Origin of the sequence: Mesorhizobium sp. CA6, assembly GCF_020165035.1 — a bacterium.
Classification (GTDB): Bacteria; Pseudomonadota; Alphaproteobacteria; order Rhizobiales; family Rhizobiaceae; genus Mesorhizobium.
Map to the genome: position 1 here is coordinate 114,288 of NZ_JAIUHI010000010.1, position 57,671 is coordinate 171,958.

The 57,671-nt window shown below is 61.6% G+C and carries 46 protein-coding genes and 1 tRNA gene (1 of these 47 only partly in view); 27 read left to right on the forward strand and 20 right to left on the reverse strand.

All coding sequences use genetic code 11. The features are described from left to right. The 5 genes from LB526_RS16920 to LB526_RS16940 form a co-directional block, all read left to right on the forward strand. Positions 1-2,064 carry the 3' portion of a glycosyltransferase gene (locus LB526_RS16920; RefSeq protein ID WP_224628631.1) on the forward strand. It extends 2,250 nt beyond the left edge of the window, so only the last 2,064 of its 4,314 coding nucleotides appear in the window; its start codon lies off the left edge, out of view; it ends in the stop codon at positions 2,062-2,064. Positions 2,065-2,143: 79 nt separating this feature from the next. Beyond that, positions 2,144-3,061 carry an NAD-dependent epimerase/dehydratase family protein gene (locus LB526_RS16925; protein ID WP_224545773.1) on the forward strand — a complete coding sequence of 306 codons (918 nt, stop codon included), beginning with the start codon at positions 2,144-2,146 and terminating at the stop codon, positions 3,059-3,061. Beyond that, entirely contained in the window at positions 3,058-3,846 is a 789-nt protein-coding gene (locus tag LB526_RS16930) for an ABC transporter permease (RefSeq protein ID WP_224545771.1), read from the forward strand. The genes LB526_RS16925 and LB526_RS16930 overlap by 4 nt, the downstream gene beginning before the upstream one ends. Then, positions 3,836-5,299: an ABC transporter ATP-binding protein gene (locus LB526_RS16935; RefSeq protein WP_224545769.1), complete on the forward strand. Its 1,464-nt coding sequence runs from the start codon at positions 3,836-3,838 to the stop codon at positions 5,297-5,299. Before LB526_RS16930 ends, LB526_RS16935 begins: the two co-directional genes overlap by 11 nt. Positions 5,300-5,303: 4 nt before the next feature. Further along, complete coding sequence (locus LB526_RS16940) at positions 5,304-6,263, forward strand: hypothetical protein (RefSeq protein WP_224628633.1); 960 nt, start codon at positions 5,304-5,306, stop codon at positions 6,261-6,263. Position 6,264: 1 nt separating this feature from the next. Here LB526_RS16940 and LB526_RS16945 read toward each other — a convergent pair whose 3' ends face one another. Next, entirely contained in the window at positions 6,265-6,969 is a 705-nt protein-coding gene (locus LB526_RS16945; RefSeq protein WP_224628634.1) for a hypothetical protein, read from the reverse strand. A gap of 132 nt (positions 6,970-7,101) precedes the next feature. Here LB526_RS16945 and LB526_RS16950 point away from each other — a divergent pair, with 132 nt between their 5' ends. After that, positions 7,102-8,136, forward strand: a complete 1,035-nt coding sequence (locus LB526_RS16950; protein ID WP_224628636.1) for an acyltransferase family protein — start codon at positions 7,102-7,104, stop codon at positions 8,134-8,136. On the opposite strand, the gene LB526_RS16955 is transcribed toward LB526_RS16950, so the two are convergent. From LB526_RS16955 to LB526_RS16975, 5 genes are all read right to left on the reverse strand, one after another. After that, complete coding sequence (locus tag LB526_RS16955; RefSeq protein ID WP_224628637.1) at positions 8,117-8,917, reverse strand: class I SAM-dependent methyltransferase; 801 nt, start codon at positions 8,915-8,917, stop codon at positions 8,117-8,119. The genes LB526_RS16950 and LB526_RS16955 overlap by 20 nt on opposite strands. A gap of 374 nt (positions 8,918-9,291) precedes the next feature. Further along, complete coding sequence (locus LB526_RS16960) at positions 9,292-9,672, reverse strand: GtrA family protein (RefSeq protein WP_224628640.1); 381 nt, start codon at positions 9,670-9,672, stop codon at positions 9,292-9,294. Continuing rightward, the gene (locus tag LB526_RS16965; RefSeq protein ID WP_224628642.1) at positions 9,662-10,612 is read right to left on the reverse strand and encodes a WxcM-like domain-containing protein; all 951 of its coding nucleotides are present in this window, start codon (positions 10,610-10,612) and stop codon (positions 9,662-9,664) included. Before LB526_RS16965 ends, LB526_RS16960 begins: the two co-directional genes overlap by 11 nt. Beyond that, the gene (locus tag LB526_RS16970; RefSeq protein ID WP_224628649.1) at positions 10,609-11,559 is read right to left on the reverse strand and encodes a glycosyltransferase family 2 protein; all 951 of its coding nucleotides are present in this window, start codon (positions 11,557-11,559) and stop codon (positions 10,609-10,611) included. The genes LB526_RS16965 and LB526_RS16970 overlap by 4 nt, the downstream gene beginning before the upstream one ends. Further along, positions 11,544-12,674 (reverse strand): DegT/DnrJ/EryC1/StrS family aminotransferase, encoded by a 1,131-nt coding sequence (locus tag LB526_RS16975; protein ID WP_224628651.1) that lies wholly within the window; start codon positions 12,672-12,674, stop codon positions 11,544-11,546. The genes LB526_RS16970 and LB526_RS16975 overlap by 16 nt, the downstream gene beginning before the upstream one ends. A 572-nt stretch (positions 12,675-13,246) precedes the next feature. Here LB526_RS16975 and LB526_RS16980 point away from each other — a divergent pair. The 3 genes from LB526_RS16980 to LB526_RS16990 all read left to right on the forward strand — a co-directional run bounded on the left by LB526_RS16980 (position 13,247) and on the right by LB526_RS16990 (position 16,822). Beyond that, positions 13,247-15,277 (forward strand): UDP-N-acetylglucosamine 4,6-dehydratase, encoded by a 2,031-nt coding sequence (locus tag LB526_RS16980; RefSeq protein WP_224628652.1) that lies wholly within the window; start codon positions 13,247-13,249, stop codon positions 15,275-15,277. A 93-nt stretch (positions 15,278-15,370) separates the two neighbouring features. Continuing rightward, a complete protein-coding gene (locus LB526_RS16985) occupies positions 15,371-16,282 on the forward strand; it encodes a glycosyltransferase family 2 protein (RefSeq protein WP_318013274.1) in 912 nt (303 codons plus the stop codon). A gap of 3 nt (positions 16,283-16,285) precedes the next feature. Next, positions 16,286-16,822: a sugar transferase gene (locus LB526_RS16990; RefSeq protein ID WP_224628653.1), complete on the forward strand. Its 537-nt coding sequence runs from the start codon at positions 16,286-16,288 to the stop codon at positions 16,820-16,822. Between the two features lie 13 nt (positions 16,823-16,835). Here LB526_RS16990 and LB526_RS16995 read toward each other — a convergent pair whose 3' ends face one another. Then, positions 16,836-17,780, reverse strand: a complete 945-nt coding sequence (locus LB526_RS16995; RefSeq protein WP_224628655.1) for an NAD-dependent epimerase/dehydratase family protein — start codon at positions 17,778-17,780, stop codon at positions 16,836-16,838. Beyond that, on the reverse strand, positions 17,777-19,069 hold the full coding sequence (locus tag LB526_RS17000; RefSeq protein ID WP_224628656.1) for an O-antigen ligase family protein: 1,293 nt from the start codon (positions 19,067-19,069) through the stop codon (positions 17,777-17,779). Before LB526_RS17000 ends, LB526_RS16995 begins: the two co-directional genes overlap by 4 nt. A 455-nt stretch (positions 19,070-19,524) precedes the next feature. On the opposite strand from LB526_RS17000, the gene cysD reads away from it, so the two are divergent. Genes cysD through cysQ form a run of 3 tightly spaced genes read left to right on the forward strand, consistent with a single transcriptional unit; the run spans position 19,525 to position 23,157 of the window. Beyond that, positions 19,525-20,430: a sulfate adenylyltransferase subunit CysD gene (cysD, locus tag LB526_RS17005; RefSeq protein WP_224707448.1), complete on the forward strand. Its 906-nt coding sequence runs from the start codon at positions 19,525-19,527 to the stop codon at positions 20,428-20,430. 2 nt (positions 20,431-20,432) lie between these two features. After that, on the forward strand, positions 20,433-22,370 hold the full coding sequence (cysN, locus tag LB526_RS17010; protein ID WP_224545719.1) for a sulfate adenylyltransferase subunit CysN: 1,938 nt from the start codon (positions 20,433-20,435) through the stop codon (positions 22,368-22,370). A gap of 7 nt (positions 22,371-22,377) precedes the next feature. Continuing rightward, positions 22,378-23,157: a 3'(2'),5'-bisphosphate nucleotidase CysQ gene (gene cysQ / locus LB526_RS17015; protein WP_224628861.1), complete on the forward strand. Its 780-nt coding sequence runs from the start codon at positions 22,378-22,380 to the stop codon at positions 23,155-23,157. A gap of 117 nt (positions 23,158-23,274) precedes the next feature. Here cysQ and LB526_RS17020 read toward each other — a convergent pair whose 3' ends face one another. The 7 genes from LB526_RS17020 to LB526_RS17050 all read right to left on the reverse strand — a co-directional run bounded on the left by LB526_RS17020 (position 23,275) and on the right by LB526_RS17050 (position 31,597). Next, positions 23,275-23,571 (reverse strand): DUF982 domain-containing protein, encoded by a 297-nt coding sequence (locus tag LB526_RS17020; protein ID WP_140846230.1) that lies wholly within the window; start codon positions 23,569-23,571, stop codon positions 23,275-23,277. Positions 23,572-23,771: 200 nt separating this feature from the next. Continuing rightward, on the reverse strand, positions 23,772-25,940 hold the full coding sequence (locus LB526_RS17025) for an amylo-alpha-1,6-glucosidase (protein ID WP_224628665.1): 2,169 nt from the start codon (positions 25,938-25,940) through the stop codon (positions 23,772-23,774). Between the two features lie 223 nt (positions 25,941-26,163). Beyond that, positions 26,164-27,258, reverse strand: a complete 1,095-nt coding sequence (locus LB526_RS17030; RefSeq protein WP_224628667.1) for a glycosyltransferase family 4 protein — start codon at positions 27,256-27,258, stop codon at positions 26,164-26,166. Between the two features lie 350 nt (positions 27,259-27,608). Continuing rightward, positions 27,609-28,751, reverse strand: coding sequence for a DegT/DnrJ/EryC1/StrS family aminotransferase (locus tag LB526_RS17035; RefSeq protein WP_224628670.1), 1,143 nt, complete (start codon positions 28,749-28,751; stop codon positions 27,609-27,611). Positions 28,752-29,005: 254 nt separating this feature from the next. Beyond that, positions 29,006-29,929: a carbohydrate kinase family protein gene (locus LB526_RS17040; protein ID WP_224530021.1), complete on the reverse strand. Its 924-nt coding sequence runs from the start codon at positions 29,927-29,929 to the stop codon at positions 29,006-29,008. Next, positions 29,926-30,372 carry an RbsD/FucU family protein gene (locus LB526_RS17045; protein ID WP_095766828.1) on the reverse strand — a complete coding sequence of 149 codons (447 nt, stop codon included), beginning with the start codon at positions 30,370-30,372 and terminating at the stop codon, positions 29,926-29,928. The genes LB526_RS17040 and LB526_RS17045 overlap by 4 nt, the downstream gene beginning before the upstream one ends. 1 nt (position 30,373) lies before the next feature. Continuing rightward, positions 30,374-31,597, reverse strand: coding sequence for an ROK family transcriptional regulator (locus LB526_RS17050; RefSeq protein WP_140845712.1), 1,224 nt, complete (start codon positions 31,595-31,597; stop codon positions 30,374-30,376). 212 nt (positions 31,598-31,809) lie between these two features. On the opposite strand from LB526_RS17050, the gene LB526_RS17055 reads away from it, so the two are divergent. From LB526_RS17055 to LB526_RS17100, 10 genes are all read left to right on the forward strand, one after another. Continuing rightward, on the forward strand, positions 31,810-32,844 hold the full coding sequence (locus LB526_RS17055) for a sugar ABC transporter substrate-binding protein (RefSeq protein WP_095767162.1): 1,035 nt from the start codon (positions 31,810-31,812) through the stop codon (positions 32,842-32,844). A gap of 162 nt (positions 32,845-33,006) precedes the next feature. Next, on the forward strand, positions 33,007-34,068 hold the full coding sequence (locus LB526_RS17060) for an ABC transporter permease (protein WP_140541596.1): 1,062 nt from the start codon (positions 33,007-33,009) through the stop codon (positions 34,066-34,068). 2 nt (positions 34,069-34,070) lie between these two features. Then, the gene (locus LB526_RS17065; RefSeq protein WP_176477005.1) at positions 34,071-34,853 is read left to right on the forward strand and encodes an ATP-binding cassette domain-containing protein; all 783 of its coding nucleotides are present in this window, start codon (positions 34,071-34,073) and stop codon (positions 34,851-34,853) included. A gap of 142 nt (positions 34,854-34,995) precedes the next feature. Beyond that, the gene (locus tag LB526_RS17070) at positions 34,996-37,458 is read left to right on the forward strand and encodes a glycogen/starch/alpha-glucan phosphorylase (RefSeq protein ID WP_224628673.1); all 2,463 of its coding nucleotides are present in this window, start codon (positions 34,996-34,998) and stop codon (positions 37,456-37,458) included. A gap of 154 nt (positions 37,459-37,612) precedes the next feature. Then, entirely contained in the window at positions 37,613-39,826 is a 2,214-nt protein-coding gene (glgB, locus tag LB526_RS17075; RefSeq protein WP_224628863.1) for a 1,4-alpha-glucan branching protein GlgB, read from the forward strand. Positions 39,827-39,889: 63 nt separating this feature from the next. Continuing rightward, complete coding sequence (gene glgC / locus LB526_RS17080) at positions 39,890-41,158, forward strand: glucose-1-phosphate adenylyltransferase (RefSeq protein WP_095766832.1); 1,269 nt, start codon at positions 39,890-39,892, stop codon at positions 41,156-41,158. Positions 41,159-41,305: 147 nt separating this feature from the next. Further along, complete coding sequence (gene glgA / locus LB526_RS17085) at positions 41,306-42,751, forward strand: glycogen synthase GlgA (protein ID WP_224628676.1); 1,446 nt, start codon at positions 41,306-41,308, stop codon at positions 42,749-42,751. A gap of 3 nt (positions 42,752-42,754) precedes the next feature. Beyond that, a complete protein-coding gene (locus LB526_RS17090) occupies positions 42,755-44,383 on the forward strand; it encodes an alpha-D-glucose phosphate-specific phosphoglucomutase (RefSeq protein ID WP_224628678.1) in 1,629 nt (542 codons plus the stop codon). Between the two features lie 196 nt (positions 44,384-44,579). Then, on the forward strand, positions 44,580-46,577 hold the full coding sequence (gene glgX / locus LB526_RS17095; RefSeq protein ID WP_224628680.1) for a glycogen debranching protein GlgX: 1,998 nt from the start codon (positions 44,580-44,582) through the stop codon (positions 46,575-46,577). Beyond that, positions 46,577-48,232: an alpha-glucosidase family protein gene (locus LB526_RS17100; protein WP_224628682.1), complete on the forward strand. Its 1,656-nt coding sequence runs from the start codon at positions 46,577-46,579 to the stop codon at positions 48,230-48,232. Before glgX ends, LB526_RS17100 begins: the two co-directional genes overlap by 1 nt. Before the next feature lie 7 nt (positions 48,233-48,239). Here LB526_RS17100 and LB526_RS17105 read toward each other — a convergent pair whose 3' ends face one another. Together LB526_RS17105 and LB526_RS17110 are read right to left on the reverse strand one after the other, a co-directional pair. Next, positions 48,240-49,970: a TadG family pilus assembly protein gene (locus LB526_RS17105; protein ID WP_224606505.1), complete on the reverse strand. Its 1,731-nt coding sequence runs from the start codon at positions 49,968-49,970 to the stop codon at positions 48,240-48,242. 146 nt (positions 49,971-50,116) lie between these two features. Next, positions 50,117-50,482 (reverse strand): TadE family protein, encoded by a 366-nt coding sequence (locus tag LB526_RS17110; protein ID WP_245340453.1) that lies wholly within the window; start codon positions 50,480-50,482, stop codon positions 50,117-50,119. A gap of 375 nt (positions 50,483-50,857) precedes the next feature. On the opposite strand from LB526_RS17110, the gene LB526_RS17115 reads away from it, so the two are divergent. From LB526_RS17115 to LB526_RS17130, 4 genes are all read left to right on the forward strand, one after another. Continuing rightward, positions 50,858-52,450, forward strand: coding sequence for a peptide ABC transporter substrate-binding protein (locus tag LB526_RS17115; RefSeq protein WP_224628685.1), 1,593 nt, complete (start codon positions 50,858-50,860; stop codon positions 52,448-52,450). Between the two features lie 177 nt (positions 52,451-52,627). After that, positions 52,628-53,551 carry an ABC transporter permease subunit gene (locus LB526_RS17120; protein ID WP_095766839.1) on the forward strand — a complete coding sequence of 308 codons (924 nt, stop codon included), beginning with the start codon at positions 52,628-52,630 and terminating at the stop codon, positions 53,549-53,551. Next, a complete protein-coding gene (locus LB526_RS17125) occupies positions 53,544-54,668 on the forward strand; it encodes an ABC transporter permease (RefSeq protein WP_224628687.1) in 1,125 nt (374 codons plus the stop codon). Before LB526_RS17120 ends, LB526_RS17125 begins: the two co-directional genes overlap by 8 nt. Position 54,669: 1 nt before the next feature. Next, positions 54,670-56,289 (forward strand): ABC transporter ATP-binding protein, encoded by a 1,620-nt coding sequence (locus LB526_RS17130; RefSeq protein WP_224628692.1) that lies wholly within the window; start codon positions 54,670-54,672, stop codon positions 56,287-56,289. Positions 56,290-56,317: 28 nt separating this feature from the next. On the opposite strand, the gene LB526_RS17135 is transcribed toward LB526_RS17130, so the two are convergent. Next, a complete protein-coding gene (locus LB526_RS17135; RefSeq protein WP_140845723.1) occupies positions 56,318-56,653 on the reverse strand; it encodes a hypothetical protein in 336 nt (111 codons plus the stop codon). 199 nt (positions 56,654-56,852) lie between these two features. Between LB526_RS17135 and LB526_RS17140 the strand changes: the two genes are divergently transcribed. Then, positions 56,853-57,146 (forward strand): type II toxin-antitoxin system ParD family antitoxin, encoded by a 294-nt coding sequence (locus tag LB526_RS17140; RefSeq protein WP_140845724.1) that lies wholly within the window; start codon positions 56,853-56,855, stop codon positions 57,144-57,146. Positions 57,147-57,194: 48 nt separating this feature from the next. Here LB526_RS17140 and LB526_RS17145 read toward each other — a convergent pair whose 3' ends face one another. Both LB526_RS17145 and LB526_RS17150 read right to left on the reverse strand, forming a co-directional pair. Then, on the reverse strand, positions 57,195-57,560 hold the full coding sequence (locus tag LB526_RS17145; protein ID WP_224545703.1) for a hypothetical protein: 366 nt from the start codon (positions 57,558-57,560) through the stop codon (positions 57,195-57,197). A 14-nt stretch (positions 57,561-57,574) separates the two neighbouring features. After that, positions 57,575-57,651, reverse strand: a tRNA-Pro gene (locus LB526_RS17150). Between the last annotated feature and the right edge of the window lie 20 nt (positions 57,652-57,671).

Consider the following 57,671-nt stretch of genomic DNA (forward strand, 5'->3'; position numbering starts at 1 on the left):
GACTATGCTCGAATTTCAAATGTCGCCGCGCTCGAAGATGCAATTCGGCGCCGAAATTATGGTGGTCAAGCATTGGCTCTGCCATATGCGAACCGAGTTTATCGAGATTCAAGTCTCTTTTCGGATGTATTTGTATCAATTGTAATCCCATCCGATAGTGCGGAGAATATCAAATCCTCAATAGATTCAATCTTTAGTAAAACAGATTATGGCTTCTTCGAAATCGTCGTTGTGACGAATACGAAAATAGCGGAAAATTTATCAAAAGAATATGGAAAAGTTAAATTTTCCATATTTGATAAAGTATTTAATTTTTCTGAAAAGTGTAATCAGGGAGCGCGCGATTCGCTCGGAAAGTACATAGTATTCTTTAATGATGATGTTCGGGTAATTTCGAGGGATTGGCTTTCGAGCTTACTGGAGATCGCGACGCTGGAGGGCGTCGGCGTCGTAGGCCCGAAGTTGCTCTATGAGAATGGTTTGATTCAGCATGCGGGAATGGTGACCGGGGTCCGGGGGCTAGTTGGAACTGCGTTTCATTGCCTCCCCGACATGACAGCGGAACATTACAACTTTGCTCAGTCCGTCCGCGATGTGTCTTTAATTTGTGGCGCGTGCTTGATGATAGCTCGTGACATATTTTTCGAGATTGAAGGGTTTGACGACGAGAATTTCCCGATCTCACATTCTGACGTCGATCTGTGCCTTAAGGTAAGAGATAGAGGATACAGCTGCGTTTACTCACCATATTCACGCTTATACCACATAGGTCATGCATCTATCGGCGAGGAAGAAAAGAAAGACACGAAGCACAAAAAGGATAAGGCTGATATCAACCTTATAAAAAGGTGGACAAACGCGATTAGCCGAGACCCTTTCTACACCAGGAAGATGAAAGCATTGTTATATCACGACTCGCAGGAGGAATTTCAGGTATATCCTGGAACCAGAGCGGTTAGCCATTTAGATCGCCTGTATAGCACTGGCCGGGATATATTAATAATTTCTCATGATATGACTGAAAGTGGTGCGCCGCGCGTTGTTCTCGATCTAGCTAAGGCGCTTTCAGATGCAGGAAACTTCGTTGTTGTGGCTGCGCCTACCGACGGCCCGATGCGATCGTATATCAACGAGCTTGGCATAACGGTTATCGTTGATGAACTTCTCCTCGCGCGCCATGAAACCGTTCTCAAGTTCGGCAGGAATTTCGATGCGGTAATCGTGAATACGGTGGTCGGGTGGCCGGTTGTATCTCAGCTTGCCGAAGCGGTACCCACCTTTTGGTACATCCACGAAAGCGAATTCGCGAAGGATCTTTTCTCATCGAATCTAGATGCCAGGCAGGCTCTGAAGAAAGCTGCAGGCGTCTGGGTCGGGAGCCAGATTGCCGGCCGCGCGGTCGAGCCGTTCTTTCGGGACTATTCCGTTGTCCCGTATGGCACGTCGACGATCGGCTCAGTTCCGAAGCTTCTGGAATCGAAAGTCAGCGAGACCGACAGAGTCGTCATTTCGGTGCTGGGCTCTTACGAGCCACGCAAGGGGCAGGACTTGGCGATTCTGGCTCTGGATAAGTTGGAGAAAAACGCTCGGCGTATGTGTGAGTTGCGATTGGCTGGCCGAATTCTCAACCTGGGGTACTACACCCAGATTAACGAGATGGCGGACATTAGAGTGGGTGTTTCGATGGAGGGCGCTCTCAGCCATGCGGAATACGAGAGGGCGCTGCATGAAACAGACATACTTCTTGTCTCTTCGCGCGATGACACGCTGCCACTGGTCTCGATCGATGCTCTGCGGTGTGGAAAGATTCTAATATGCTCGACCACCGTCGGGACCGCTGAGTTTATTAAGGATGGCGTGTCCGGTTATGTGGCCGAGGATCCCAGTCCAGCTAATCTCGCGGCTGCCCTCAAACGGGCGATTGGCGAGAGAACAAAATGGTGCGATATCGGAGATGCTGCCAAGGCAGTTTTTGAAGCCCATTTTTCGTCGGAAGCCTTTGCTCGCGAAATACTGCAGCGTTTGACATCCCGTTTGGACAGAGACGAAAAGCGTGCGGCATGAGCCAGTTTGAAGCTGTGCCCTACCGCCCTGACTGTCCGAAGCTGAATGAAATGGACCCGATGCCGAAAGGGGCACGTGGATGATCGGCATTTTTGGAGCTTCCGGATTTATTGGGCGAAACCTCGTCGATCTTTTCGCCCAGAAGAAAGTTCCATTCCGCGGCTTTGTTCGGCGGGAGCGGTTTGTCCAGTCGCCCAATATGACACTTGTTGATTTCGATGATCCTTCAACCTATCGCGATCATCTCAGCGGCCTGGACGCAGTAGTGCTGCTTGTCAGCGCATCCGTTCCGGCCACCTTTGCAAATGATCTCGTTTCCGAGGTGAACCGGAACGTCCTCCCGCATATCAAATTCCTGCAAAGTATCCGCGGAACCTCAATACGACATGTGATCTATCTCTCGTCGGGTGGAACTATCTACGGAGTGCCCCAGCAGTCGAGCATCACTGAAGCCCATCCAACACTCCCTATAAGTACCTACGGATGCGGCAAGCTTATGATTGAGAATGCCATAAGAACGATGTCAGTCGGAGGAGAATGGAGTTACTCAATTCTTCGCGCATCCAACCCCATTGGTAAATATCAGTCGCCTGAGAAGGGACAGGGCCTTGTGGCTGCTGCCGTCCGAGCTGCCTTTCTTGGTGTGCCGATTGATATTTGGGGTAACGGCGAAGCTTTGCGCGATTACATGGACGTACGGGATCTTTGCGTTGCCATTGATACGATGCTGAGACCGCAGTTGCGGCGAAACGCAATATACAACGTTGGCTTGGGGAGGTCGTTCACTGTAAATCAGATAATCGATCTTTGCTCCTATGCGTGCGGCCGGCCGGTCCGCCGAAATTACATTTCTGAAAAGCCGTTCCTTGTCAAAGATGTCGAGTTAAACTGTGATGCCATACGCCGCGATACGGGATGGAGCGCTGTTTATGATGTTTCTGACGCAATACAGAGTTTAGTTCTCGAGTACGAAACAAAGATTCAGCCCGTAACATGAACTTAAGTTTGCTTATAATTTCCTTGATTCGCCGTGAAGTTGTCGGACGGTATCGCGGTTCTGCGCTTGGCCTGCTGTGGTCTCTGCTGAATCCATTGTTTATGCTTGCTGTATACACCTTTATTTTCGGCGTAGTTATGAAGTCTCGATGGACGATGCCTAATCAGCAGAGCGCCACGGATTCCACTGGTGAGTATGCGGTTGTCCTGTTCTGCGGACTGATCGTCTTTCAGTTTTTCGCAGAGGTCATTTCGCTGGCGCCCAGCTTGATTGTAGGCAACGCAAACTATGTCAAGAAGATCGTCTTCCCGATCCAGATACTGCCGGTAGTTTCGGCCGGCGCGGCGTTATTCCATACCGCTGTCAGCCTGCTTGTGCTGCTTGTTTTTGCTTACGTCGTGTTCGGTCATGTTCCGCTGTCGGTGTTTCTGGCGCCGTTAGCATTTATGCCGCTAGTTGCCCTGGTTCTAGGTATAGCCTGGGTGTTGGCATCGGTCGGCGTTTATTTTCGTGACATGGGCCAGATCGTGGCGCCACTGATAACAGCAACAATGTTCTTGTCGCCGGTTTTCTTCCAGAGAACTGCGCTGCCGACTTGGCTTCAACCTTGGCTTTCGCTCAACCCGTTGGCAATTCCGGTCGAGAGTTTCAGAAACGTAGTCATTTTCGGCGTACAACCGGACTGGGCAGCACTCGGTTATTATTCACTGGTGGCAATTGTGATTGCGTATCTCGGCTACCAGTTTTTCCAAAAGACCCGCAGGGGCTTTGCCGATGTCCTTTAAAGCGCTCGACATCGGCTCTGATCGCCACGGACACCTAGATGTTGCCATTCGGGTGCGCGACGTATCCAAACACCACGTCATGTTTGAGCGGCCGGAGGATCGGTTCAAACAGATGGTGATCCCGCGCGTTGAGCGTTTGGTCGGCAGACCACCGCGCCGCTATTTTCGTGATTTCGCCGCTTTGTCTGGCATTTCATTCGAGATAGGTCGGGGCGAAACGGTTGGCATCATCGGCCGCAACGGCTCGGGTAAATCAACATTGCTGCAGATTGTCTGCGGCACGCTTCCGCCAACCAGCGGTTCGGTTGAGGTGAACGGCCGCATAGCGGCCCTGCTTGAACTTGGAGCTGGTTTCAATCCAGAATTCACAGGCCGCGAAAACGTCTTCCTCAACGCCTCGATTCTCGGCATTCCACGTAAGGAAATGGAATGGCGTTTTGACGACATCGCGCGCTTTGCCGATATCGGACCTTTTGTCGACCAACCGGTGAAGACATATTCGTCCGGCATGTATGTGCGCCTGGCCTTTGCGACTGCGATCAACGTCGATCCGGACATTTTGGTGGTGGATGAGGCTCTGTCAGTGGGGGATGAGGCGTTCCAACGCAAATGTTTCGCCCGCATCGAAGACATTAAGGACAAGGGCGGTACTATCTTGTTCGTTAGCCACAGCGCTCAGACTATCGTACAACTGTGCAGCAGAGCGATGCTTATTGATGCTGGCGAGAAGATACTTGAGGGCCGACCGAAAGCTGTGGTGAGTCAATATCAGCGGCTGGTGAACGCAAGTGCTGATGGCGCGGCGGAAATCAGGGCGGGCATCGTTGCCATGTGGAACCCAGCGTCATCGCCCCTTGACCCAGCTGGAGCAGATCTTGACACAGGAGCTAGACTTGATCCGGGCGCTGAAAATTCGCAGCGATCCATCGACCAGGCTGAACGTAGTAAACTCGCAGCCGAACAAAATATAGAATCTTCAGACCGATTTGATCTATCGCTGATCTCAAAGTCGACAGTCTATCAAGAGGAAAGAGGCGCTCGAATTCACGGCGTTCGCATTCTCACCGTAGGTGGCGAGCAGGTAAACGTTCTCAGGCTCGGACGACGATATGTCGTGGAATATTCGTGCGATTTTTCTATCGACGCCACACGCGTGGGGTTCGGCATCGGCATCACGACGGCTACAGGCCTTCATGTGGCGGGCGCGAAATGCCAAGCGTCTCGAATCGACGTGGCGAGGAAAGGTTCATCCATTAGGTCGCGCTTCGAATTCACGTGCCTGCTGCTGCCTGGTCATTACTTCGTAACGTGCCAAGTGCGCGGATTGCCGGAGATGGACGAGGTTCCTCTTCATCGAGTCATTGATGCTCTCACCTTCAAAGTCGCCGAGGAACATGACAATCTAGCTGCTGGCCTCGTCGATCTCTCTATGGTCGTAGCAGTTGATCGGTGAGCAAATGTCCGTGCCATTAACTGGGCTCGAAGCGCAATTCCCGGCTGTTTCGATCGGTAGCAACGGAACGACGTTGTCGTTCGTGCATGCTTGGCCTTCGACATTCAATATCGGGGACTATCTTTCTAGCCCCCGTCATTATTTCGATTTCGAGTGTTACCCAGCGTCAGAAAGTGGGTTCTCTCGAGTTCTTATTTTGGGCGGTGGTGCCTTCAACGACATTGGAGCCTACGCCAGTTCTTTGGTGGAGGCGGACCAGAAAATCGCATGGGGCATTGGCCGGAGCGTCCCGTCGCCAGAGGATTTCGGGAAATCCGGTCCGTCAATCCCGGCGAATTTTTCCGCCTTTGGCTCAAGGGACCGCGCCCTTGTTGCAGCCAACCGTCCTTTGGTCCCTTGCGCCAGCGTGATGGGAGACATTGTAGATATCCCCCGCGGAGATGCGCTGGGTTTTTTTCTCAATCAGAATCCGGCTGTCAGTGGAGAGTCGCTCGTCGACATCTTTTCGACGATCGATTCTGAGGCGGTAGTCGGCACCAATTCACTTTCGGAAACCGAATTCCGGGCCAAGTTCGCGCTGACCGCAAAGATTGTGACCAACTCCTACCATGTCGCCTATTGGGGGCTTCTATCAGGTCGACAAGTTGCTTTGATCGGCTACTCCTCCAAATTTGCCAGCATTTTAGACCTCTTCGAACTTCCCGACAGCGTCGTCCAATATCAACGCGGCGACGGTGTCAGACTGTTGGGAGCAATTGAACGCGCGCTACGGAGTGATTCGTTTTCTCGCCTCGCGTCGCCGATGGAAACCAAACGGGCTTTTCGACAGGCCAATGTCGACTACGCTCAGCACCTCGTGACCACCGGCCTTTTCCGGCAAATTGAAGCCTTGGATGAATCGAGTATTCGTCGGAAGAAGCGGGAAATCGAGGTCTGGCGAGCCTATTCGCTCACCCGCCGCTAAGCTAAACTTCCCATTTGGTCGGTTCCACAGTATGCAGCATTTGGAACCGCCGGAAGACCGTATTGTTCATATGAAGCCTGCGAAATATCTCGTTGAGAATACTTGAGGCGGTGGTTGGTTTGTCGCAAATGGATTTTAATCTTGCGTTCAGGTTTGCCACCATGTCTCCGCCGCCCACCATGAAAGGCGTTACGCCGTCAAAGAGTGTTATGCCGCTCTCCGGAAAACGCTGATATTCCTCGGCTTCTGTGGTCTTCATCCAAATTTCGGTTTCATAGAGTTTGACCGTATTCACCAGGAGCGATCCGGCCAGCGCCAGCGCGCGCTCGGCTCTGTCGGAAGAATAGTCAGCAATTGTATCGCAAGCTGAGACAAGCCATCGCGTACTCAATCGCTGCAGCAACAACGTCTCGCATTCTTGCCACATCTGTTGGAAACGTTTCCAGCTACGCTCCTCCGCTACGCCTCGGCGTAGAAGAACGTTCATCGCGGCATGAGCAAATTCAATTTCGGTTCTCCCGATGAATTCCCGCCTTACCATCTCAAGATGCTCCGAAAGATCTTGCTTACGTCCAACCGGAAGAGAGGAGGCCTCTCCAAGGACCACGCTACTTGCAAGGTCGTGAAGTTGACGAGTGAAGAGGGGCTCTAGACCTCCAACAGATCCCCGGCTGCGTTTCTGGAAAGCCCGTCTGATCCGAAACATCTAAGATTCTCTCTTGTCTCCGTCAAAGGTCGATATCGCGAGTCTCATGTAGCAATGCCGACTTGGGGAAGAGCGCGCAAACGCTAGAGATTGATGTCGCCAAAGCTTGTTTGGACCTGTTATGGAGGCCCGATGTTCGGGACGCTTCGCCTCTTTCTGGCAATACTGGTTGTCTACACCCATCTCGGGCCACCGCACGGCTCTTCGCTCGGAAAGCACGCGGTGTTTGGCTTCTATGTCCTATCTGGCTATCTGATGACACGGGTCTTGAATGAAATCTATCGGTTTCGCATAGGCCCGTTTGCGCTAAACCGATTCCTTCGCCTTTACCCTATGTACCTTCTGGTGGCGGTTCTGTCGGTGCCGACAGTGATTTTTTTGGACGACCCTGGTGAGTTTAACAATAGGTACGGAATGCCGGATGGCGCCTGGCCGTGGCTGCAGAGCTTTCTTTTGCTGCCGACAGTCAACATGCCACCGTTCCGGCTGGTTCCGGTGAGCTGGTCGATTGCCGTGGAATTGATCAACTATGCGATATTGTGTGCTTTTTCTGCGCGCAATTCACGCTTCGCGTGGATGGCCTTCGTTGTGTCTGTTGCCGTGCATGCGGTGGTCCTCCTGGTCACAGATGACCACAACGTACGCTATTTCCCATGGTATGCAGCGATGCTGCCATTCTCGGTCGGTGCGCTGAGCTACTTCTATGGTAAGGACGTTATGCAAGCATTGGCGCGTTTGAGTCGGCATTGGCGACTGATGGTTGGGGCTGGCTGGGCCGGCATTCTGGCGATAGCATTTTATCTCGGTGCCATTGACCGCCTGGCGCCAGAAATTGTCTCCTATCTCAGCATAGTATCCATGGCTACGATCGTTATCGCACTGCAAGATTTGAAGCCTGGCAATGCAGACAAAGCTATGGGTGAACTGGCCTATCCCATCTTCTTGACGCACTATCTAGTGGCGGTTGCTGTGGATCGTCTCATCCTTGGCTCGATGCCGAGAGGCTTGATCCTGTTTTTTGTGTCGCTGATTGTGATGCTAGTACTGTCTCAAGTGCTGGTAGTGCTCCAACGTGCCTTTGTCGATCCGATCAGAGACCGGGTTCGTGAGGAAGGCCGGGCAAAGCAGCCGTTCATTGCAACCGCCACTATGCGCCGTTCTTTCTAAGTACAAAGAGTGCCTCGTTCCTGATCGCGGACTCAAAGCATTTCTCAAAGCCGAACAATGCAGATAGCCGGTCGAGATGTTCCGAAAACGTCTCCCTCATCCACGTATGGACATGGATATCTATGCGGTTCTTCAGACCGTTTTCGGCCGCTGGCATCAGCTCGAAATCTGCAAACGCCGGTTGCGAAAGCGGGTGCACGTAGCGGCAGTGTTCAACATATGCCGCCAGGAGTGTCGGTTCCCCGCCGGTCCTCAAATCTTCCATGAGATGATCGAATGATGTCGGCGGTCGGTGGCGGTCGGTAGTGAATCTCATATCTGGCACCGCGATGATGTAGACTCCTCCAGGTTTCAATCGGGCTAATCCTTCGCGGATAGAGCCAAAGGGATTGGCCAAATGCTCGATCACATGCGCCGAAATGATGAAGTCGAGGCTATTAAGCTTTGTCCCGGCAAAGGTCTCCGCATCGATAAAGCCACCTTCGGTGATATTTCGGTCTGCAAAGTGATTCCTCAACGTCTCATTGTCGCGGATATCGCCGTAGATTACAGTGGCCATCGACGGCACCGGAAAGGGGCGATTGCCCGCACCGACTTCGATCCCGACGCCATTGACAAAGGCATTAGAAATCAGCGTCCTTGCACCAACGACCTCGTTAAGACCCGTCTTGTCTTCGACGCGCCGACGATCACGATGTAACGCTGCAGCGACATTAGCTAGTTCGCGGTGCGGGCGTTCCAACCAAAACTCTACCATCTCGTCCGCATGTGTTTCGGTCACGGGTGAACGGCTCCTGCCTGCAAGTTTTCGAATCACGCCGATCGGCCACTGAAGGAAAGGGAATTTCCGAGCGATTTCCGTGCTTCGCATCTTGCGTTCCCTACATCATTCTTTTTGGTAACCCAAGAGTGGGCGGTGACACATTAATTTTCCAATCCGGACGCACGTGATGGAGATACTATTGGTACGTGCCAAAAACCTCTGGCCGTCCCGTCCTAGGCGATTACCGGGCGACGGGGTCGGAGATTTGCAATCTTAAGTAGCGGTGGGCGATATTTTGTCCGCGGCCGTTCTGATAGTGTGCCCGCGCCAGCCTGCCGAATACGCCGGCATCATGGCCACCGAGACCGCCGCCCGGATCGAGGAGGGGCGTGTCAGTATCGTCTGCGCAGTATCCATCGAGAAACCAGGAAATTGAGCATCGTCGTGACGACAAGCGTTGCAAAGAATGCCGCCGCTCGGCTTTGCAGCGCTCGCTCGAGAAGATGAAGGCTTACCAGGCCTGCCACAAACACCGCCGCGACCGAGCCGCCGACCGTCAGCCGGTCCGTCAAGCCGGTGCGCCCGCCGGGAAAGACGCGGTCCGGATAGAACACCATCACGATTGCGAGGCCTACGAGCCAGGCAATCGTGTAGGAAACGCCCGACGACAGCATCGTCAGGCCGGCAAAGTAGACGGCACTCGTCAGCGCGGTGTTCAGTCCTCCCGCCGCAAGAAAACGGATCGCATCCGAGCCTATCCGGTCATCGGTCATCCGGCCCGACCGTCGCGAGGAAATCCGAATAGTCCCTGATATAATCGCTTGCGTCATATGGATGCGAGGCCATGACGAGCAAGACCGTGTCCGGCTGGAACTTGTACTGGATGCCCCACACGCCGGGCGGCAGATAGAGTCCGACCGAAGGGTCTGCCAGCGACACTTCCTTTCTGTCGTGACCGTCATCGACGACCACCGACAGGCGGCCATGGGTGGCAATCAGGAATTGCTGGCACTGGCGGTGCGCATGCTCGCCCCTGACCTTGTCGGAACGGACGCCGTAAACGAGAAACGAGCGCAAGGGCTTGAACGGCAGGTTGTGTCCGAACTCGAGCGGGGCCAGCTCGCCGCGAAGGTCGCTGAAGTGCGGCAGCCGCCAGAGCTCGCATCCGCCGACGCCGAGCGCCATCCTGTCGCCCGCGGCGCCGGGGGCCGCTTGCGTCATCACAGGCTCGACCTGCGGACCGGTCTGATAGCCGACGATGACGGCCGGATTTCCAACCACCACGGCGTTTGCCGGCACGTTCTTGGTCACCACGGCGCCGGCGCCGATCATCGCCTGGCGGCCAATCGTTATGCCCGGCAGGATCGTTGCGTTGGCACCGATCGACGCGCCGTCCTCGACGATCGTCTGGAGAAACTGCTCCGGATAGTGCTTCGAACGGGGGAAGCGGTCGTTGGTGAAGGTCGCATTCGGACCGACGAACACGCGATTGCCCAGCCGAATGCCGTCCCATAGCTGAACGCCGCTTTTTATCGTGACGTCATCGCCGACGGTCACGTCGTTTTCGATGAAGACATGATCGCAGATGTTGCAGTTCGCGCCGATCACGGCGCCTGAGAGGACATGAGCAAACGCCCATACGCGTGTTCCGTTGCCGACGCGCGTGCTTTCGCAGATCCCGCGGTCATGGACAAAAAATGGTTTGTCGTTCATGCGGACGTCCCGTCAACAATGCGGCTTATTATCCGCAACGGGCGCGATTTGGTGTTTTCAACCGCCCGCCAAAGATAACAGCCAAGGATGCCTTGCACCGCGAGGATCGCTGATCCAAAGCCCACGATCAGCAGCACCAGGGTCGTGTATCCGGCCGGATCGATCTTGCCCAGCAAGCGGGCGACGACGGTGATCACGGCAAACACAAGGCTGAGCACGCAGCCCGCAATGCCTACCCACAGTATGAAAACGATCGGAAAATCGGAAAACGAGAAGATCGAATCCATCATATATCTGAGGCGGCGCCCAATACCCCAGGCGCTCTTCCCATGCTCCCGCTCGCGCCGCCGGTAAGGCACGAACTCCCGCCTGAACCCAACCCAGAACAGCTGAACCACAAGCGAGCTGTTTGGCTCCTCGATTGACAGGATCGCATCGAGCGCCTGGCGGTTGCAGGCAAATATATCGACACCGCCGCTCGGCATGCTGGGCAAGATCAGCCTGCGGTAGACGCTCCAGAAGGCCCGGGACAGGAAACGTGTCAGAAGGGGATCGTCGCGGCCGGTTCTGCGGCCAAACACGACGTCGGCCGTGTCCTTTTCCAGCATCGAAAAGAATTCGACAATGAGTTCGGGCGGCTCCTGCAGGTCGGCCGCCATCGCGGCCACATGTTTTCCGGATGCATGCTCGAGCCCCGTCCGAATGGCCGTGAAGGAGCCAAAATTCCGGCTGTGGAAGATGATCTTGTACCTGTAGCTGGCGTCCTTCAAAGCCCTGACCAGCAGGCCGCCCGACTGGTCGGGCGACCCGTCGATGACGAAGACAAACTCGATGTCGCCCTCATACATGGCGTCGAATTTGGCGACGGCCTGCAACAGGGAAGGAATGTTCGGCTCATTGCGGTAAATGGGAAAAACAAGAGAGCGCGCAGTCACATTGCCTCCCATTCGCTGAGGGCCCTGCACACTTGCTCGACCTCATCATTCGTCATGTCCGGGTAGCACGGGACGGAACAGAGACGACTGATGCTTGCCCTGGAGATTGCGAGATTTTCGGTCCCTTTCATGGGCAGGGCAGCCCAACCAACCTGATCGCAATCGAGCACGGGATAGTGGACATCGGTATCGACGCCGCGCTCCTTCATGAAGGTGCGAAATGCGTCCCGGTCGTCACACAGCAGGACCGCGAGGTGTGCGACGGCGCCATTGCCACCGTCGAGGAATTTGAGCCGGCGTCCAGTGACGGCCCTAAATCGGCTAACGATGCTGCGGCGTTGTTCGTTGCGGCTGTTCAAGTCCGGAAGCAGCACATCCAAAATCGCGGCCTGGACCTCGTCCATGCGAGAGTTGCGCCCTCCCGGCAGGGCCACATGGTATTTGGAACTCCAGCCATACTGATGAAGCTGACGAACGCGGTCCGCCAGTCTTGGGTTGGAGGTGAGGACTGCGCCGCCGTCACCCATCGCGCCGAGGTTTTTGGTCGGATAGAAGCTGAAAGTGGCGATATCCCCAAGTGATCCAGCCGTTTGACCCCTGATGCGAGCACCATGTGCCTGGGCACAATCCTCGATGATCGGTATGTGCGACATGCCGGCATCGGCAAGTCCTGCTCGCATAGCGGGTATATCGACCACGCCGCCGTAAAGATGGGTAGCGACAATCGCAGCCGTGTCGGTGCTCACCGCTTCCAGCACCGACTGGACGCTTGCAAGTTGGCTGGCTGGTTCGATGTCGACGTAGTGTGGAATGAGGTCGTTGTGCCAGCACGCGCAACTGGCATATCCCCCGGCATTCGCCGTCACGATCACCTCGCGTCCATGCGCATCGCCAAGCCCGACGATAGAGCGTAGGGCGAGTTCAAGGGCGTCCGTCCCGTTTGCGACGAGGATGCAATCCGAGGCTCCTGCAAACGTCGCAAAGTTCGCTGCGAATCGCTTCCCTGCCGCGCCGTTGAGCCACCATCCGGACCGCAGCGTGCTTGCTACTTCGCGCGCGATTTCAACCTCATAGCGCTGGTACAGACGCTTAAGGTCATTCATCGGAACGGCATTCGGCTTCGTCATCGACAACTCGACAGCGTGTCTTCTTCGTTCCGGCGTATTCGCCCCGCAAACATCCGGAAACTCAGATGATTCTGACATGACTCAGTTAAGAATACTTGCATCGCGGAGACAGCGGAAAGCCGGAACCACCAGGCCCAACTGTTGAGATTCAGGCTCGGTCGCGACAGGCTGGCGTCATTTTGTGGGACGCTGTGAGCCTAGGGCTGGCCACACCGCTTCCGCAGACCTGATCGGCACCGCCGTCAGCGACTCCACTCGGCCGCTCGCCGAACTCGCTGAAGCCAAAGATGGAAGCCGGATCGTCACATCGTGACATTTATTAGCTTCCCCTGTTGGGTGTCTGACAGTTTCTCTGAACGACTGGCAATCCAGCCTGAGTTATTGCGGCTTCAAGTCAAATCACTCGCACAATCGAATATCGCCCAAAAAACCTCTAGCCCTCCCGCCCTCTCCGCGCTAAGGCGGTAACCGGGTGACGGGGTTGGGGATTGCAATCTGAAGTGGCGGTGGGCGATGTGTTTTGTCCGCGGCCGTTCTGATAGTATCACCGCGCCTGGAGTCAGTACTGCCCAATGACCGCATACGTAGAAGCCGTATCGGAACTCCGACCGAGGATGCGGCGCGCCATCATCATGGTCCAGGATCTCGTCATGGTCCTGGTCGCGGTGGCGCTTAGTCTCATCCTTTCGCAGTCGCGGCTTTCCTTCGACGCGTTCTCCGTCGGCGGGCTGGCCTGCTGGGCGCTCATCGTGCTCATCGCCCATCTGCTGTTCCGATCCAGCGGCCTCTACAACACCGTCTGGCGCTTTGCCTCCACGCCCGACTTCTTCAACATCCTCAAGGGCTGCGGCAGCCTGACGGTGGTGCTCTATCTGGCCTCGCTTGCCTTCCGTTTCTTCTTCCAGCCGGTCGCCGGCCTCAACGAGCGCCAGTTCATCGTCTTCTTCCTGGTCTCCTTCACTATTATCTCCGCGCCCAGGCTTTATTATCGCTTCCTGCGCGACGGCGCGAGCTGGCGCATCCTGCGCCGCGCCGCCGGCGATGCCTCGACCAAGCAGGCGCTGTTCATCGGCCGGCTGGGCGAGGCGGATCTGATCGTGCGCTTCACCCGCACGGCTCGGCCCGCCGAATACGCCATCGCCGGCATCATGGCCACCGAGAGCGCCGCGCCGCTCGGCACGCGGATCCAGGGCGTTCCGGTCGTGGCGCTGCGACCGCGCCTGGTCGAGGTGCTGGAAGATTATGTCAAAGGCACGCAAAGCCTCGACCTCCTGATCTTCGGCCAGGGGGTCGAGCGCGAGATCGAAGACTATGCCGAGCTGGTGCGCGTCGCCCGCCACAGCGGCATCGCCGTCGTCCAGTTTGCCGGCCTGTCGGAACTGGGGCAGGGCGGCAAGCTGGTTCTGGATGCCGTCGAGATGGAAACCATCATGCGCCGTTCGGCGGTCGCCACCGATACCACGCGCATCGGCGCCTTCGTCGGCGGCAAGCGCGTGATGGTCACCGGCGGCGCCGGCTCCATCGGCCGCGTGCTCGTCAAGCGCGCGCTGGAGCTGGGCGCCGATGCGGTGCTGGTGGCCGACAATTCCGAATTCGGCATTTTCCAGCTCGATCAGCAGACCGACGACGCCGACCGCGACCGGCTGACCAGCCGCATCGTCGATGTCGCCGACCGGCCTCACATGACGCGCCTCGTCAGCGAGTTCAAACCCGCGATTATCTTTCATGCCGCGGCGCTGAAGCATGTGCCGCTGCTCGAGGAGAACTGGGAAGCGGCGATCGAGACCAATGTCTTCGGCACGCTCGCCTGCGCCGAGATCGCCGCCGAATGCGGCGTGCCGCAGTTCCTGTTGATTTCCAGCGACAAGGCCGTCGACCCGACCTCGGTGCTGGGCGTCACCAAGCGTGCGGCCGAACAGATCGTGTCCTCGCTGCATGACACCCAGGCGGCCTCGCCGCCGCGTGCCGGCGCGGCGAACGGCCATGCCGGCCCCGTTGATCTGCGTCATTCGGGCACGAAATTCATCGCCGTGCGCTTCGGCAACGTCTTCGGCTCCAACGGCTCGGTGGCGACCGTCTTCCAGGCGCAGATCGAGGCCGGCGGGCCGGTCACCATCACCGACCGGCGCATGACCCGCTATTTCATGACCATGGCCGAGGCCGTCGACCTCGTCATTATGTCGGCCGCCGATGCCGAGCAGCGCCAGGGCAAGGACGACTACGCCATCTACATGCTCGACATGGGCGAGCCGGTGCCGATCCTCGAAGTCGCCGAAACCATGATCCGCATGGCGGGCAAAAGTCCCTATACCGATATTCCGATCCGCTTCACCGGCATCAGGCCCGGCGAGAAGCTGCACGAGACGCTGCACGCCGAGAACGAGGAGGTGGTCAAGCTCGACACCGCCAAGATCTTCGGCCTCAGGACCGGCGTCGTCGAATGGCCGAGGATCGAGGCGGCCCTGCCGGCGCTGGCGGCCGCGATGCAAGCTCGCGACAAGACCGCGGCACTTGCCATCCTGGCCGGGCTCTATCGGGCGCAAGAAGACATGGGCGGCGTGCGCGAAGAGGCGGTGCCGAAAGCGGCCGGGCAGGTCGGTTAAAACTTTGCCGCGGGCCCGCAATTAGCTATTGAAAACCTTTGAAGCACCTCGCGGGCAAGTGATTCCAAAGCCGTGACCAGAAAAGATCAGCGCGTGGCCGTTCTCATGGGCACGAAGGATGGCGCGGCCTATATCGGCGAACAATTGGAATCCTTGGCTACGCAATCCTGGCCGCTCGTCGATCTCTGGGTCTCCGACGACGGCTCGTCGGACGCCACGGCCGCGATCGTCGAGGCGTGGCGATCGCGCTGGACCAAGGGGTCGCTGACACTTTTACAGGGCCCGCGAAGGGGCTTCGCTGCCAATTTCCGCTCCATGATCCTCGATCCGCGCATCGACGCCGACTGCTACGCCTTTTGCGACCAGGACGATGTCTGGGAGCCGGATCGGCTGGAGAGCGCCATCCGCTGGATGGAGGGAGAGGACATGGAAACGCCGCTCCTGTTCTGCTCGCGCACGGCGACTATCTCTGAGGCTGGCGTTCCGGCCGGCTACTCGCCGCTCTTCCGGCGCCCGCCGTCCTTCCGCAACGCGCTGGTGCAAAGCATCGCCGGCGGCAACACCATGCTCTTCAACCGCAAGGCGCGCGACCTTCTGGCAAAAGCGTCGGCCAGAACCGAATTCGTCAGCCATGACTGGTGGGCCTATCTCATCGTCACCGCCGCCGGCGGCAAAGTCCGCTACGAGCCGCGGCCGCTGGTCAGATACCGCCAGCACGCGGCAAACCTCGTCGGCGCCAACGTTTCATGGAAAGCGAGGTTTTCAAGGCTGGGCCGTCTGTTCAAGGGCCAGTTCGCCACCTGGACGGACACCAATCTGCGCGGCCTAGCCGTCAACCGCGACCTCATCGCGCGCGATGCAGCGCTTTGCCTTCGCCTGTTCATCAGGGCACGCAAGGGCAATATCTTCAGGCGCTTCGGCCTGCTCGGCAAAAGCGGTGTCTACCGGCAGACATTCATGGGCACGGTCGGGCTCTATGTCGCTTTCCTCTGGCGCCGGATCTGAGCCATGACGGCAAAGCGCGCGCTCGACCTGGCGGTCGCCGTTCCGATGCTGGCGCTGGCGTCGCCGGTCCTGCTTGTCGCTATGCTGGCGATCCGGGCGACGTCGACCGGCCCCGCCATCTTCTCGCAGATCCGCGTCGGCCGGGGAGGAGCCCTCTTCGCCTGTCACAAGCTGCGCACCATGTATCGGGAAACCCCTTCCTTGCCCACCCACGAGGCGCCGTCCGGTTCGGTCACCGCGGTCGGCAAGGTTCTGCGCGCAACCAAGATCGACGAACTGCCGCAGCTCTGGAACGTGCTGAAGGGCGAGATGAGTCTTGTGGGTCCTCGTCCATGCCTGCCGACGCAGGCGGAGCTGATCGAGCGGCGCAAGGAACTGGGCGTGCTCACCGCACTTCCGGGCATCACAGGGCTGGCGCAGGTCAAGGGCATCGACATGTCCGATCCAAGACTTTGCGCTGAAACCGATGCGGCCTACGTCAAGGCCGCCTCGACCGGCCTGGACCTCAAAATATTGCTGGGCACGTTCTTCCGCACATAGAGCGGTTCATCGTTCACGGAAGCGGCGAACGGCTCCTCTGTCGCACCAGTTCTTCAAGCCGGCCGAGTGTGTCGGCCTCCCGTTCCCAGCCCTCCGACGTAAGCAACGACGAATCGCAGACCTGCGTCGCCACCAGAGCTTGCCACGCGGCCCGTCTGCCGCTGAGCGTGGTCAGCATTCGGAACGGCCAGGCCGGCACGGGAAGAAGCCGGGCCGGCCGGCCATATCCGCGCCGGAACGCGGTGACGATTTCGGACACCGCAACCGGCGAAGCATCGCCCAGTACATAAGTTGGGAGCGGCGCCGTGGGACGGCTCAAAAGATGCGTCACGGCGCCGGCCACGGCGTCATGCGAGACGAGCGAACGAACCGCCGTCAGAGCGGCTGTCGGCAGCGGCAGGCCGGTGGCGGCCAACCGCATCAGCCCGCGCAGATTTCCCTTCATGCCTTCGCCATAGGCCGGCGCCAACCGCAGCGCCGTCGCGCCGGCGCATCCGGCCGTTGCAAAAGCCTCCAGCATTGCGATCTCGCCTTCGCGCTTGGAGCGCCCGTAAGCGCATTGCGGGGCAGGGGGCGTGGCCTCGTCGATCCTGCCGCTGAACCTTGCCCCCACCACGGCGCGAATCGAGGAGAGATAGACGAAGCGCCCGTCGATACGCGTGGCCGCCGCTTGGGCCAGCCGTCCGGTCAGCGTCGCGTTGACGGCTCGCAAGTCGGCCGCGCCGGCACTGCGGTCATTATTGAGCGCCGCGCAGTGAACGACATGCGTCACGTCACGCATCAGGGTCAGAAAGGCCTCCTGCGGTGCATCGGCAGCGGGCAGCGCGACGGCATCGTCCTCGCCTGCCAGCCGCTGCGGCAGGCGCGATGCGATCCGTATGTCGAATCCGGCCTCGCCCAACCGGCTGACGATCCGGCGTCCAATGAAGCCCGTCGCGCCGGTGACCAGGACCTTCATGGTTGCGGGCTGGCGCCCGGCGCCATGGTCGGCGCGCTTTTTCCGGTCGGTTCTATCGTCCGTCCGGAAGCGAGGTAGGTTCCCGAGATCAGGAACACCATTAGCGTCGCGTCGAGGATATCGTGGCCGACCAGGATTCCGGCCATTCCGCCGGTGAGATAGGTAATGACGGCGACAAGGATCATCGTCGCGCCGAACCTCTCCACTGGATCGGCGCTGCGGCGCAGCGTCCGTGCCGCATTCCGTGCGGCAACGACGAAGATCGACGCCAGGGCCAATGCCCCCAGCAGGCCGGCCTCGACCAGCGCCGTCAGGAAGCCGTTGTGGAAATGGCTGAAACCCTGCTGTAGGCCGAACTGGTCCTGCAAGCCGTGCTTCATCAGCGCCCGGCTCGCCGAGATGCCGTGGCCGAAAATCGGCATCTCGCGAAACGCGGCAAAACCGATTTCCCACATCGCCACGCGCAAGCCGAGCGCGGTCGAATGGTCGCCATTGGCATTCAGCGCATCCCAGTCGCTGACCAGGAAATCGGCCCGGTCCAGGATGACGCGAGAGCCGATGGCGGCAATCACAAGGGCGACCACGACGCCGATCGCCACCAAGCGCGCCACGCTGGCGCCGGTGAACCGGCGGCGGTTGATGAGAAGCACGAGGATGCCGGCAATCGGTACGGCCACCCAGATCATGCGCGATCCCGAATAGACGATCGCCATCGCTCCGGCTATCGCTGCCAGGACCAGCAGCTTCCAGCGTTTCTCGATGCCTGACAGCGCGCCGGCAAGGCATGTCATGGCGGCAAGGCACGTGACGGTAGCGAAGACGATTGGATTGCCGGCGCCGCCCTCCGCCCTCACACCGAGCCGGTGAGACTGGAATACGGCCATCGCGAGCGCGCCGAAGCAGGCCGCGGTGCTGGCCAGAATGGCGATGCGTGCCAGCGCGGTCTTCTCGGTGATGCTCCACGTCGAATAGGAGAGGGGGAAAAGCAGGAAGGTGATCAACGGCAGGAAGAACCGCAAATCGGCAGCCAGCGTGCCGTTGACGATCGAAGCGAGAACCATCGCCGCGCAATAGGCATAGATCGCCGCCGTGACGGCGAGCATCGGCCGGTCGATATTGAAGCGTCGCCGCTTCGCGGCTACCAGCATCGCCGACCACACGCCACCGGCATTGAAGGCGATGCTGACCAGCGATCCAAGCACCGGCGGCGAAAAAAAGCAGACGATCGAGAAATAGATGTTGATCTGTGCGGGCGTGAGGTGGCGCCGGAGCGTTGTAGACGGGTTCAAATGCTTCGCTTCGCAATTTTCCAGGTTGCGCCCGGATCCATCGAGCCAGCCAAAGGCCGCCTCGCCGGTCTCCGTTTGCCGCGCCTTGCCCGTACCCCGAGCCCATATACCGGCTGGCGCCGATCCGCGATAGTGCGGTCGACAATGTTGCGACAGAAATCTCCTGGTCTGGCGAGGATCGGGGAACTCAGGAATTGTCTGGGCGCCACGGCTTTTCCCGCTAAGCGTTTTCGATGGCTCCGGCAGGATTTTCCGCTTTGCCGGGCGTGTTTGGAAAATTCGTTCTCCAATCACCGCGAGCCGTGCGGGTCTTGCATTGTTATCGGCGGCGCCGATCTGTTAGAACGCCCGCACGAAACAATTTGTCCGAAGTGAAATCTGCGCCTGGGCGGCATCGGATTGCCCCTGCGATGCAAGATTTCCGCTCCACGGCACGAGAGAACGCTCGACGCCCCATGAATATCGCGCTCACGCATCTGCAGCGGCTCGAGGCCGAATCTATCCACATCTTCCGCGAGGTCGCGGCGTCTTTCTCCAAGCCGGTAATGCTCTATTCGGTCGGCAAGGATTCTTCCGTGCTGATGCATCTGGCGATGAAGGCCTTTTATCCGGCCAAGCCGCCTTTCCCGTTCCTGCATGTCGACACTACCTGGAAGTTCCGCGAGATGATCGCCTTTCGCGATCAGATGGCGCAGAAGCTCGGCTTCGACCTTTTGGTCCACGTCAACGAGGACGGCGTGCGCGACGGCATCAATCCGTTCGACCATGGTTCCAACACCCACACCCATGTCATGAAGACGGTGGCGCTGCGCCAGGCGCTCGACAAATATGGCTTCGACGCGGCGTTCGGCGGCGCCCGTCGCGACGAGGAAAAGTCGCGCGCCAAGGAGCGGATCTTTTCCTTCCGCAACGCCCAGCACGCCTGGGACCCGAAGAACCAGCGGCCGGAAATGTGGAAGATATTCAACACCCGCATCGCGCCGGGCGAATCGATCCGCGTCTTTCCGCTGTCCAACTGGACCGAGCTCGATATCTGGCAGTACATCCTGCAGGAGAACATCCCAATCGTGCCGCTCTATTTCGCCAAAGAGCGGCCGGTGGTCGAGCGCGACGGCATGCTCATCATGAAGGATGACGACCGCATGCAACTGCATCCCGGCGAGGCGGTCGAGAACCGCCTGGTGCGCTTCCGCACGCTGGGCTGCTATCCGCTGACCGGCGCGATCGAGTCGGATGCCGACACGCTGGAAGCCATCGTCGGCGAGATGCTGACCGCACGCACCTCCGAGCGCCAGGGCCGCCTTATCGACCGCGACGAGGCCGGCTCCATGGAAAAGAAGAAGCGCGAAGGGTATTTCTGATAATGCGCCACATGATGGCCAAGAGCCTCGCCCCCACCGATTCGATCCGCGACTACATGGCCGCGCAGGAGAAGAAGTCACTGCTGCGCTTCCTCACCTGCGGCTCGGTCGACGACGGCAAGTCGACACTGATCGGCCGGCTGCTCTCCGACACCAAGCAGATATTCGAGGACCAGCTCGCCGCGCTCGAAAAGGATTCGCGCAAGCACGGCACCACCGGCGACGACATCGACTTCGCGCTGCTGGTCGACGGGCTGGAGGCTGAGCGCGAGCAAGGCATCACCATCGACGTCGCTTACCGCTTCTTCGCCACGCCGAAGCGCAAGTTCATCGTCGCCGACACGCCCGGTCATGAGCAGTACACGCGCAACATGGCGACCGGCGCCTCGACAGCCGATCTCGCGATCGTGCTGATCGACGCGCGCCAGGGCGTGCTTCGCCAGACCCGGCGTCACTCCATCATCGCCTCGCTGCTCGGCATCCGGCATATCGTGCTTGCGGTCAACAAGATCGACCTCGTCGGCTTCGACAAGACCGTGTTCGACCGGATCGTCGCCGACTACGGCGAATTCGCCAAGGAACTGGGCTTCATGAGCGTCGCGCCGATCCCGATGTCGGCGCGCTTTGGCGACAACGTCACCAGCCGCTCGGAGCGCACGCCCTGGTATTCCGGGCCGTCGCTGATCGAGCATCTGGAAACCGTGTCTGTCGACGAGGCCGCCGTCGAGCTGCCGTTTCGCTTCCCCGTCCAGTATGTGAACCGTCCGAACCTCGATTTCCGCGGCTTTGCCGGCACCATCGCCTCGGGCACCGTCTCTGAAGGAGACGAGGTCGTCGTCGCGAAATCCGGCAAGGCGTCCCGGGTCAAGCGCATCGTCGCGCAAGGCGGCGACCTCGAGCAGGCGGTCGCTGGCCAGGCGATCACGCTCGTCCTCGAGGACGAAGTGGAGGTATCGCGCGGCAACTTGCTGGTGTCGCCGGCCGCGCGTCCGCAGGTCGCCGACCAGTTCGCCGCCAACATCGTCTGGTTCGACGAGCAGGCGCTGCTGCCCGGCCGCTCCTACATCCTGCGCACCGAAACCGACCAGGTGAGCGCGACCGTCACCGACCTGAAATACCGGGTCAACGTCAACGATTTCGCGCACGAGGCGGCGAAGTCGCTCGACATCAACGAGGTCGGCGTCTGCAACCTGTCGACGCGCGCGCCGATCGCTTTCGATCCCTTCGCCGAGAACCGCACCACCGGCGCCTTCATCCTGATCGACCGCATCACCAACGCCACCGTCGGCGCCGGAATGATCCTGCATTCGCTGCGCCGTGCCGAAAACATCCACTGGCAGTCGCTCGACGTCGGCAAGCGCGGCCGCTCCGACCTGAAGAACCAGCGGCCGGCCGTGTTCTGGTTCACCGGGCTTTCCGGTTCAGGCAAGTCGACCATCGCCAATCTGTTCGAGAAGAAGCTGTTCGCGTCCGGCCGCCACACCTACATCCTCGACGGCGACAATGTCCGCCACGGCCTCAACCGCGATCTCGGCTTCACCGACGCCGACCGCGTGGAAAACATCCGCCGCGTCGCCGAGGTGGCCAAGCTGATGGCCGATGCCGGCTTGATCGTAATCGTCTCCTTCATCTCGCCCTTCAGCGCCGAACGGCGCATGGCGCGCGAGCTGATGGCCGAGGGCGAGTTCGTCGAGGTGTTCGTCGACACTCCGTTCGAGGAATGCGCCCGCCGCGATCCGAAAGGCCTCTACGCGCGCGCCTTGAGCGGCGAGATCAAGAATTTCACCGGCGTGGATTCTCCTTATGAAGCGCCGCAGAATCCGGAAATTCACTTGAAGACCCTCGGCAGGAGCCCGCAGGAAATGGCGGAAGCCTTGGAACACTGGCTGACCGAGCGCGACATTGCCGAGGAGCAGTATGACAATGGCGGCGGTATCTGACGAGGCGATGCTCGGCGTCTTCGAGCGCCTGGCGCTGGAAGCGGGGCGCGAGGTGATGCGCGTCTTCCATGAAGGCTGCGCCGTCGACAGCAAGGCCGATACTTCGCCGGTGACGGAAGCCGACCGCGAAAGCGAGAAGATCATCCTGGCCGGCCTGCGCGCCGCCTATCCGGACATCCCCTGCGTGGCCGAGGAGGAGGTCGCAGCGGGAATTGCAACGCCCGATCTCGACGGCGCCTTCTTCCTGATCGATCCGCTCGACGGCACCAAGGAATTCGTCAACCGCCGCACCGATTTCACCGTCAACATCGCGCTGATCCGCCATGGCGTTCCGGAAGTCGGCGTCGTTTTCGCGCCGTGCACGGGACGCTTTTTCTCCGGGCGACCGGGCAAGGCCGAGGCGCTGGAGGTCGATGCCGACTATCGCATCGCCGGCCGGCGGCCGATCACGGTGCGGGCAGGGGGCACGCCGCTCGCGGTCGTGGCAAGCCGCTCGCACAACACGCCGGAAACCGAGGAATTCATCCGCGATCTCGGCGCCGCCGAGATCGTCTCGATCGGCTCGTCATTGAAATTCTGCCTGCTCGCCGCGGCGGAAGCCGACGTCTATCCGCGCTTCGGCCGCACCATGGAATGGGACACGGCCGCCGGCGACGCAGTGCTGCGCGCCGCCGGTGGCATGACGCGGACACTAGACGGCGAGCCGCTGATCTACGGCAAGCGCAACCAGGCCAGCGACAGCGATTTCGCCAACCCGCATTTCATTGCGCGAGGGAAGAGCGCGTAGCCTCGCCGCTTGAGGGGGGAGGGCCGGCAGGTCAGAAGGGGATCGGCGCCCAGGTTTGCGTTTCGCTCCGGCGCGATTCGTCGCAAGCTGCGCCTGACGAGGAGGCCTTTCGCACCCTCACAAGAGGTCTGCGTTGCTGATCTTTGGCCCAGTCATCCACGGCGGTGCTGTGGGCACGTCCTCGATGACGCCAACCTTGCGGGCCCAAGTCGTAAAGGCCTTGTGCGCGGCCTCGACTGGTTTCCGACCGTCATAGGCCGAGTAGCACGCCTCGCAGGCCGCCGCGTGAAGCAGGCCGCGTCTCTCCACAGGCCATTCTTCCAAAAACTCAATGGCATCCATCACGCAGTCGATCTTTTGGATGTAGCCATTCTCCCCTACGAAAACTGACTGCTTGAAAGCATCACTTTCCATAGTGACCTCCCTTCAACAACTGACCCCGTTGGTCATTTCCGCAGATGCACCGCTAATATTCGAACACCTGCACGCCCGGCTGGGGACAAGAGAAAAGATTGGAAGCAGCTCTTTTCAGTTCAAGAGGAGCCTGCGAGACATCACCAGCAGCACCTGGATGCTACAGTGAGCATCGATAGCAGGCCCTGCTGTCCCGGTCACTAAGAGCGAACGACCAGCGGCACTAGGCCCTCGTGCCGCTCGCCGAGATAGCAGACGACCCGGTCGCCGACGCGCTGGAAATTGAGGTCGACCTTCGCCTCGCCCACGGTTAAGTGCCGGATGACGATGTTGTCGATGCCTATCGGCAACCGTGGGCGTTCGACATTGATCTCGCGCTTCCAACCATCGATGCGGATCCCCAGGCAGGCCTGCAGCATCATGAACGCGGAACCGGCCGACCATGCCTGCGGCAGACAGGCGACGGGATAGGCGATCGGCGCATCCCCGATCGCCCGTGTAAAGCCGCAGAACAGCTCCGGAAGCCGCATATTGAACCGGACCGCCGCCTCGAACATGCTGCTCATAAGCTTCACGACGCTGGTGCGCTCCTGGTAGCGGGCTAGGCCGGCGGCACAGATCGCCGTGTCATGCGGCCAGATCGAGCCGTTATGATAAGACATCGGATTGAACGGAATCTCATCGTCGGCCAAGGTGCGAACGCCCCAACCGCTGTGCAGATGCCCCGACAGCAACTGCTCGGCAATTGATTTCGCCCGTTCTGCCGAGGGCAGCCCTACATAGAGCAGGTGACCCGCGTTGGAGGCGCGCACCGCGCATTGCCTGCCTTCCCCATCGATTGCCAAAGCGTAGAAATTGCGGTCCGGCATCCAGAACCGGGCCTCCACTGCGCTGCGTATTTTTTCTGCCATGGCGCTCCAGTGCGCCGCCTTGGCGGCGTCTCCGCGTTTGGCTGCCAAGGCGGCCATGCCTTGATAGGCTGCGAAGACGTAGCCTTGCACCTCGACCAGTGCGATCGGACCGCGAGGTATTTTGCCGTCGGCATGGAAGATAGCGTCGGCGCTGTCCTTCCAGCCCTGGTTGAAGAGACCCGTGTCCGCCGCCCTATTATAGGTCACGAAACCGTCGCTGTTGCGGGCACCGACTTCCTCCATCCACCCGATTGCTGCGCACAGCGAATCCCACATGCGATCGACGAACTCGTCATCGCCCGTACGATCGGCGTAGGACCAAGCCAGGTAGACATAGAGCGGAGTGGTGTCGACGCCGCCATAATAGCGGCCGAACGGCAGCTCGCGCAGTATAGCCATTTCCCCTTTGCGCGTTTCATGCATGATCTTGCCGGGCTCGGCATCGTCGAACACAGAGGTCTCCGTCGATTGATAGCGGCCAAGGAACGCCAGCACGCCGCGGGCAAGCTCGGGGTTGAGCCACAGCATTTGCAAGGCGGAAATGACGCCGTCGCGGCCGAAGGCAGTCGAAAACCAGGGAATACCGGCATACGGATATGGCCCGGTCTCCAGATCGGTGGTCAGCAGGGCGATGTCGGCACGTGTGCGCGTGAGCCAGTCATTGAACACGCGGCCGGAGCTGAAAACAGTGGCGCCCTGTCGACGCTTTGAGCGCATTGCAAATCGCGCTCGCGCCGCGGCGGCGCGGAACCGATCACTGGACGGGATTTCTTCGTTCTGACCGACTTCCAGATACAGCGCCTTTCTGTCGTGCCTCCCCACCAGAATGAGAAACTCTGCATGATGGGGATGGATCTGGTCGGGCCTCATCGAAAACGCGATGACGGATTGGCGCGCCACATTATCGAGGCCCTCGTAGCAAAATGTCACGCCTGACTCGCCGACCAAGGCGTCATGTGCGCGACCGCGCCGGCTGCGCGTAGTGCCGCGCACCTCGAACATGTCACGGAAATCGGCATCGAAGTCGAACCGGACCGGCAGCAACACCTCACGCGCGGAGTAATTCGTGAAAGTGACTCGCTCGTACATGCGGTCGTGCCAGATGAATCTGGTCCGCTCGATGTGCACGACCCCAGGCAGCGTTTCACTGCCGTCGGGCCCGATGGTAGCCAAATTTGTGAGATTGGCGGTGAATAGGATGTTGTCCTGCGACAGCGACGCTCCGAGCAGCGACGGCATGCGGCCGCCTATGAACAGCCGGAAACGCGACAGCACTCGCGTATCGTCGCGGAAAAGCCCGTCGCCGCTGCCGCGTATGTCGCCATAGCTGTCCGCGACGACGAAGCAGTCCTCATGCTTCAGCGCAAATTGCCTATGCGGCTCGCGCGGGGCCGATTCATCGAGTGCGGGGAGAGCGACCGCTGGATTAAGCTTGCGTTCTTCGACTTCGATGCTCATCTCATCCCTCCTGTTCAGACGGCCGATGCAGGCGCTCATCGCATATGCCTGCGCCCGACCATCTCCTATCAACAGTATCTCGCATCAATGCTGCGATGCCCATGATCCCGAGAGCGTCATTGAAATCTTGGCGGATATTCGGCGAAGCTTCCGCTGTTCGAGTCCGATCGAATGCGGCGGGAACCCGGCGATTCTAACCGCCAACTCGTCTCAAGCGGTGCTGTTAAAAAGTGCTGGCTATTTCAGCCGCGTTTTCGGCGAACCCGTTTCGCGAGCCGAGTGGAAATTGCTCGTCGCGCGCCAGCAGGCGGTAGATCCCCAAATAGTCGCTGCACATGCGCCCGACCGTGAATCGCCTTTCAAAAGTTTTCCGCACACGTGCGCGATCGAGACTGCCTATCCGCCGCACAGCTTCGACGGCTTCGTCAATGCTTTCCACTATCAGTCCGGACACGCCATGATCGATGACCTCCGGAACGGCTCCGCGGTTGAACGCAACCACCGGGGTACCGCAGGCCATCGCCTCGATCGTCACGAGGCCGAACGGCTCCGGCCAATCGATCGGAAACAGCAGCGCCGTCGCATTGCCCAAAAATTCCGCCTTCGCACGCTCATCAATTTCGCCGATGAACTCGACATTCGAATGCCGAAGCACCTGTGGTTCGACCCTGTCGCTCCAAAATGATTGGTCCACTGCGTCGATTTTGGCTGCGATCTTCAGCGGCATTCCGGCGCGCGCGGCGATTTCTATCGCGGCTTCCGGGCCTTTTTCGGGTGAGATGCGACCGAGGAACGCGAGGTATCCAGAGGCTTTCGGCCGGAATGGGAGGATGTCGTTCGGCAGGCCGTGATAGACCGTTCCAAGCCAGTTGACCGGCGGCATGGGCCGGCGCTGGTCATCCGAGATCGAGACCAGTGGAATGTCGTTGAACATCGCGTAAAGTTGCGCCAGGTCCGGAAGGTCGAGCCGGCCATGAAGCGTGGTAACGGTTCGCTGCGCGAACTCTCGAATTATCGGGAAATGGAGAACGTCGACGTGGAAATGCAGCACGTCGAATTCATTCGCCCGTCTGCGAACCTCTTCAAGCATCATGACGTGGTAAGGAATGGGATTCTGTGCTTTCTGATTCAGGCGTAGCGCAACGTCGCAACATGCCACCAGTTCGGCCGACGTACGTGAATCGCCGCTGGCGAACAAAGTCACGTCATGGCCCCTTCGAACCAACTCTTCCGTTAAATAGGAAACGATGCGCTCGGTCCCGCCATAGAACTTGGGTGGCACGGACTCAGTCAGGGGTGCGATCTGGGCAATCTTCATGTGCAGGGCATCCTGGAACGAAAGTCGGCCTTCAACGAACCGGGGACGGCAGCGGGCACTCCTTCTCCCGGTTCGCCGTTCTCGCGAACTTTCGGACTGCTAATTTGTTCCCGGCATCAATCACTTCGCCGTGGCATCGTATGCAAAAGTGAAAGGGCGGAATGTAAACTGCCAGACGGGCAAGCCCGTTGGCGAACATGGCGGCGATCGAGGCGCCGGTCAGGCTGACAAAGAAAGACCGCAGAGCATGTACGCTGCGGCTGATGCAGTGCGGCCGCATTCAGGCTTGGCCTGGCTGTGAGTCCTATGCGATGGCGACCCTCTGTCGTCTTGAGCGACACTGAGGGAGATCAGGCCGCCGCTACATGCGCCGAGTTCGAGCCGATGTAATTCCTGATCGTCTCGATAATCCGGTCCTGGTCGGCTTCGCTCAAATAGGCATGCATCGGCAGACAGAGGATCTGCTTCGGCAATTGCTCCGAGACCGCAAGGCCGGTCGGTGTCCGCGGATAGTGCTTGTAGGCGACCTGCTCGTGCAGCGGCTTCACATAATAGATCACCGACGGGATGCCCTTTTCGCCGAGATGGGCCTTGAGCCCGTCGCGCTTCGGCGTCTCGATGGCGTACTGCGCCCAGGCCGAGCGGCCGTGGCCGAGATTGCGTGAGGCCTTGACGATGTCGCCAAGGCCCTTGGCATAGCGGTCCGCGACCACCTGCCTGGCCACCATCTCATCCTCGAGGATGGCGAGCTTTTCGATCAGGATCGCCGCCTGCAGCGTGTCGAGGCGCGAATTGATGCCGACGCGGACATTGTCATATTGCGTCTCGCCCTTGCCGTGGAAGGCGAAGGAACGCAGCTTGTCGGCCAGCGCAGCATCGTTGGTGAACATCGCGCCGCCATCGCCGTAGCAGCCAAGCGGCTTCGCCGGATAAAAGCTGGTCGAGCCGACATGGCCGAAGGCGCCGCACATGGTGCCGCCGGCGGAACCGCCCATCGACTGCGCGGCGTCCTCGATCACCAACAGGTTCTCGCGCTTGGCGATCGCCATGATCGCCTCGTAGTTCGCGGAGAGCCCGAACAGGTCGACCGGGATGATCGCCTTCGGCTTCAGCCTACCTTCCTTCTTGATCATCTCGATCGCCGCCTCGAGGCTGGCGATGTCGATGTTATAGGTGTCGCGGTCGACGTCGACGAAGACCGGCTCGGCCTTGGCGAGCGCCACCACCTCGGCGGTGGCTGCGAAGGTGAAGCTCGGCACGAACACGGCATCGCCCGGGCCGATGCCGGCGGCAAACAGCGGCAGGAGCAGCGCGTCGGTGCCGTTGGCGCAGGCGACCACATGCTTGACGCCGATATAGGCGGCGAGCTTGTTCTCGAATTCCGTGACCTGCGGCCCGAGGATATAACGGCCGTCCTCGACGACGTGGTCGATCGCGGCCTTCAGCCGGTCGCGGATACGTTCGCGCTGCGCGCCAAGATCGATGAACTGCATGTCGCCCTCGAAACTGCCTGTAAAACCGGCCCGCTGGTAACAGACTTGAACCGGCTGAGAAAGCCGGTGGCGACCGGCGCAAATTGCTCAGGTGTGGCAGCCTGTTACCGATTTTGCCGGCGCAATGCCTGAAAAAGCCGGAAATCCGAGCTTTGAGAGGCGTTTTCCGGCCCCTCTTGTCGCGTCGTTCCGCCGGTGGGAAACATAAAGTGATCGGCCGCGAAGGGCGGTTTCGCGTCCGCTCCCACGCTGGATCAGGCGATTTCGTGCCGCCAGGGCGGGTTGGCGCCGGCCCTCGAAACCGTTACCGCCGCCGCCTTGGCGCCGAGCTCCAGCGCCTTGCGGATCGCATCTTCCGGCAGGTCGCCGATCGCCGCCTTGGTGAGCAGGCCCTGCTCGTGCAGGGAGGCCAGAATGCCGGCGTTGAAGGTGTCGCCTGCGCCGACCGTGTCGATGACCTTCACTTTCTGCGGCATGACGGTGACCTTGTGCGCCTTGCTGTAGCCGACGGCGCCTTCGCTGCCATGGGTGACGACGATCAGCTTCGGCCCGCGCTCCAGCCAGTTGCGCACCACATCCTCATGCGAGCCGGCCTCGTCGAACCATTTGAGATCCTCGTCGGACAGTTTGACGATGTCGGCCATCGCCATCATCTCGCGGATACGCCTCAGATGCTTCGCCTTGTCGGGGATGAAATTCGGCCGGATGTTGGGGTCGAGCATCATCACCCGACTCCGGTGCTCGCGCCGCATGAATTCCTCATAGGCCGATCCCGCCGGCTCGGAGATCAGGCTGATGGCGCCGAACAGCATCGCCTCGATCTCGGGCCCGAGCTTCGGCAGGTCCTCGATGGTCAGCATGCGCCCGGCGGTGTTCTCGTCATAAAAGGTGTAGGTCGCCTGGCCGTTGGTGAGCCGCACGAAGGCGAGTGTCGTCGGACGCGGCGAGGTGTGCGCATAGGTGGAGCTCACCTTGCTTGCGCCGAGCGCCTCGCGGAACTGGCCGCCGAACAGGTCGGAGGAGAGGCCGGAGAAGAAGCCGGCCGGAGCGCCGAGCCGGCCGAGCGCGATCGCCGAGTTGAACACCGCGCCGCCGACATAGGGCGCGAAGGCCGCTTCGCCTTGCGTCGTGGTGCGCGGCAGCATGTCGATCAGGGCTTCGCCACAGCAAAGGATCATGTCGTCTTGGTCTCCGGCGGATGGATCACGCCCTTGCGAATGATGATGTTGGCAAAGAGCCTGGGTTCGCTGGTCGCAACGATGGCGTGCGCCGCCTTGACGCGTGCATAGAAGTCGGGCCCGGCCAGAGCAACCACCTTGTGGCCCGGCGCACGCCTGGCGCAAACCGATTCCATCTCATGATGCACGGCGTCGGCCAGCGCCGGGTCGCCCTTCACCGAGGCACGAAACAATGCCTCCGGCACAGCCTCGTCCACCGGCAGCACACTAAGCACGGCGTCGAGGACGGCTATGACGTGGTGGCCGTCGGCGCGAATCAGCCGCCGTGCCTGTTCCTCGGCCGGATAATTGCCATCGACGATCGCGATCTCGTCGCCATGGCCCATTGCCCTGAGCGTCGCCAGGAACTGGGGCCCGAGCAGCGACGGGATGCCGATCAGCATGTCAGGCGCCTCCGGACGTGTGAGGCCCGATCAGGAAGCGCTCGGAGAGCGGCAGGCTGGCGCCGCCCATGGCGCGTGCGTGAATGCCGACCGTTCCCTCGCGCACGACAGGCAGTTTCAGTCCTTCGGCATCGACACGGGCGATCGCTTCCGTAACGGCATCGACCAGCCGGCGCCGCACATCGAGCGGCATCCAGCCGTCGATAACCGCCGCTTCGAAATCGATGACCGACGAGGCAGCGACAATGGCATAGGCCAGCGCCCGCGATGCGCTGGCGATCCACTCGTCGAGATCGGCGCCGATCTCGCCCCATTCCTGCGGCGAGGTCCACAGATAGGAGCCGTCGATGCCCTTGGCCGAGAGCGCCTTTTCCAGCATCGCGATCGAGGCGACGTCGATGAGCTGCGTCGGCTTGCCGTCCGGCCCGGGCACCGGCATCGAGCCCAGCGCGCCGGCGTTGCCGTTCGGCCCGCTGTAGAGGCGGCCATTGAGCACGATGCCGCCGCCGGCGAAGGCGCCGATGTAGAAATAGACGAAATCGCGCGCTGCGCCCGCTCGTCCGAAGACGAGCTCCGCGCCGCAAGCCGAAGTCGCGTCGTTCTGCAGATAAACCGGGAACTCGCACTGCCCCTGGATGTCGGCGCGGATGTCGCGATGGCGCCATTCGTCCATGATCTCGCGCGGCGCGCCGGCCGTGTCTGCCCAGTTCCATAGCTCGAACGGCATGGCGATGCCGAGCCCGGCAATGCGCTTGTCCTGCGCCGGCGTCAGTTCGCCGCGCATCGTCTTGATGCCGGCGGTGACGAATTCGACGGTCTCGCGCGGTGCGGGATAGCGGTAGGAATGCTGCAGCATGGCGCGCACATTGCCGAGGAAGTCGATCAGCACGAGCTCGGCCGAGCGCCTGCCGATCTTGAGGCCGATGAAAAAAGCGCCTTCCGGATTGAGCGCCATCGGAATCGAAGGCTGGCCGATCTTGCCGCGCAGCGGCGCCTGGCGCACAAGCAGCTTGTCTTCCTCGAGCTCGCGCATGATCACCGACACCGTCTGGGCCGACAGCCCGGTCATGCGCGCAATGTCGGATTTGGCCAGGCTGCCATGCTGGCGCACCAGGGACAGCACGAGCCGTTCATTATGGTCGCGCATGCCGCTCTGGTTGGTGCCGCGGTGCAGCCGGCTCTCCAAAGCCTCGGGCGAACCGTGCCTCGCAATGCCGGTCTCCACCCTGTTTCCTCCCGTCTGTTTCCCCTCGATGCTTTTCGTTCAGAATGGGTGAACAGCGCAAGGCTGTCAATAATAAATAAGAGTGATTTAATTATTGACAGCCGTTGCGGACTGGTGTCTTTTGATCTGGCGTCCACGCTGGGAGAAATGGTTGGATGCGTTTGAGGCGCCGGGTTGGCCGGCGTCCGGAATGGTTCCACTGGGAGGAAATCGTGACCAAGAAATCGCTGCTGAAATCCACCGTATTCGCGGCGGCCGGGCTGGGCCTGCTCGCGTTCGCCTCGTCCGCGTCGGCCGCGGGCGTCGGCGCCTGCCTCATCACCAAGACCGACACCAATCCCTTCTTCGTCAAGATGAAGGAGGGTGCGACCGCCAAGGCCAAGGAACTCGGCGTTGACCTCAAGACCTATGCCGGCAAGATCGACGGCGACAGCGAGAGCCAGGTCGCGGCGATCGAAAGCTGCATCGCCGACGGCGCCAAGGGTATCCTGATCACGGCTTCCGATACCAAGGGCATCGTGCCGACGGTGAAGAAGGCGCGTGACGCCGGCCTGCTGGTGATCGCTCTCGACACGCCGCTCGATCCGATCGACGCCGCCGACGCCACTTTCGCAACGGACAATCTCGAAGCCGGCAAGCTGATCGGCGCCTGGGCGGCCGCTACGCTTGGCGACAAGGCCAAGGACGCCAAGATCGGCTTCCTCGACCTGACCCCCTCGCAGCCGACCGTCGACGTCCTGCGCGACCAGGGCTTCATGATGGGCTACGGCATCGACGTGAAGGACCCCAACAAGATCGGAGACGAAACCGATCCGCGCATCGTCGGCCATGACGTGACGAACGGCAACGAAGAGGGCGGCCGCAAGGCGATGGAGAACCTTCTGCAGAAGGACAACACCATCAACGTCATCCACACCATCAACGAGCCGGCCGCTGTCGGCGCCTATCAGGCGCTCAAGGCCGTCGGCCTCGAGAAGCAGGTGCTGATCGTCTCGGTCGACGGTGGCTGCCCGGGCGTGAAGTCGGTCACCGAAGGCGTCATCGGCGCCACCTCGCAGCAATATCCGCTGCAGATGGCGGCGCTCGGCATCGAGGCGATCGCCGCCTTCGCCAAGGACGGCACCAAGCCCAAGCCGACCGAAGGCAAGAACTTCTTCGACACTGGCGTCAACCTTGTCACCGACAAGCCGGCCAATGGCGTCAAGTCGATCGACACCAAGGAAGGCCTGGCCAAGTGCTGGGGCTGATGCTCTGAGAGGTCCACGAACCGTGCGGCTGGGGGCTTGATCCCCGGCCGCATCGGGTGGACGATGCGCTTTCGTCAAAGCGCGACAATCCTGGCGACAAGACCGGAATAGGCGTCGACGGCGTGTGCGGCAATGAGAGGCCGTATGCAGACGGGAGGACATATGTCTCAGATACAGGAATTCGAGAAAGTACTTACGGGAAGCGACACCAGCGTCGCCGCCTTCGACGAGCACAAATCGGCCGTCAAGCGCGCCCAGCACTTCCTGCACTCAACGCCGGCGGCGGTGCCGCTGATCGTGCTGGTTCTGTCGGTCATCATCTTCGGCATCGCCATCGGCGGACGTTTCTTTTCGTCCTACACTCTGACGCTGATCCTGCAGCAGATCGCCATCGTCGGCATCCTCGGTGCCGCGCAGACATTGGTCATCCTGACCGCGGGCATCGATCTCTCGATCGGCGTCATCATGGTGATTTCGGCGGTGATCATGGGCAATTGCGCGGTGACCTATGGCATGCCGGCCATTCTCGCCGTGGCGATTGGACTTGCCGCCGGCGGCGCCTGCGGACTGCTCAATGGCCTCCTGGTCGCCTACATGAAGCTGCCGCCCTTCATCGTCACGCTCGGCACCTGGAACATCGTCATGGCCACGAATTTCATCTATTCGGCCAATGAGACGATCCGCGACACCGATGTCGACGTCCAGGCGCCGCTGCTGCACCTGTTCGCGGTGAGCTTCAGGGTCGGCTCTGCCGTGCTGACGCTTGGCGTCATTGCCATGGTCCTGCTGGTGATCCTCCTGTGGTACGTGCTCAACCACACCGCATGGGGCCGCCATGTCTACGCCGTCGGCGACGATCAGGAGGCTGCGAAACTGTCGGGCATTCAGACCAAGAAAGTGCTGATGACGGTCTATGCCCTTGCCGGGCTGATCGCCGCTTTCGCGGCTTGGGTCTCGATCGGCCGCAACGGCTCGGTCTCGCCGTCGGCCGCTGTCACCGACTACAATCTGCAGGCCATCACCGCGACGGTGATCGGCGGCATCTCGCTGTTCGGCGGGCGCGGCTCGATCCTCGGCACGCTGTTCGGCGCCATGATCGTCGGCGTCGTCTCGATGGGCCTCAACATGCTGGGCGCCGATCCGCAATGGAAGGTGCTGCTCACCGGCGTGCTGATCATCGGCGCCGTGGCGATCGATCAATGGATCAGAAAGGTTTCGGCATAGTCATGACCCAGGAGCCCATTCTCACAGCGCGCGGCCTGATCAAGCGCTATGGCCGCGTTACCGCCCTCGACAATGCCGATTTCGACCTCTATCCGGGCGAAATCCTCGCCGTCATCGGTGACAACGGCGCGGGCAAATCATCGCTGATCAAGGCGATCTCCGGCGCGGCCGTGCCCGACGAAGGCGAAATCCGGCTTGAGGGCAAGCCAGTTGCCTTCAAGTCGCCGATGGAGGCCCGGGAAGCCGGCATCGAAACCGTCTACCAGAACCTCGCCCTGTCGCCGGCGCTGTCGATCGCCGACAACATGTTTCTCGGTCGCGAGATCCGCAAGCCAGGTCCGCTTGGCAGCTGGCTGCGCATGCTCGACCGTCCGGCGATGGAGAAGCGTGCTCGCGACAAGCTCACGGAGCTCGGCCTGATGACCATCCAGAACATCAGCCAGGCGGTGGAAACGCTTTCGGGCGGCCAGCGCCAGGGCGTGGCGGTGGCGCGTGCTGCCGCTTTCGGCTCGAAAGTGGTGATCATGGACGAGCCGACGGCCGCCCTTGGCGTGAAGGAAAGCCGCCGCGTGCTTGAGCTGATCCTGGACGTCAAGAAGCGCGGCCTGCCGATCGTTTTGATCTCGCACAACATGCCGCATGTCTTCGAGGTGGCGGACCGCATCCACATCCACCGGCTTGGAAGGCGTCTCTGCGTCGTCGATCCTAAGCAGATTTCCATGTCGGATGCGGTGGCGCTGATGACCGGCGCCAAGAAGCCGCCGGAGGACGCGCTGGCGGCTTGATCCCCACGACATGTCCCTGTTGCCGCAGGCGGGCTGATGGGTCGGTTGGGTAAATCGATTGAACCTATGCTGCAACGCACTAAGATGGGCTGGGAGGAACGGTGAAAGCCGCTATGATCAGGCCAGTTGAACGAGAGGCAGCATGACATCCGCCATGACGATCGAAGTCCCTGTTCTCGACAATCCCGACCCCAAGACGCTCGCCGAAGAAGTCTTGATGTCGCTCAAATACCGGGTCGGCAAGGACACAACCGTCGCCACGCCCTATGACTGGCTGACCGCTTCGATCAAGGTGGTGCGCGACCGCATCGTCGATCAATGGATGCAGGCGACCAAGGAGGCTTACGACCAGCAGGAAAAGCGCGTCTATTACCTTTCGCTCGAATTCCTGATCGGGCGCCTGATGCGCGACGCCTTCTCCAATCTCGGCCTGATGGAGAACATGCGCGAGGCGCTGTCCTCGCTCGGCGTCGACCTCGACCTGATCGCGGGGCTCGAGCCGGACGCGGCACTCGGCAATGGCGGCCTCGGCCGTCTCGCCGCCTGCTTCATGGAAAGCATGGCGACCGTCGACATCCCCGCCCATGGCTACGGCATCCGCTACGCCAACGGCATGTTCCGCCAGGAAATCCACGGCGGCTGGCAGGTCGAGCTGCCGGAGACCTGGCTCGATCACGGCAATCCCTGGGAGTTCGAACGGCGCGAGCGTTCCTTCGAGGTCGGCTTCGGCGGCTCGGTGGAAGCGATCACCTCGAAGGATGGCCGGCTCGAACGCCACGTCTGGAAGCCGACCGAGCATGTGCTGGCCGTCGCCTATGACACGCCGGTGGCCGGCTGGCGCGCCAGGCGCGTCAACACGCTGAGACTCTGGTCCGGCATGCCGATCGACCCGATCCTGCTCGACAAGTTCAATGCGGGCGACCACATCGGCGCGCTGGCCGAGAGCAACAAGGCCGACGCGCTGTCGCGCGTGCTTTATCCTGCCGATTCCCACATGGCCGGCCAGGAGCTGAGGCTGCGGCAGGAATATTTCTTCTCCACCGCCTCGCTGCAGGACATCGTGCAGCGGCATTTGAGCCAGTATGGCGACCTGAAATCGCTGCCCGACAAGGCGGCGATCCACTTGAACGACACCCATCCCGCGGTCGCCGTGCCGGAGCTGATGCGGCTCCTGATGGACGTCCACGGCATGGACTTCGACCAGGCCTGGGACATCACCAAGCGCACCTTCGGCTACACCAACCACACGCTGTTGCCCGAGGCGCTTGAAAGCTGGCCGGTGCCGCTGTTCGAGCGTCTGCTGCCGCGCCACATGCAGATCGTCTACGCCATTAATGCGCAGGTGCTGCTCGAGGCCCGCGCCACCAACCAGTTCTCGGGTGATCAGATCGCCCGCATCTCGCTGATCCAGGAAAATGGCGACCGCCGCGTGCGCATGGGCAATCTGGCCTTTGTCGGCTCGCATTCGATCAACGGCGTCTCGGCGCTGCACACCGAGCTGATGAAGGAGACGGTGTTCGCCGATCTCCACAAGCTCTATCCCGATCGCATCAACAACAAGACCAACGGCATCACGCCCAGGCGCTGGCTGATCCAGTGCAATCCCGGCCTGACCTCGCTTGCCCGCGAGGCGATCGGCGACCGTTTCATGGACGACATCGAGGCGATCAAGGATCTCGATCCGCTCGCCGATGACGCGGCTTTCCGTGAGAAATTCGCCGGTGTGAAGCGGCAGAACAAGGCGCGGCTCGCCAATCTCGTCGCCGACCGGCTCGGCATCAGGATCGATCCGTCGGCGCTGTTCGACATCCAGGTCAAGCGCATCCACGAATACAAGCGCCAGCTGCTCAACATACTGGAAGCGATCGCGCTGTACGATCAGATCCGCTCGCATCCGGAACGGGACTGGATGCCGCGCGTCAAGATCTTCGGCGGCAAGGCGGCGCCCAGCTATCACAACGCCAAGCTGATCATCAAGCTGGCCAACGACGTCGCGAAGGTCATCAATGGCGATCCGTCGGTGCGCGGCCTGCTGAAGGTGGTGTTCGTGCCGAACTACAATGTCAGCCTGGCCGAGGTGCTGATGCCGGCCGCCGATCTCTCCGAGCAGATTTCGACCGCCGGCATGGAAGCTTCGGGCACCGGCAACATGAAGTTCGCGCTGAACGGCGCCTTGACCATCGGCACGCTCGACGGCGCCAATGTTGAGATCAAGGAACATGTCGGCGACGACAACATCTTCATCTTCGGCCTCACCACCGCCGAAGTCGCCGAGCGGCGCAACAATGGCTACAATCCGCGCGACGTGATCGAGACCTCGTCCGAGCTGTCGCAGGCGGTATCGGCCATTTCCTCCGGCGTCTTCTCACCCGACGATCCCGACCGCTATCGCGACCTGATGAACGGGCTCTACCAAAGCGACTGGTTCATGGTGGCGGCCGACTTCGATTCCTACGCCGCCTGCCAGCGCGAGGTCGACGCCGTGTGGCGCAACAGCCCCGACTGGTACGCGCGCGCCATCCGCAACGTCGCCCGCGTCGGCTGGTTCTCGTCCGATCGCACAATCCGCCAATATGCGAAAGACATCTGGAACGTGCCCGTCTGATATGATTGCATGAGCCACAAAGAATGTGGCCAGATGCATGTCGCCCAAAAGTGCGTAGCGGTTTTGGGACCACGACATGCACCAAGACAAAGAACGGCGCATGCCGGAGCGAGGCATGCGCCAGAACAAGGTGCCCGGGGAGGGCGACCGTTTGATGAGGAAGCCGCGCGCGACCGCTGCGACAAGCGGGCCGGACGGACTGGCGCCAGCCGGCGATGTCGCGGCGATTGTCGCCGGAACGCACGGCGATCCCTTCGCGGTCCTGGGCGTGCATGAAGCCGGCAAGGGCTTCATTGCCCGCTGTTTCGTGCCCAATGCCGAATTCGTCACCGCCTACACGCTGACCGGCAAGGAGGTCGGCGAGCTTTCCCGCAGCGACGATGCCGGCTTCTTCGAGGGCAAGGTCTCGATCCGCAAGCGCCAGCCGCTGCGCTATCACGCCAGGAATGCCGGCGGCGATTGGTGGCTGACTGATCCCTATTCCTTCGGCCCGGTGCTCGGTCCGATGGACGACTATTACATGGCCGAGGGTTCGCACTTACGGCTGTTCGACAAGCTCGGCGCCCACATCGTCGAACATGAGGGCGCCACCGGCGTGCATTTCGCCGTCTGGGCGCCCAATGCGCGGCGCGTCTCCGTGGTCGGTGCCTTCAACGAATGGGATGGTCGCCGGCACACGATGCGCGACCGTAAGGACACGGGCATCTGGGAATTGTTCATTCCCGATATCGGCGCGGGCAAGCCCTACAAGTTCGAGATCATCGGGCCCGACGGCGTGCGCCTGCCGCTGAAGGCCGACCCGTTCGCCTTCGAATCGGAATTGCGCCCGGCGACCGCCTCGGTGACGGCGCCGCCCATAGCGCATCAATGGGGCGATGAGGCGCATCGCAATTATTGGCAGAAAGCCGATCCCCGGCGCGAGGCGATCTCGATCTACGAGGTCCATGCCGGCTCCTGGCAGCGCCGCGACGACGGCACGTTCCTCTCCTGGGACGAGCTCGCCGCGCGGCTGATCCCCTACGTGGCCGACACTGGCTTCACCCATATCGAGTTCCTGCCGATATCGGAGCACCCCTATGACCCATCCTGGGGCTACCAGACCACCGGGCTTTATGCGCCGACAGCCCGCTTCGGCGACCCCGACGGCTTCGCCCGCTTCGTCGACGGCGCGCACCGCGCCGGCATCGGCGTCATCCTCGACTGGGTGCCGGCGCATTTCCCGGTCGACGAGCATGGCCTGGTCCATTTCGACGGCACCGCGCTCTACGAGCATGCCGATCCGCGCCAGGGCTTCCATCCCGACTGGAACACGGCCATCTACAATTTCGGCCGCCGCGAGGTAGTGTCGTTCCTCGTCAACAACGCGCTGTTCTGGGCCGAGAAATACCATGTCGACGGCTTGCGCGTCGACGCGGTCGCCTCGATGCTCTACCTCGATTATTCGCGCAAGGCCGGCGAGTGGATTCCCAACGAGAAGGGCGGGCGCGAGAACCTGCAGGCCGTCAGCTTCCTGCAGAAGATGAACAAGGAGGTCTACGGCCACCACCCCGGCGTGATGACGATCGCCGAGGAATCGACTTCATGGCCGAAAGTGTCGCGACCCGTGCATGAAGGTGGCCTCGGCTTCGGCTTCAAGTGGAACATGGGCTTCATGCACGACACGCTGGAGTATCTCTCCAAGGAGCCGATCTTCCGCAAGCACCATCACAACGACATCACCTTCGGCCTGGTCTACGCCTTCTCGGAAAATTTCGTGCTGCCGCTTTCCCATGACGAGGTCGTGCACGGCAAAGGCACGCTGCTCCACAAGATGGCAGGCGACGACTGGCAGAAGTTCGCCACGCTGCGCGCCTATTACGCCTTCATGTGGGGCTATCCCGGCAAGAAGCTCCTGTTCATGGGCCAGGAATTCGCCCAGCGCCGCGAGTGGAGCGAGGAACGCGCGCTAGACTGGGATCTGCTGGAATTCGCACCGCATCGCGGCGTCTGGCAGACGGTGCGCGACCTGAACTATCTCTACCGTTCGCGCCCGGCGCTGCATGGGCGCGACTGCGAGCCGGAGGGCTTCTCCTGGCTGATCGTCGACGACCGCGACAATTCGGTCTTCGCCTGGCTGCGCAGCGCGCCGGACGGCAATTCGATAGCTGTCATCTCCAATTTCACGCCGGTGCCGCGCGAGAACTATCGCGTGCCGCTGCCGAAGGCGGGAAAATGGCGCGAGATCATGAATACCGACGCCGAGGTCTATGGCGGCTCCGGCATGGGCAATAGCGGCATGGTCGAGGCAAGCGGGGAAGGAGGCGGCGTATCGGCGACGATGCTTTTGCCGCCGCTGTCGACGATCATGCTGGAATTCGTCACGGATTGAAGCAGATGATGTCTCATCCTGCTCTTGCAACAGTCCGGGCAGCTTGTTTGGGAGGGTAACAGAATGGCAGAGATCAGAAGAACCCAGCCGCTGGCACGCGATGCCATGGCCTATGTGTTGGCCGGCGGCCGCGGCAGCCGCCTCAGGGAGCTGACCGACCGGCGCGCCAAGCCGGCGGTCTATTTCGGCGGCAAGACGCGCATCATCGATTTCGCCCTCTCCAATGCGCTCAACTCCGGCATCCGCCGCCTCGGCGTCGCCACCCAGTACAAGGCGCACTCGCTGATCCGCCACCTGCAGCGCGGCTGGAACTTTCTGCGGCCCGAGCGAAACGAAAGCTTCGACATCCTGCCTGCATCGCAGCGCGTCTCGGAAACGCAGTGGTACGAAGGCACGGCCGACGCCGTCTACCAGAACATCGACATCATCGAGGCCTACGGCCCCGAATACATGGTCATCCTCGCCGGCGACCACATCTACAAGATGGATTACGAACTGATGCTGCGCCAGCATGTCGACGCCGGCGCCGACGTCACCGTCGGCTGCCTGGAAGTGCCGCGCATGGAGGCGACCGGCTTCGGCGTCATGCATGTCGACAAGAAGGACAACATCATCGCTTTCGTCGAAAAGCCGGCCGATCCGCCCGGCATTCCGGATAAGCCGGAATTCGCCCTGGCGTCGATGGGCATCTATGTCTTCAAGACCAAGTTCCTGATGGAGCAGCTGCGCCGCGACGCCGCCGAGCCCGGCTCCAGCCGGGACTTCGGCAAGGACATCATCCCTTACATCGTCCAGCACGGCAAGGCGATCGCCCACCGCTTCGCAAAATCCTGCGTGCGTTCCTCGCACGAGGCCGAACCCTATTGGCGCGACGTCGGAACGGTGGACGCCTATTGGGAAGCCAATATCGACCTCACCGATATCACGCCCGAGCTCGACCTCTACGACCGCGATTGGCCGATCTGGACCTATGCCGAGTTGAAGCCGCCGGCAAAGTTCGTGCATGACGAGGACGGCCGCCGCGGCGAGGCGATCTCCTCGCTTGTCTCCGGCGACTGCATCGTTTCCGGCGCCTCGCTGCGCCGCAGCCTGATCTTCACCGGCGCGCGCATCAATTCCTATTCCAAGCTCGAGGAAGTGGTGATGCTGCCCGACGTCCAGGTCGGCCGCAACGCGAGCCTCAAGCGCGTCGTCATCGATCACGGCGTCCACATCCCGGAAGGACTGGTTGTCGGCGAGGACCCGGCGCTCGACGCCAAGCGTTTTCGCGTATCGGAGAAGGGCATCTGCCTGATCACGCAGGACATGATCAACAAGCTCTCGACCACTTAGGGTCGGTCAACAAGTTGTCAGCCCGATAAGGTCGATCAGCAGACTGTCGGGTCTATCAGCGAGCTGACAGGGACGATCAGCAAGCTGACGACTGGATCAACAGGTTGTCACTTTGACCTGTCATCTTGAGATCGGAATGTGGAGCGCATGCAGGTTCTGTCGGTCACGCCCGAAATCTTCCCGCTGATCAAGACCGGCGGCCTTGCCGACGTCGCCGGCGCCTTGCCGATCGCGCTTGCCGGCAAGGGCGTGGCGATGCGCACCCTGGTTCCGGGCTATCCCGTGGTGATGGCGGCCTTCGCCAAGAAGAAGGCGGTCTACCAATATCCGCTGCTGCAGGGCGCCAAGGCTTCGATCCATGCCGCCAAGATCGGCGATCTCGATCTCTTCGTTTTGGACGCGCCGCATCTCTTCGATCGCCAGGGCGGCCCTTACGGCACCGCCTCCGGCGCCGACTGGCCGGACAACTGGCGCCGCTTCGCCGCGCTCAGCCAGGTCGGCGGCGACATTGCCGGTGGCGCGATCTCCGGTTACCAGCCCGACATCGTGCATGCCCATGACTGGCAGTCGGCGATGACGCTTGCCTATATGCGCTATGGCAAGGCAGTCGGCGTGCCGTCGCTGATCACCGTGCACAACCTCGCCTTCCAGGGTCAGTTCGGCGCCGGCATCTTCGGCGAGCTCGGCCTGCCGAGCGTGGCGATGCAGCTCGACGGCGTCGAATATTATGGCGGCGTCGGCTTTCTCAAGGCCGGCCTGCAAGCCGCCTGGGCCATCACCACGGTCAGCCCGACCTATGCGCAGGAAATCCGCTTGCCCGAATTCGGCATGGGTCTCGACGGGCTGATCAACATGCGCTCCACCGATCTCTACGGCATCGTCAACGGCATCGACGTCGACATCTGGAACCCGCAGACCGACAAGCATCTGGTCGCCAACTATTCGGCCGAGACGCTTGCGGCCCGCGGCAAGAACCGCAAGGCGGTCGAAGAGCGCTTCGGTCTGGAAGCGGATGGCAGCCCGATCGTCTGCGTCATCAGCCGGCTGACCTGGCAGAAGGGCATGGACATCCTGGCCGCGGTCGTCGACGGCATCGTCGCCGCCGGCGCGCGGCTGGCGATCCTCGGCTCAGGCGACGCCGGCCTCGAAGGCACGCTGCTTGCCGCCGCCGCCCGGCATCGCGGCCGCGTCGGCGTCGTCGTTGGTTACGACGAAGACCTTTCGCACATCATGCAGGGCGGTTGCGACGCCATCATCATTCCGTCCCGCTTCGAGCCCTGCGGCCTCACCCAGCTCTATGGCCTGCGCTATGGCTGCGTGCCGGTCGTCGCCAGGACAGGCGGTCTGGCCGACACCATCATCGACGCCAACGAGGCCGCCTTGTCGGCCGGCGTCGCCACCGGCTTCCAGTTCGCGCCCAACAATGGCGGCGCGATGCTCCACGCCATCCAGCGGCTGGTCGAGCAGCATGCGCGGCCCGCGACCTGGGCCTCGATCCAGCGCCAGGGCATGAAGGCCGATGTCTCCTGGGACAAGAGCGCCGAAAAATACGTCGAACTCTATCGCTTGCTGCTTTCAAAAAGGGCTGCCTGAGGCATGATCAAAACCGTCCCCACCAAACCCTATACCGACCAGAAGCCAGGCACCTCCGGCCTGCGGAAAAAGGTGCCGGTGTTCCAGCAGGAGCACTACGCCGAGAACTTCATCCAGTCGATCTTCGATGCGCTGGACGGTTTTCGGGGCAAGACGCTGGTGATCGGCGGCGACGGCCGCTTCTACAATCGCGAGGTCATCCAGAAGGCGATCGCCATCGCCGCCGGCAACGGCTTCGGCAAGGTGATGGTCGGGCAGGGCGGGATTCTGTCGACGCCGGCCGCCTCCAACATCATCCGCAAATACAAGACCTTCGGCGGCATCATCCTGTCGGCCAGCCACAATCCGGGCGGCCCGCACGAGGATTTCGGTATCAAGTACAATGCCGGCAATGGCGGCCCGGCGCCGGAAAAGATCACCGACGCGATCTTTGCCAAGTCGAAGCAGCTCAAGAGCTTCAAGATCGCCGATATCGGCGCCATCGACATCGACACCATCGGCACCGTCAAGGCCGGCGACATGACGGTCGAGATCTGCGACCCGGTTAAGGACTATGCCGAACTGATGGAAAGCCTGTTCGACTTCGACGCGCTGAGGAAGCTCTTCAAGTCGGGCTTCCGCATGCGCTTCGACGCCATGCATGCGGTAACCGGCCCCTATGCCAAGGAGATTCTCGAACGCCGGCTCGGCGCGCCGGACGGCACCTGCCGCAACTTCAAGCCGCTGCCCGATTTCGGCGGCCACCACCCGGACCCGAACCTGGTGCACGCAAAGCACCTCTATGACGAAATGATGGGGCCCGACGCGCCGGATTTCGGCGCGGCTTCCGACGGCGACGGCGACCGCAACCTGATCATCGGCAGAGGCATCTTCGTCACGCCGTCGGATTCGGTGGCGATGCTTGCGGCCAATGCCAAACTGGCGCCGGGCTACAAGGACGGCCTGAAAGGTATTGCCCGCTCGATGCCGACCAGCGGCGCCGCCGACCGCGTCGCCGAAAAGCTCGGCATCGGCATCTACGAGACGCCGACCGGCTGGAAGTTCTTCGGCAACCTGCTCGATGCCGGCATGGCGACCATCTGCGGCGAGGAAAGCGCCGGCACCGGCTCCAACCATGTGCGCGAGAAGGATGGGCTGTGGGCCGTGCTTCTGTGGCTCAACATCCTCGCTGCGCGCGGCGAGAGCTGCAAGGACATCGTAACCGGACACTGGGAGACCTACGGGCGCAACTATTATTCGCGCCACGACTATGAGGAGGTCGAGAGCGATCGCGCCAATGCGCTGGTCGACGAGCTACGCGCTAAGCTCGGCTCGCTGCCCGGCACGACCGTGCGCGGCCTGAAGATCGCCAAGGCCGACGATTTTGCCTATCGCGATCCAGTCGACGGCTCGGTGAGCGAGCATCAGGGCATCCGGGTCCTGTTCGAGGGCGGCTCGCGCGTCGTGCTTCGCCTCTCCGGCACCGGCACCTCGGGTGCGACGCTGCGCCTCTATATCGAGCGCTACGAGCCGGACAAGGCAAGGCACGACCTCGACACGCAGGAAGCGCTCGCCGATCTCATCGCCGCCGCCGACGACATCGCCGGCATCAAGAGCCACACCGGCCGCAACAAGCCGAGCGTGATTACTTGAGGGTGGGGGCGCGCGACTCCCCCTTCTCCCCTTGTGGGAGAAGGTGTCGCCGAAGGCGACGGATGAGGGGTGCTCCAGCTTGGCGCAAACCGGCGCTCGCATCGCCGGCGCCTCATTTCTTCCAACACCCCTCATCCGTCTCGGCGCTGCGCGCCGATCCACCTTCTCCCACAAGGGGAGAAGGGGAGGCGCTCGCATGACCCTCGGCGCCACCATCACCCCCGAAGGCATCCGCTTCGCCGCCTGGTCGTCATCCGCGAGACGCCTGTGGGTCTCGCTTTTCGACGACACCGGCGCGCTTGAAACCGACCGGCTGGAGCTCAACCCGGAAGGCGGGGGCGTGCACGCGCTCCTTGTCTCCGGCCTTGGCGACGGCGCGCGTTACGGCTTCCGCGCCGACGGCGACTATGCTCCGGAGCGCGGCCTGTGGTTCGATCCGAACAAGCTTCTCGCCGACCCCTATGCCGTCGAGGTCGATCGTCCATACCAATATCATTGGCGGCTTGCCGCCAAACGCAACGAAGGCGCCGACACCGCTCCGCTGATGCCGAAGGCGATCGCGCGTTCGCTGCCCAAACCGGTGCTGCCCCAGCCGCCGCTGTTCCGGCCTGGCGGGCTGATTTACGAGCTCAATGTCCGCTCCTTCACCAAGCTGCATCCGGACGTGCCGGAAACCCAGCGCGGCACCATCGCGGCGCTCGCCCATCCGGCTGTCGTCGAGCACCTGAAGCGTCTCGGTGTGTCGGCCGTCGAAATGATGCCGGTCACTGCGTCGATCGACGAACGGCATTTGCCGCCATTGGGGCTGAGCAACGCCTGGGGCTACAATCCCGTCACCTTCATGGCGCTCGATCCGCGCCTCGCGCCCGGCGGTCTCAAGGAACTGCGCGACACCGTCGCCGTGCTGCGCCAGGCCGGCATCGGCACCATTCTCGACCTCGTCTTCAACCACACCGGCGAAAGCGACCGGCTCGGGCCGACTTTGTCGCTGCGCGGACTGGATGCGATAGGCTACTACCGGCATCAGGCGGACGGCAGGCTGGTCAACGACACCGGCACCGGCAACACCGTCGCCTGCGACCATCCGGTTGTGCGCGAGATGGTGCTCGACACGCTGCGCCATTTCGTCAGCTTGGCCGGCGTCGACGGCTTCCGCTTCGATCTGGCGCCGGTGCTCGGCCGCGTCGACGGCGCCTTCGATCCGGAAGCGCCGCTGCTTCGGGCCATTGCCGGCGATCCCGTGCTCTGCGACCGCGTGCTGATCGCCGAGCCTTGGGATATCGGTCCGAGCGGCTACCAGCTCGGAAATTTCCGGCCGCCATATCTGGAATGGAACGATCGTTATCGCGATGATGTCAGGCGCTTCTGGCGCGGCGATGCCGACGCGGTAGGCGTCTTGGCCACAAGGCTTGCAGGTTCCTCCGATGTCTTCGGCAGGGAAGGCCAACCGGCGAGCCGTGCGGTCAATTTCATCGCCGCGCATGACGGCATGACGCTGGCCGACATCGTCGCCTATGAGCGCAAGCACAACGACGCCAACGGCGAGCACAATCACGACGGCCACAACGACAATTTGTCATGGAACAACGGCGCCGAGGGCGAGACGGACGACGCGGCGATTGCCAAGGCGCGCTTCGAGGACCAGCGCGCGCTGCTGGCGACACTTTTCGCCTCGCGCGGCACCATCATGCTGACCGCCGGCGACGAGTTCGGCCGCACGCAAAAAGGCAACAACAACGCCTATGCGCAGGACAATGCCATTACCTGGCTCGACTGGGCCGGCCGCGATCAGGCGTTGGAGCGATATGCCTCATCGCTCTCTGCGATGCGTCGTGCCTTTCCCGCGCTGTCGGACACGCATTTCCTGACCGGAAAGCCGGCTGATGCTCCGGCCATTCCGGATGTCGAGTGGCTGACGGAGACGGGCGCGCCGCTCGGCGAGACGGAGTGGAACGATCGCGATCGACATCGCCTTGTGATGATGCTCGGCGATAGCGGAGGCAGTCGCCTTGCCGTCATGGTCAATGGCGACCGCCGCCAATGCGTCTTCACCTTGCCGGTCCGGGACGGCTACGAGTGGGGCCCGGCGATCGAGGCGCAGCCGGTCGATCTTACGCGGCCGCTGCCCGGCCGCAGCGTCAATTTCATGATCGAGCGGCGTGCCGCTCAATCGCGCAACGGGAAGGGCTTGTGATGGCTGCCGAAAATTCCGGGCAAGGGAGCGAATGGTGGCGCGGCTGCGTCATCTATCAGGTCTATCCGCGCTCCTTCCAGGACACGACCGGCGACGGCAGCGGCGACCTCAAGGGCATCACCGCGCGGCTCGCCCATGTCGCGTCGTTCGGCGTCGATGCCGTCTGGCTCTCGCCCTTCTTCAAGTCGCCGATGGCCGACATGGGCTACGATGTATCCGACTATCGCGACGTCGATCCGATGTTCGGCACATTGGAAGATTTCGACGCGCTGGTCGCCGAGGCTCACCGGCTCGGCCTGAAACTCATTATCGACCAGGTGATCTCGCATTCTTCCGACAAGCATGAATGGTTCGTCGAGAGCCGCGCCAGCCGCGACAATGCCAAGGCGGACTGGTACGTCTGGGCTGACGCCAGGCCGGATGGCAGCGCGCCCAACAACTGGCAATCGCTGTTCGGCGGGCCGGCCTGGGAATGGGACGCCACCCGCCGGCAATACTACATGCACAATTTCCTCGCCGCTCAGCCGGATCTGAACTTCCACAATCCGGACGTTCAGGACGCGCTTTTGGACACCGTGCGCTTCTGGCTGGAGCGCGGCGTCGACGGCTTCCGGCTGGACACCGTCAACTACTATGTCCACGACCGCTGGCTGCGCGACAACCCGCCCTTGGCCGCGAGCGTCGCCGGCACCAATGGCGCCACCAGCACCTACGCCTTCCAGGAGCATCTTTTCGACAAGACGCGGCCCGAAAACCTCGACTTCTTGAAACGTTTCCGGGCGCTGCTCGACGAATATCCAGACCGCGCCGCGGTCGGCGAGGTGGGTGACGAGGAGCGCTCCTTGCAGACGCTCGCCGCCTACGTATCGGGCGGCGACAAATTGCAGATGTGCTACACCTTCGACTTGCTCAGTCCGCAATTTTCCGCCGCCCATGTGCGCGGCTGCGTGGAGGCGTTCGAGACGACTGCCCCGGACGGCTGGGTCTGCTGGGCCTTTTCCAACCATGACGTCGTGCGCCATGTCAGCCGCTGGACGCGGCAAGGCGAGAACCCGGACGCGGTGGCGAAGTTCTCGATCGCGCTGCTTGCCTGCCTGCGCGGCTCGATCTGCCTCTATCAGGGCGAGGAACTCGGCCTCGAAGAGGCGGAGCTAGCCTATGAGGATCTGCGCGATCCCGTCGGCATCCGCTTCTGGCCGGGCGTGAAGGGCAGGGACGGCTGCCGCACCCCGATGGTCTGGCAGGCGGAGGCGGACAATGCCGGCTTCTCCACGGCCAAGCCCTGGCTGCCGGTGCCGCAGGCGCATCGCGCCCGGGCGGTCGATGTCCAGAATGGCGAGGAGCGGTCGGTGCTTGCCGCCTATCGGTCGATCCTTGCCTTGCGCAAGAGCCATCCGGCACTGATCCAAGGCTCGATCCGCTTTCTCGAGGCCGAGGGCGATGTGCTTGCTTTCCTCCGTGAGCGCGACGGCGAAAGGCTGCTTTGCGTTTTCAATTTCTCGACCGAGGCAACAGGCTGGGCGCTGCCCACTGAGATCGGCGAGGCCGAGATAACGGCATTTGACGTTGACGCCGTCGGCGTTCTTACCGGTGTGGTCGAGGACAGCGTGCTGGCGCTGCCGCCTCTGGGCAGTTTCGTCGGCAAGATTGGCTGACGGCGGACTACTGCACCAGCACCGAGCGCCCGCAGGTCGCGCCGGTCACGCGCACGTCGGCCTCGCCGACATGGACGCCCAGAGCTCCAAGCACATTGTAGAGAAGGTCGTCGACCGGCGCGGTCACGCCATTGAGCAGTGTCGTCACCGCCGGCTTCACCGTGCCGAGCAGGGCGGCCACGTCGAGGCCGAGCCCCAGCGCGTTGACCGAGAGCGACAGGTTGTTGACCAGCGATGTCGTCAGCGACTGCGTCAGGTTCTTCGTCGACACCGTCTTGATCGCCTTGTTGGCGATGTCGGTGGCGTTGTAGGTCAGGTTGGTCGGCGTCATGTTGGTGACCGAGAAGGCCGACGAGCCTGTCACCTGCAGCAGCGGGACGAGCAACAGCTTCAGGTCCGCGATATCGGCGTCGGAGAAGGACTGCGGCTTGGTGAAATCCGCGAAGCCGCTGGCATTGCTGTTGGCGAGATGGGCTGAGACCACGCCCGGCTGCGCGGCGATCGAAACCTTGATGCTGGAGGGACCCGTCGGGCAAGTGATGTCGGTCAGCTTCGCTTCGGCATAGGCCACTTCGACGTTGAGCGGCAGGTGGACGGCGACAAGACTGGTGCCGCCGCCGAGATTGGAATTGCCGAGTGTCACGCTGGCGTTGAGCTTGATGCGGGTCTGCGCCGTGCGCACCACGGTGCCGGCTTCTCCCACCGCCAGCCAGGCCGAGTTCTGCATCGGCTCGCCGATGGCGATCGCAAGCGTCGTCGATGCCAGGCCCGGTATGGTGGCGCCGAGATTGACCGCGACCTGATTCGTGCCATTGGCCAGAGCGGCAGCCGCGGTGAGCATGCTGAGCGCGCTGGCTGTCACGTTAAGGCCGGCCGGCTTTTGCCCGATGCCGAGATCGCCAACGGAGCCGAGATCGATGAGGGTGCTGAGCGGAATCCTGACCGTATTGGTGGCGCTGGAGGCCATGCTCTGCAGAGCGAGTTTGGCTGTGCGGTCGAGCCCCGGCACATTGGCCATCGCCGTGGCGATCTGGCCGATCGTTGCTTTGGAAGCGAGCACGTCGTTATAGGAAACGCCGGTCAGATGCAGTTGCGTCGCCAGCGCATCGGTGAACGAAAGAACGTCGACATCGGCCGACACCAGTGAATTGTAGTCCATCACGCTGAGCGAGATGTTGCCGCCGAGAAGGCCGCCGAGAAGCGCGTTGAGAATGCCGCCATTGAGACTGGCGAGCCGCGAGCCGACCGAAAAAGCCGCTTGCGGCTGCGCGCTGGCGATAGCGGTCGTGCCGAGAGTAGGCGGCGCCATGATCGAGCCCGCGAAATAAAGCGTACCCTGCTTCTTGAGCGTAACCTGGACCGCATTGTAGGGCAGCTTGCCCGCCTCGAACCGGCTGCCGGCAGCAATGGTGCTGACGCCCGTGTAGCGCCCCGGCACGACCTGGACGACGGCCTTGCTGGCGGTCGGCGCCACGGTCGCGCCTTGTTGCTGCACGGCGACCGAGGTGATGCCGTTGTCGCTGAGCGCGGTCAGCACCGCCTGCTGGGCGTTGGTGATGTTCGAGGCCGCGGTGATTGCGGCAAGGTCGACGATCGACTGCGCGGCGCGGCGCTCGTTGTAAAGGGAACCTTCGTCGATCGCAAAGGCGGTCAGCGCCAGCGCTACCGGCGTGCACAGCGCGGTCATGACGGCGAAATTCGCGCTCCGGTCGGCGAGCAGCCGTCGCGTCGCCGCCATGAAAGCAATTCCAGGAAAAGTGCGAAGCGGTTGAGTTCGGCGACCTCGCCGTAGCCTTCCGTCCGCAATTGCGTCACTGAAAACAGATGGAGCGGTCTGGCCTTTTCGGGAAACGATAAGCCGCTCCAGCCCCCCCTTGATGGGCATCATATGCCTCCGACGCGGATCGTCGATTGACGTTGGATCGTCGTGCCCGGCAGCGGCAGCGTCCGGAACAGGTTCCAGATTGGCAGGTTGCGCGCATCGTAGGTGACCGAGACGACGAACTGGCTGCCGTCGACGGCGCTGTCCTGCGCGTTGACGGTCAGCTTGTTGGCGTCGACGAACGGATAGCCCGAGACATCGTGAGTGATGAAATCGGTAACCAGCGCCTGCCGCTCGGTCTGGTTGAGGCCGGCAATCGCGGTGCGCGCCGCGTCGGCGGCGATCTGCTGCACCGAATGGCTGGCGCCGAAATAAATCCCATATGCAACCATGCCGAGCAGAAGCAGGATGAAGACCGGCGCCAGCATGGCAAATTCGATTGCCGACGTGCCCGTGGCGTCAGCCCGGAAACGAGACCACGGAACAAGCAATTTTCGGTTCTTCAGCATGGCGCGGAGAATGCCAAAGGCCGCCTGCAAAAACAGAAAACAGCTGGAACAACCGGCAGGTGTGCCAAGTTGAAAGCAAGCTCTAAGCTTTAGGTTTCGCTGTTTTAGCGTTATGGCGCTCACTTTGCGTCAAGCAGGCAATGGTTGAAATAAGATTTCGCTCTGTCTAGTCTCCTGCCACCAGCCGCCGGAAGGAACCGGCGGCACGCCTGAAACGGGGCCGTTTCAACGGTTCCGAGGTGTCAAAACTTAAGAAGGCGCGGCTGAGGGGCTGCGCCGACAGGGAGAAACTTCATGCTGAAAGACATGCTGAAGGCGACGGTGTTCGCCACCACATTGGCCTTGGCCGCCGGCACGTTCTACACGCCTGCCTTCGCCGAAACCGTCTACAACCGCGGCGCCGCCGCCGAGGCGGAGACGGTCGATCCGCACAAGACGTCGACTGTCTACGAAGCCGATATCATACGCGACCTGTTCCAGGGCCTCGTCATGCACGATCAGAAGACGAATCTCATACCGGGCGCCGCCGAAAGCTGGACGGTGTCGGATGACGGCACCGTCTACACCTTCAAGCTGCGCAAGGACGGGCTCTGGTCGGACGGCACCCCGGTGACGGCGGACGACTTCGTCTATTCGTTCCATAGACTGGAAGATCCGGCCACCGCTGCAGAATACGCCTCGATGCTCTATCCGGTGAAGGGCGCCGAGGACTTCAACACCAAGAAAGGCAAGGCCGAGGATATGGGCGTGAAGGCGATCGACGCCAACACGCTTGAAGTCACGCTGAAGGCTCCGACCCCCTACTTCCTGGAGATGCTGACCCACCAGGCGACCTATCCGGTCAACAAGGCTTCCATGGACAAGCTCGGCGCCGACTGGATCAAGCCGGGCAAGCTGGTCTCCAATGGCGCCTATACGCTGGCGGAGTGGGTTCCCAACGACCATATGAAATTGGTCAAGAACCCGAAATTCTGGGACGCCGCGAGCGTCAAGCTCGACGTGGTCAACTACATCCCGACCGAGGATCGCTCGTCGGCGATGAAGCGTTTCGAGGCGGGCGAGCTCGACAGCTATGGCGATCTGCCGACCGAGCAGCTCGCCGATCTCAAAACGAAATTCGGCGACCAGGTCCGTGTCGGGCCGTATCTCGGCACTTATTATTACGCGGTCAAGACCGACAAGGCGCCTTGGGACAATGTCGAGTTGCGCAACGCCATCTCGATGGCGATCGACCGCGACTTCCTCGCCGAGAAGGTCTGGCAGAACTCGATGCTGCCCGGATATTCGATGGTGCCCCCGGGCATCGAGGGCTACACGCCGGCACTGGCCAAATACGCCGACATGCCGCAGATCGACCGCGAAGATGCGGCCAAGAAGATCCTGGAAAAGCTAGGCTATACACCCGAACATCCGTTGAAGATGGAGATCCGCTACAACACCTCGGAGAACCATAAGAACACGGCGGTGGCCATCCAGGAACAGCTGAAGCCGCTCGGCGTCGAGGTGACGCTGCTCAACACCGACACCAAGACCCATTACAGCTTCCTCGAGCAGAAGGGCAACTACGACGTCGCCCGTGCCGCCTGGATCGCCGACTACAAGGATCCCGAGACCTTCCTCGGCATCTCGCGCAAGGCGAGCGGCAACAACTACTCGAACTACAACAGCCCCGCCTATGAAGCCGCCATGGACAAGGCGGCTGCCGCAGGCGGCAAGCCCGAGGAGCGCATGAAGGACCTCGCCGCAGCCGAGCGCATCCTGGTCGACGACGTCGGCGAGATCCCGCTTCTCTACTACAGCTACCACGACATCGTTTCCTCGAAGCTGCATGGCTTCGACGACAATGTGATGGACATTCATCCGTCCCGCTTCATCTCCAAGGACTGACAAGAAACCTTGGCCGTGCCGCCGCTCTCTTTTTGGGAGCGGCGGTCGCGGTCTGTCGTCGTGCCGGGCCGAAAGTCGGATTGGATTTTCGGGCTGCCCGGTGCGAAGATCAGAGATGCCGGCGCGCCACGGATCTTCGACTGGAGAGCCTGTCGCCCTGGCTGAAGCGGGGCGCCGATGCTGCGTTATGTCTTCCGGCGGCTGTTGACCGCCATCCCGACGCTGTTCGTCATCGTGACGGTGGCGTTTTTCCTGATCCGCGTCGCGCCAGGCGGCCCGTTCAACCAGGAGCGGGGCTTGAGCCCCGAGATCAGGGCCAATCTCGAAGCCCAGTTCGGCCTCAACGATCCGCTCTGGCTGCAATATGTCCACTATCTCGGCAATCTTTTGCGCGGCAGTTTCGGCCCAAGCTACAATTTGCCGGATTTCACCGTCACCGAACTCTTCGCCAAGGGCCTGCCGATCTCGGTACAGATCGGCAGCTCGGCACTGGTGCTGGCGCTGCTGTTGGGCTCGATCCTCGGCACCATCGCCGCGCTCAACCAGAACAAAATAGGCGATTATTCGGTAATCGCCTTGGCCACTGCCGGCAGCACCATCCCCACCTTCGTCACCGCGCCGGTGATCCAGCTCGTCTTCGGGTTGTCCTGGAAGCTGCTGCCGATCGGCGGCTGGGGCGACGGCGCCTTGATCAACAAGGTCGGTCCGGTGCTGACGCTGGCTCTTCCGCAGATCGCCATCGTTGCCCGCCTGATGCGCGGCTCCATGATCGAGAGCCTGCGTTCGCACCATATCCGCACCGCCCGCGCGCTCGGCCTGTCCGACTGGTCGGTGGTGGTCAAGCACGCGCTGCGCGGCGCCGTGCTGCCGATCGTCTCCTTCACTGGTCCGGCGGCGGCGGCGCTGTTGACTGGCTCGATCATCGTCGAAACCATCTTCTCCATCCCCGGGGTCGGCCGCTACTTCGTCGATGCCGCCCTCAACCGGGACTACACGCTTGTCATGGGAACCGTGGTGGTGATCGCGCTCTTCACCATCGTCTTCAACCTGATCGTCGACCTGCTCTATGCGGTCGTCGATCCGAGGGTGCGCTATGACTGACCTCGCCGTCGTCGTGCCCGAGCCGATTGTCGGCCGCTCGCTCTGGGGCAACGCCTGGGCGCGGCTCAAACGCAACCGGGCCGCGATGCTCAGCCTCTATTACCTGGCCTTCATCGCCGTCATCAGCATTTGCGGTCCGTGGGTCGTGCCGCATGCATACACCACCATCTATGGCGACTATGTGCGCATGCCGCCGAGCTTTTCGGCCTATCCGAAACCCGACATGATCCAGGGTGCGCTGGGCGACGCCATCAAGCGCATGCGCGCCGACATCAAGGAATGGCACCAGGACGGCAATCGCGTCATCGTCACCGTCACCTCGACCAAGCCGATCGACGACCGCAACATCCGCTATCTCGACCGCTCCGACGCCTTCGACGACACCAGGATCGAGAACAAGTCGCCCGACGGCCTCGAAGTGACGATGAGCTCGGCCGTGAAGCAGCAATATTTCTTCTTCGGCACCGACAACACCGGCCGAGACCTGCTTTCGCGCACGCTGATGGCTGGACGCATCTCTTTGGCCATCGGCCTGCTCGCCGGCGTCGTCGCCGGCGTCATCGGCGTCATCTACGGCGCGACCGCGGGCTTCTCCGGCGGCAAGGTCGACGAGGTGATGATGCGCATTGTCGACGTGCTCTATTCGCTGCCGTTCATCTTCTTCGTCATCATGCTGGTGGTGTTTTTCGGCCGCAACTTCGTGCTGATGTTCCTGGCCGTCGGCGCTGTGTTGTGGCTCGATATGGCGCGCATCGTGCGCGGCCAGGCGCTGTCGATCCGCAGGCAGGAATATGTCCAGGCGGCGGAGGCCATGGGCGTCGGCCAGCGCGGCATCCTGTTGCGCCATGTCATCCCCAACCTGCTTGGCCCGGTGGTCATCTACATGACGCTCTTGGTGCCGCAGGTCATCATCCTGGAGAGCTTCCTGTCCTTCCTCGGTCTAGGCGTGCAGGAACCGATGACCAGTTGGGGCGTGCTGATCTCGGTCGGCGCCAAGAACATCGGCTACGCCAACTGGCTGCTTCTGTTTCCGGCCTTCTTCCTGGTCTCGACGCTGTTCGCCCTGAATTTCGTCGGCGACGGCCTGCGCGACGCGCTCGATCCCAAGGACCGTTGAGATGCCCGCTTCCGAAACGATCCTCAGCGTCAAGGACCTGCGCGTCCGCTTCCAGACCCTCGACGGCACGGTCGAGGCAGTGAAGGGCATCAACATCAAGGTCAACGCCGGCGAGACGGTCGCCGTCGTCGGCGAATCCGGCTCCGGCAAAAGCCAGACGATGATGGCGGCGATGAGCCTGCTTTCCTCCAATGGCGAGGCGACCGGCCAGGTCGACTACCGCGGTCGCAATCTCCTGACGATGTCAAAGAGCGAGCTGAACCAGGTGCGCGGCCGCAAGATCAGCATGATCTTCCAGGAGCCGATGACCTCGCTCGACCCGCTCTACACCATCGGCAACCAGCTGATGGAACCGATCAGTCGACACCGCGGGCTGAACGCGGCCGCGGCGCGGGAAGAGGCGCTGAAATTGCTCAGGCTGGTGCACATTTCCGATCCCGAACGGCGGATGAAATCCTATCCGCACGAGATGTCGGGCGGCCAGCGCCAGCGCGTCATGATCGCCATGGCCTTGGCCAACGATCCGGACATCCTCATCGCCGACGAACCGACGACGGCGCTCGACGTCACCATCCAGGCGCAGATTCTGATGCTGCTGGCCGAACTGCAGCGCAAGCTCGGCATGGCCATCGTCTTCATCACCCACGACCTCGGCATCGTGCGCCGTTTCGCCGACCGCGTCTATGTCATGCGCCTGGGCGAGGTGGTGGAGGAGGGCGATGCGGAAGCGCTCTTCGCCAATCCGCAGCATGCCTACACCAAAATGCTGCTCGCGGCCGAGCCGACGGGCACCAAGGCGGCGCCGCCCGCCAGTGCGCCGGTGCTGCTCGAAGGCCGCAATGTCGAAGTCGTCTTCAAGATCGGCGGCGGCTTTCTTGGCGGCGAGCCGCTGATGCTGCGCGCGGTGGACAGGATCTCGATCCGGCTGAAGCGCAACCAGACGATCGGCATCGTCGGCGAGTCCGGTTCAGGCAAGTCGACGCTCGGCCGCGCACTGCTCAGGCTCTTGCCCAGCGACGGCGTGATCCGCTTTGGCGACCGCGACATTTCGGACGCGGACCGCCAAGCAATGCGGCCGCTCAGGCGCGAATTGCAGCTCGTCTTCCAGGATCCGTTCGGCTCGTTGTCGCCGCGCATGACCGTCGGCCAGGTGATCACCGAGGGCCTTTTGGTGCACGAGCCCTCGCTGACCGGCAAGCAGCGCGACCAGCGCGCCGTCGAGGCGCTGCGCGAGGTCGGCCTCGACCCCAATGCGCGCAACCGCTACCCGCATGAATTCTCCGGCGGTCAGCGCCAGCGCATCGCCATTGCCCGCGCCATGATCCTGAAGCCGAAAGTGGTGGTGCTCGACGAGCCGACCTCGGCGCTTGACCGTTCCGTGCAGAAGCAGATCGTCGAGCTGTTGCGCAAGCTTCAGGCCGACCATGAACTGTCCTACCTCTTCATCAGCCACGACCTCGCGGTGGTCCGCGCCATGGCCGACTACATCATCGTCATGAAGCAGGGAAAGATTGTTGAGGAAGGGCCGACGCAAGAAATCTTCGACAATCCGCGCGAAGCCTACACCCAGACGCTGATGAACGCCGCGATCGATACGGCACGGTTCAGGATGAGTGCTTGAAGCCGGGGCAAGCTTAATCTCGCTCGGCTTACGGCGAGGACGGGCACCTCCGGTTCCGCGTCGCGACGATCACCTGCTGCTGTTGCTGCAGCCGTTCGATCCGGGCGGTTTCGCGATTGGCTATCGCCGTCTTCACGCGCTCGCCGCCCAGCAACCATGTCGGCACGCTGGTGTTGGCGACCTTGCCGCGAGCGATTGCGGTGCGTGAAATATCGGTCGCGGTGTCGCCGACCGCATTGTTGAGCTCGGGGCAGTTCATTTTGTCGTAGTTCGCCGGGCTGATCGACGCGGTGGTCGATGAGCAGCCCGCCGCGAACAAGAGGACCGCAATTGTCGGTAGAATGGCCGTCGGCGTGAACTTCATACTCTCAACCCTGGTTCGCCGTCCTGCGGTCCCGCGCATCCAGGAGCATGGCGGGTTGCCATTAGGCCAAAGTGAGAAACCGTTGTCGAGCGTTGTCGCACGATTCTGTTTTCGAAGATCAGACATCGTTCGAGCGACGGTATTGGCATAATATGCCATCCCCCTATATCATGCCTGTTGAATTGGAGCTGATACCGCGATGCCGACCCGCAATGTTGTCCTGACGGAACACCTCGAAGAGGTGATCGATCGGCTGGTGAAAACCGGGCGTTATCAGAACGCCAGCGAGGTATTGCGTGACGGCTTGCGGCTGATCGAGCAGCGCGAGGCGAGGGAGTCGGCAAAGCTGGCTGCGCTCAGGGAGGCAGCCAGCATCGGTTTCCACGACATCGAGCAAGGCCGTTTCGAGGATATTGCTGGAGACAGTCTCGAAAAATTTATGAATGGCCTGGGGCGGCAGGCAAGCTTACGCGCGAAAAAACCAGGCTTGTAACGCCATGGTCCTGTACCGGCTTTCAGCAGCCGCGAAGGAAGACATCGTTCAAAACTCGCCTACACGGAAGTCAATTTCGGCGAGATCGCGCGTGTCCGTTACGAAGGGTTGCTGATTGCGGCGCTGCGCGACATTGCTGCCGATCCCGAACGGGTGGGCAGCATCGCCCGCGCGGACCTGGGAAGCAATATCCGCAGCTATCACTTGCGCTATAGTCGGGATCGAGCATGGACCGAACACGGCATTGTTCTGCGACCACGCCATTTCCTGCTCTACCGGATGACGCTTGAGGTCATCGGAATTGGCCGCGTTCTCCACGACGCGATGGAACTCCGGCGCCATCTGCCGGAGAGCTACGGCGACGATTGACGGCAGTCCGGATTTCAGACGGATGGCGATTTCGGGAAAGGCCAAGTGCTTGTTTTTTCTGGTCGGAGTGGCAGGATTTGAACCTGCGACCCCCTCGTCCCGAACGAGGTGCGCTACCAGACTGCGCTACACTCCGTGACCAGACCGCGGGCTTAT

Bases quoted from the DNA above. Each gene is read 5' to 3' on its own strand.
- LB526_RS16925 (WP_224545773.1), top strand. From the start codon at position 2,144: ATGATCGGCATTTTTGGAGCTTCCGGATTTATTGGGCGAAACCTCGTC.
- LB526_RS16930 (WP_224545771.1), top strand. From the start codon at position 3,058: ATGAACTTAAGTTTGCTTATAATTTCCTTGATTCGCCGTGAAGTTGTC.
- LB526_RS16935 (WP_224545769.1), top strand. From the start codon at position 3,836: ATGTCCTTTAAAGCGCTCGACATCGGCTCTGATCGCCACGGACACCTA.
- LB526_RS16940 (WP_224628633.1), top strand. From the start codon at position 5,304: ATGTCCGTGCCATTAACTGGGCTCGAAGCGCAATTCCCGGCTGTTTCG.
- LB526_RS16945 (WP_224628634.1), bottom strand. From the start codon at position 6,969: ATGTTTCGGATCAGACGGGCTTTCCAGAAACGCAGCCGGGGATCTGTT.
- LB526_RS16950 (WP_224628636.1), top strand. From the start codon at position 7,102: ATGTTCGGGACGCTTCGCCTCTTTCTGGCAATACTGGTTGTCTACACC.
- LB526_RS16960 (WP_224628640.1), bottom strand. From the start codon at position 9,672: ATGACCGATGACCGGATAGGCTCGGATGCGATCCGTTTTCTTGCGGCG.
- LB526_RS16965 (WP_224628642.1), bottom strand. From the start codon at position 10,612: ATGAACGACAAACCATTTTTTGTCCATGACCGCGGGATCTGCGAAAGC.
- LB526_RS16970 (WP_224628649.1), bottom strand. From the start codon at position 11,559: ATGGGAGGCAATGTGACTGCGCGCTCTCTTGTTTTTCCCATTTACCGC.
- LB526_RS16975 (WP_224628651.1), bottom strand. From the start codon at position 12,674: ATGACGAAGCCGAATGCCGTTCCGATGAATGACCTTAAGCGTCTGTAC.
- LB526_RS16980 (WP_224628652.1), top strand. From the start codon at position 13,247: ATGACCGCATACGTAGAAGCCGTATCGGAACTCCGACCGAGGATGCGG.
- LB526_RS16990 (WP_224628653.1), top strand. From the start codon at position 16,286: ATGACGGCAAAGCGCGCGCTCGACCTGGCGGTCGCCGTTCCGATGCTG.
- LB526_RS16995 (WP_224628655.1), bottom strand. From the start codon at position 17,780: ATGAAGGTCCTGGTCACCGGCGCGACGGGCTTCATTGGACGCCGGATC.
- cysD (WP_224707448.1), top strand. From the start codon at position 19,525: ATGAATATCGCGCTCACGCATCTGCAGCGGCTCGAGGCCGAATCTATC.
- cysN (WP_224545719.1), top strand. From the start codon at position 20,433: ATGCGCCACATGATGGCCAAGAGCCTCGCCCCCACCGATTCGATCCGC.
- cysQ (WP_224628861.1), top strand. From the start codon at position 22,378: ATGCTCGGCGTCTTCGAGCGCCTGGCGCTGGAAGCGGGGCGCGAGGTG.
- LB526_RS17020 (WP_140846230.1), bottom strand. From the start codon at position 23,571: ATGGAAAGTGATGCTTTCAAGCAGTCAGTTTTCGTAGGGGAGAATGGC.
- LB526_RS17025 (WP_224628665.1), bottom strand. From the start codon at position 25,940: ATGAGCATCGAAGTCGAAGAACGCAAGCTTAATCCAGCGGTCGCTCTC.
- LB526_RS17030 (WP_224628667.1), bottom strand. From the start codon at position 27,258: ATGAAGATTGCCCAGATCGCACCCCTGACTGAGTCCGTGCCACCCAAG.
- LB526_RS17035 (WP_224628670.1), bottom strand. From the start codon at position 28,751: ATGCAGTTCATCGATCTTGGCGCGCAGCGCGAACGTATCCGCGACCGG.
- LB526_RS17040 (WP_224530021.1), bottom strand. From the start codon at position 29,929: ATGATCCTTTGCTGTGGCGAAGCCCTGATCGACATGCTGCCGCGCACC.
- LB526_RS17045 (WP_095766828.1), bottom strand. From the start codon at position 30,372: ATGCTGATCGGCATCCCGTCGCTGCTCGGGCCCCAGTTCCTGGCGACG.
- LB526_RS17060 (WP_140541596.1), top strand. From the start codon at position 33,007: ATGTCTCAGATACAGGAATTCGAGAAAGTACTTACGGGAAGCGACACC.
- LB526_RS17065 (WP_176477005.1), top strand. From the start codon at position 34,071: ATGACCCAGGAGCCCATTCTCACAGCGCGCGGCCTGATCAAGCGCTAT.
- LB526_RS17070 (WP_224628673.1), top strand. From the start codon at position 34,996: ATGACATCCGCCATGACGATCGAAGTCCCTGTTCTCGACAATCCCGAC.
- glgB (WP_224628863.1), top strand. From the start codon at position 37,613: ATGAGGAAGCCGCGCGCGACCGCTGCGACAAGCGGGCCGGACGGACTG.
- glgC (WP_095766832.1), top strand. From the start codon at position 39,890: ATGGCAGAGATCAGAAGAACCCAGCCGCTGGCACGCGATGCCATGGCC.
- glgA (WP_224628676.1), top strand. From the start codon at position 41,306: ATGCAGGTTCTGTCGGTCACGCCCGAAATCTTCCCGCTGATCAAGACC.
- LB526_RS17090 (WP_224628678.1), top strand. From the start codon at position 42,755: ATGATCAAAACCGTCCCCACCAAACCCTATACCGACCAGAAGCCAGGC.
- glgX (WP_224628680.1), top strand. From the start codon at position 44,580: ATGACCCTCGGCGCCACCATCACCCCCGAAGGCATCCGCTTCGCCGCC.
- LB526_RS17100 (WP_224628682.1), top strand. From the start codon at position 46,577: ATGGCTGCCGAAAATTCCGGGCAAGGGAGCGAATGGTGGCGCGGCTGC.
- LB526_RS17105 (WP_224606505.1), bottom strand. From the start codon at position 49,970: ATGGCGGCGACGCGACGGCTGCTCGCCGACCGGAGCGCGAATTTCGCC.
- LB526_RS17110 (WP_245340453.1), bottom strand. From the start codon at position 50,482: ATGCTGGCGCCGGTCTTCATCCTGCTTCTGCTCGGCATGGTTGCATAT.
- LB526_RS17115 (WP_224628685.1), top strand. From the start codon at position 50,858: ATGCTGAAAGACATGCTGAAGGCGACGGTGTTCGCCACCACATTGGCC.
- LB526_RS17120 (WP_095766839.1), top strand. From the start codon at position 52,628: ATGCTGCGTTATGTCTTCCGGCGGCTGTTGACCGCCATCCCGACGCTG.
- LB526_RS17125 (WP_224628687.1), top strand. From the start codon at position 53,544: ATGACTGACCTCGCCGTCGTCGTGCCCGAGCCGATTGTCGGCCGCTCG.
- LB526_RS17130 (WP_224628692.1), top strand. From the start codon at position 54,670: ATGCCCGCTTCCGAAACGATCCTCAGCGTCAAGGACCTGCGCGTCCGC.
- LB526_RS17135 (WP_140845723.1), bottom strand. From the start codon at position 56,653: ATGAAGTTCACGCCGACGGCCATTCTACCGACAATTGCGGTCCTCTTG.
- LB526_RS17140 (WP_140845724.1), top strand. From the start codon at position 56,853: ATGCCGACCCGCAATGTTGTCCTGACGGAACACCTCGAAGAGGTGATC.